At 70.2% G+C, this 54,496-nt stretch carries 60 protein-coding genes (2 of these 60 running past the window's edge); 29 read left to right on the plus strand and 31 right to left on the minus strand.

The features are described 5' to 3' along the window. A protein-coding gene (locus tag C6C15_RS16375; protein ID WP_105950649.1) for an AMP-binding protein crosses the window boundary here: on the plus strand, window positions 1-362 show its final stretch. It extends 1,348 nt beyond the left edge of the window; 362 of the gene's 1,710 nt are visible here — the last part of the coding sequence; its start codon lies beyond the left edge, outside the window; it ends in the stop codon at window positions 360-362. Window positions 363-365: 3 nt separating this feature from the next. On the opposite strand, the gene C6C15_RS16380 is transcribed toward C6C15_RS16375, so the two are convergent. Beyond that, the gene (locus tag C6C15_RS16380) at window positions 366-767 is read right to left on the minus strand and encodes a hypothetical protein (RefSeq protein ID WP_158698578.1); all 402 of its coding nucleotides are present in this window, start codon (window positions 765-767) and stop codon (window positions 366-368) included. 114 nt (window positions 768-881) lie between these two features. Next, window positions 882-2,354, minus strand: a complete 1,473-nt coding sequence (locus C6C15_RS16385) for an MATE family efflux transporter (protein ID WP_105950651.1) — start codon at window positions 2,352-2,354, stop codon at window positions 882-884. 171 nt (window positions 2,355-2,525) lie between these two features. Between C6C15_RS16385 and cycA the strand changes: the two genes are divergently transcribed. After that, a complete protein-coding gene (gene cycA / locus C6C15_RS16390; RefSeq protein WP_435873134.1) occupies window positions 2,526-3,995 on the plus strand; it encodes a D-serine/D-alanine/glycine transporter in 1,470 nt (489 codons plus the stop codon). 4 nt (window positions 3,996-3,999) lie between these two features. Here cycA and C6C15_RS16395 read toward each other — a convergent pair whose 3' ends face one another. The 3 genes from C6C15_RS16395 to C6C15_RS16405 form a co-directional block, all read right to left on the minus strand. Next, entirely contained in the window at window positions 4,000-4,452 is a 453-nt protein-coding gene (locus C6C15_RS16395; protein WP_105950652.1) for a DUF2871 domain-containing protein, read from the minus strand. 78 nt (window positions 4,453-4,530) lie between these two features. Further along, the gene (locus C6C15_RS16400) at window positions 4,531-5,154 is read right to left on the minus strand and encodes a response regulator (protein WP_105950653.1); all 624 of its coding nucleotides are present in this window, start codon (window positions 5,152-5,154) and stop codon (window positions 4,531-4,533) included. After that, window positions 5,151-6,395, minus strand: a complete 1,245-nt coding sequence (locus C6C15_RS16405) for a sensor histidine kinase (protein WP_105950864.1) — start codon at window positions 6,393-6,395, stop codon at window positions 5,151-5,153. Before C6C15_RS16405 ends, C6C15_RS16400 begins: the two co-directional genes overlap by 4 nt. A gap of 133 nt (window positions 6,396-6,528) precedes the next feature. On the opposite strand from C6C15_RS16405, the gene C6C15_RS16410 reads away from it, so the two are divergent. The 5 genes from C6C15_RS16410 to C6C15_RS16430 all read left to right on the plus strand — a co-directional run bounded on the left by C6C15_RS16410 (window position 6,529) and on the right by C6C15_RS16430 (window position 11,103). Continuing rightward, entirely contained in the window at window positions 6,529-7,182 is a 654-nt protein-coding gene (locus C6C15_RS16410; protein ID WP_105950654.1) for an IMPACT family protein, read from the plus strand. Between the two features lie 65 nt (window positions 7,183-7,247). Then, complete coding sequence (locus tag C6C15_RS16415; RefSeq protein ID WP_060923253.1) at window positions 7,248-8,165, plus strand: J domain-containing protein; 918 nt, start codon at window positions 7,248-7,250, stop codon at window positions 8,163-8,165. A 66-nt stretch (window positions 8,166-8,231) separates the two neighbouring features. Then, the gene (locus C6C15_RS16420; RefSeq protein ID WP_025102779.1) at window positions 8,232-8,651 is read left to right on the plus strand and encodes a Fur family transcriptional regulator; all 420 of its coding nucleotides are present in this window, start codon (window positions 8,232-8,234) and stop codon (window positions 8,649-8,651) included. Between the two features lie 64 nt (window positions 8,652-8,715). Further along, window positions 8,716-10,185, plus strand: coding sequence for a catalase (locus tag C6C15_RS16425; RefSeq protein ID WP_025102780.1), 1,470 nt, complete (start codon window positions 8,716-8,718; stop codon window positions 10,183-10,185). 117 nt (window positions 10,186-10,302) lie between these two features. Next, window positions 10,303-11,103, plus strand: a complete 801-nt coding sequence (locus C6C15_RS16430; RefSeq protein WP_105950655.1) for an alpha/beta fold hydrolase — start codon at window positions 10,303-10,305, stop codon at window positions 11,101-11,103. 88 nt (window positions 11,104-11,191) lie between these two features. Here C6C15_RS16430 and msrA read toward each other — a convergent pair whose 3' ends face one another. The 10 genes from msrA to C6C15_RS16480 form a co-directional block, all read right to left on the minus strand. Continuing rightward, a complete protein-coding gene (gene msrA, locus C6C15_RS16435; RefSeq protein WP_025102782.1) occupies window positions 11,192-11,734 on the minus strand; it encodes a peptide-methionine (S)-S-oxide reductase MsrA in 543 nt (180 codons plus the stop codon). After that, on the minus strand, window positions 11,731-12,198 hold the full coding sequence (gene msrB, locus C6C15_RS16440; RefSeq protein WP_060923254.1) for a peptide-methionine (R)-S-oxide reductase MsrB: 468 nt from the start codon (window positions 12,196-12,198) through the stop codon (window positions 11,731-11,733). The genes msrA and msrB overlap by 4 nt, the downstream gene beginning before the upstream one ends. Window positions 12,199-12,302: 104 nt before the next feature. After that, window positions 12,303-13,220, minus strand: coding sequence for a DUF4862 family protein (locus tag C6C15_RS16445; protein ID WP_060923255.1), 918 nt, complete (start codon window positions 13,218-13,220; stop codon window positions 12,303-12,305). After that, window positions 13,217-13,903 carry an N-acetylmannosamine-6-phosphate 2-epimerase gene (locus C6C15_RS16450; protein WP_105950656.1) on the minus strand — a complete coding sequence of 229 codons (687 nt, stop codon included), beginning with the start codon at window positions 13,901-13,903 and terminating at the stop codon, window positions 13,217-13,219. Before C6C15_RS16450 ends, C6C15_RS16445 begins: the two co-directional genes overlap by 4 nt. After that, the gene (locus C6C15_RS16455; RefSeq protein ID WP_105950657.1) at window positions 13,900-14,832 is read right to left on the minus strand and encodes an ROK family protein; all 933 of its coding nucleotides are present in this window, start codon (window positions 14,830-14,832) and stop codon (window positions 13,900-13,902) included. The genes C6C15_RS16450 and C6C15_RS16455 overlap by 4 nt, the downstream gene beginning before the upstream one ends. After that, entirely contained in the window at window positions 14,832-15,776 is a 945-nt protein-coding gene (locus tag C6C15_RS16460; protein WP_105950658.1) for a dihydrodipicolinate synthase family protein, read from the minus strand. Before C6C15_RS16460 ends, C6C15_RS16455 begins: the two co-directional genes overlap by 1 nt. Before the next feature lie 15 nt (window positions 15,777-15,791). Further along, window positions 15,792-16,592, minus strand: a complete 801-nt coding sequence (locus C6C15_RS16465; RefSeq protein ID WP_060923411.1) for an ABC transporter ATP-binding protein — start codon at window positions 16,590-16,592, stop codon at window positions 15,792-15,794. Continuing rightward, entirely contained in the window at window positions 16,589-18,640 is a 2,052-nt protein-coding gene (locus tag C6C15_RS16470) for a dipeptide/oligopeptide/nickel ABC transporter permease/ATP-binding protein (RefSeq protein WP_105950659.1), read from the minus strand. The genes C6C15_RS16465 and C6C15_RS16470 overlap by 4 nt, the downstream gene beginning before the upstream one ends. Window position 18,641: 1 nt before the next feature. After that, window positions 18,642-19,598 (minus strand): ABC transporter permease, encoded by a 957-nt coding sequence (locus C6C15_RS16475; protein WP_060923409.1) that lies wholly within the window; start codon window positions 19,596-19,598, stop codon window positions 18,642-18,644. A gap of 76 nt (window positions 19,599-19,674) precedes the next feature. Then, window positions 19,675-21,267, minus strand: coding sequence for an ABC transporter substrate-binding protein (locus C6C15_RS16480; RefSeq protein WP_105950660.1), 1,593 nt, complete (start codon window positions 21,265-21,267; stop codon window positions 19,675-19,677). A gap of 128 nt (window positions 21,268-21,395) precedes the next feature. On the opposite strand from C6C15_RS16480, the gene C6C15_RS16485 reads away from it, so the two are divergent. The 6 genes from C6C15_RS16485 to C6C15_RS16510 all read left to right on the plus strand — a co-directional run bounded on the left by C6C15_RS16485 (window position 21,396) and on the right by C6C15_RS16510 (window position 27,067). Then, window positions 21,396-22,118: a FadR/GntR family transcriptional regulator gene (locus C6C15_RS16485; protein WP_060923475.1), complete on the plus strand. Its 723-nt coding sequence runs from the start codon at window positions 21,396-21,398 to the stop codon at window positions 22,116-22,118. Between the two features lie 48 nt (window positions 22,119-22,166). Then, complete coding sequence (locus C6C15_RS16490) at window positions 22,167-23,084, plus strand: DUF808 domain-containing protein (protein WP_105950661.1); 918 nt, start codon at window positions 22,167-22,169, stop codon at window positions 23,082-23,084. Between the two features lie 35 nt (window positions 23,085-23,119). Then, a complete protein-coding gene (locus C6C15_RS16495) occupies window positions 23,120-24,316 on the plus strand; it encodes a hypothetical protein (protein ID WP_105950662.1) in 1,197 nt (398 codons plus the stop codon). 74 nt (window positions 24,317-24,390) lie between these two features. After that, the gene (locus tag C6C15_RS16500) at window positions 24,391-24,918 is read left to right on the plus strand and encodes a GNAT family N-acetyltransferase (protein WP_105950663.1); all 528 of its coding nucleotides are present in this window, start codon (window positions 24,391-24,393) and stop codon (window positions 24,916-24,918) included. Between the two features lie 2 nt (window positions 24,919-24,920). Then, entirely contained in the window at window positions 24,921-25,628 is a 708-nt protein-coding gene (gene pnuC, locus C6C15_RS16505; RefSeq protein WP_060923478.1) for a nicotinamide riboside transporter PnuC, read from the plus strand. Between the two features lie 74 nt (window positions 25,629-25,702). Next, a complete protein-coding gene (locus C6C15_RS16510) occupies window positions 25,703-27,067 on the plus strand; it encodes an LLM class flavin-dependent oxidoreductase (protein ID WP_105950664.1) in 1,365 nt (454 codons plus the stop codon). A 70-nt stretch (window positions 27,068-27,137) separates the two neighbouring features. Here the strand turns inward: C6C15_RS16510 and C6C15_RS17265 are convergent, their stop codons facing one another. Together C6C15_RS17265 and C6C15_RS16515 are read right to left on the minus strand one after the other, a co-directional pair. Further along, a complete protein-coding gene (locus C6C15_RS17265; protein WP_025102796.1) occupies window positions 27,138-27,314 on the minus strand; it encodes a hypothetical protein in 177 nt (58 codons plus the stop codon). A gap of 9 nt (window positions 27,315-27,323) precedes the next feature. Further along, the gene (locus C6C15_RS16515; protein WP_105950665.1) at window positions 27,324-27,689 is read right to left on the minus strand and encodes a DUF4406 domain-containing protein; all 366 of its coding nucleotides are present in this window, start codon (window positions 27,687-27,689) and stop codon (window positions 27,324-27,326) included. 54 nt (window positions 27,690-27,743) lie between these two features. On the opposite strand from C6C15_RS16515, the gene C6C15_RS16520 reads away from it, so the two are divergent. Continuing rightward, on the plus strand, window positions 27,744-28,493 hold the full coding sequence (locus C6C15_RS16520) for a DeoR/GlpR family DNA-binding transcription regulator (RefSeq protein ID WP_105950666.1): 750 nt from the start codon (window positions 27,744-27,746) through the stop codon (window positions 28,491-28,493). On the opposite strand, the gene C6C15_RS16525 is transcribed toward C6C15_RS16520, so the two are convergent. Then, complete coding sequence (locus C6C15_RS16525; RefSeq protein ID WP_234024174.1) at window positions 28,426-29,226, minus strand: MerR family transcriptional regulator; 801 nt, start codon at window positions 29,224-29,226, stop codon at window positions 28,426-28,428. The genes C6C15_RS16520 and C6C15_RS16525 overlap by 68 nt on opposite strands. 67 nt (window positions 29,227-29,293) lie before the next feature. On the opposite strand from C6C15_RS16525, the gene C6C15_RS16530 reads away from it, so the two are divergent. The 6 genes from C6C15_RS16530 (at window position 29,294) to C6C15_RS16560 (ending at window position 33,707) form a co-directional block, all read left to right on the plus strand. Then, on the plus strand, window positions 29,294-29,746 hold the full coding sequence (locus tag C6C15_RS16530) for a DUF6194 family protein (protein WP_234024175.1): 453 nt from the start codon (window positions 29,294-29,296) through the stop codon (window positions 29,744-29,746). Between the two features lie 23 nt (window positions 29,747-29,769). Then, on the plus strand, window positions 29,770-30,288 hold the full coding sequence (locus tag C6C15_RS16535) for a putative immunity protein (protein ID WP_105950669.1): 519 nt from the start codon (window positions 29,770-29,772) through the stop codon (window positions 30,286-30,288). Window positions 30,289-30,408: 120 nt separating this feature from the next. Further along, window positions 30,409-31,086 (plus strand): response regulator transcription factor, encoded by a 678-nt coding sequence (locus C6C15_RS16540; protein ID WP_025102802.1) that lies wholly within the window; start codon window positions 30,409-30,411, stop codon window positions 31,084-31,086. Beyond that, on the plus strand, window positions 31,079-32,404 hold the full coding sequence (locus tag C6C15_RS16545; RefSeq protein ID WP_060923442.1) for a sensor histidine kinase: 1,326 nt from the start codon (window positions 31,079-31,081) through the stop codon (window positions 32,402-32,404). The genes C6C15_RS16540 and C6C15_RS16545 overlap by 8 nt, the downstream gene beginning before the upstream one ends. 168 nt (window positions 32,405-32,572) lie before the next feature. Beyond that, complete coding sequence (locus tag C6C15_RS16555; protein WP_234024176.1) at window positions 32,573-33,451, plus strand: hypothetical protein; 879 nt, start codon at window positions 32,573-32,575, stop codon at window positions 33,449-33,451. A 28-nt stretch (window positions 33,452-33,479) separates the two neighbouring features. Next, entirely contained in the window at window positions 33,480-33,707 is a 228-nt protein-coding gene (locus tag C6C15_RS16560) for an RNA-binding S4 domain-containing protein (protein WP_025102805.1), read from the plus strand. On the opposite strand, the gene C6C15_RS16565 is transcribed toward C6C15_RS16560, so the two are convergent. Further along, the gene (locus tag C6C15_RS16565) at window positions 33,647-34,639 is read right to left on the minus strand and encodes a DMT family transporter (protein WP_234024177.1); all 993 of its coding nucleotides are present in this window, start codon (window positions 34,637-34,639) and stop codon (window positions 33,647-33,649) included. The genes C6C15_RS16560 and C6C15_RS16565 overlap by 61 nt on opposite strands. A gap of 32 nt (window positions 34,640-34,671) precedes the next feature. Between C6C15_RS16565 and C6C15_RS16570 the strand changes: the two genes are divergently transcribed. Further along, entirely contained in the window at window positions 34,672-35,277 is a 606-nt protein-coding gene (locus C6C15_RS16570) for a TetR/AcrR family transcriptional regulator (RefSeq protein WP_105950672.1), read from the plus strand. Here C6C15_RS16570 and C6C15_RS16575 read toward each other — a convergent pair. After that, complete coding sequence (locus C6C15_RS16575; RefSeq protein WP_105950673.1) at window positions 35,274-35,750, minus strand: hypothetical protein; 477 nt, start codon at window positions 35,748-35,750, stop codon at window positions 35,274-35,276. The genes C6C15_RS16570 and C6C15_RS16575 overlap by 4 nt on opposite strands. 90 nt (window positions 35,751-35,840) lie before the next feature. Between C6C15_RS16575 and C6C15_RS16580 the strand changes: the two genes are divergently transcribed. Continuing rightward, window positions 35,841-36,473 (plus strand): winged helix-turn-helix transcriptional regulator, encoded by a 633-nt coding sequence (locus C6C15_RS16580; protein ID WP_158698579.1) that lies wholly within the window; start codon window positions 35,841-35,843, stop codon window positions 36,471-36,473. Window positions 36,474-36,482: 9 nt separating this feature from the next. Here C6C15_RS16580 and dnaB read toward each other — a convergent pair whose 3' ends face one another. Beyond that, complete coding sequence (gene dnaB, locus C6C15_RS16585; RefSeq protein ID WP_025102810.1) at window positions 36,483-37,856, minus strand: replicative DNA helicase; 1,374 nt, start codon at window positions 37,854-37,856, stop codon at window positions 36,483-36,485. A gap of 516 nt (window positions 37,857-38,372) precedes the next feature. Between dnaB and C6C15_RS16590 the strand changes: the two genes are divergently transcribed. From C6C15_RS16590 to C6C15_RS17170, 4 genes are all read left to right on the plus strand, one after another. Beyond that, on the plus strand, window positions 38,373-39,437 hold the full coding sequence (locus tag C6C15_RS16590) for a hypothetical protein (RefSeq protein ID WP_105950675.1): 1,065 nt from the start codon (window positions 38,373-38,375) through the stop codon (window positions 39,435-39,437). A gap of 102 nt (window positions 39,438-39,539) precedes the next feature. Beyond that, a complete protein-coding gene (locus C6C15_RS16595; RefSeq protein ID WP_234024178.1) occupies window positions 39,540-41,255 on the plus strand; it encodes a beta strand repeat-containing protein in 1,716 nt (571 codons plus the stop codon). A 717-nt stretch (window positions 41,256-41,972) separates the two neighbouring features. Continuing rightward, window positions 41,973-44,633, plus strand: a complete 2,661-nt coding sequence (locus C6C15_RS16600; protein ID WP_158698580.1) for a hypothetical protein — start codon at window positions 41,973-41,975, stop codon at window positions 44,631-44,633. A gap of 26 nt (window positions 44,634-44,659) precedes the next feature. Further along, on the plus strand, window positions 44,660-44,959 hold the full coding sequence (locus C6C15_RS17170) for a hypothetical protein (protein WP_144881674.1): 300 nt from the start codon (window positions 44,660-44,662) through the stop codon (window positions 44,957-44,959). A 352-nt stretch (window positions 44,960-45,311) separates the two neighbouring features. Here the strand turns inward: C6C15_RS17170 and C6C15_RS16610 are convergent, their stop codons facing one another. The 6 genes from C6C15_RS16610 to rpsF all read right to left on the minus strand — a co-directional run bounded on the left by C6C15_RS16610 (window position 45,312) and on the right by rpsF (window position 49,638). Next, on the minus strand, window positions 45,312-45,677 hold the full coding sequence (locus C6C15_RS16610; RefSeq protein ID WP_105950677.1) for a cupin domain-containing protein: 366 nt from the start codon (window positions 45,675-45,677) through the stop codon (window positions 45,312-45,314). A gap of 16 nt (window positions 45,678-45,693) precedes the next feature. Next, the gene (locus tag C6C15_RS16615; RefSeq protein ID WP_158698581.1) at window positions 45,694-47,829 is read right to left on the minus strand and encodes a CapA family protein; all 2,136 of its coding nucleotides are present in this window, start codon (window positions 47,827-47,829) and stop codon (window positions 45,694-45,696) included. A 141-nt stretch (window positions 47,830-47,970) separates the two neighbouring features. After that, complete coding sequence (rplI, locus tag C6C15_RS16620) at window positions 47,971-48,423, minus strand: 50S ribosomal protein L9 (protein ID WP_105950679.1); 453 nt, start codon at window positions 48,421-48,423, stop codon at window positions 47,971-47,973. Window positions 48,424-48,434: 11 nt separating this feature from the next. Beyond that, window positions 48,435-48,689 carry a 30S ribosomal protein S18 gene (gene rpsR, locus C6C15_RS16625; protein WP_017203799.1) on the minus strand — a complete coding sequence of 85 codons (255 nt, stop codon included), beginning with the start codon at window positions 48,687-48,689 and terminating at the stop codon, window positions 48,435-48,437. A 71-nt stretch (window positions 48,690-48,760) separates the two neighbouring features. Continuing rightward, window positions 48,761-49,264, minus strand: coding sequence for a single-stranded DNA-binding protein (locus C6C15_RS16630; RefSeq protein ID WP_025102815.1), 504 nt, complete (start codon window positions 49,262-49,264; stop codon window positions 48,761-48,763). 5 nt (window positions 49,265-49,269) lie between these two features. Further along, window positions 49,270-49,638, minus strand: coding sequence for a 30S ribosomal protein S6 (gene rpsF, locus C6C15_RS16635; RefSeq protein ID WP_021201450.1), 369 nt, complete (start codon window positions 49,636-49,638; stop codon window positions 49,270-49,272). A 225-nt stretch (window positions 49,639-49,863) separates the two neighbouring features. Between rpsF and C6C15_RS16640 the strand changes: the two genes are divergently transcribed. The 3 genes from C6C15_RS16640 to C6C15_RS16650 all read left to right on the plus strand — a co-directional run bounded on the left by C6C15_RS16640 (window position 49,864) and on the right by C6C15_RS16650 (window position 51,268). Then, window positions 49,864-50,568, plus strand: coding sequence for a hypothetical protein (locus C6C15_RS16640; RefSeq protein WP_234024179.1), 705 nt, complete (start codon window positions 49,864-49,866; stop codon window positions 50,566-50,568). 88 nt (window positions 50,569-50,656) lie between these two features. Continuing rightward, the gene (locus C6C15_RS16645; RefSeq protein ID WP_105950681.1) at window positions 50,657-50,887 is read left to right on the plus strand and encodes a DUF2283 domain-containing protein; all 231 of its coding nucleotides are present in this window, start codon (window positions 50,657-50,659) and stop codon (window positions 50,885-50,887) included. A 174-nt stretch (window positions 50,888-51,061) separates the two neighbouring features. Then, window positions 51,062-51,268: a hypothetical protein gene (locus C6C15_RS16650; RefSeq protein ID WP_105950682.1), complete on the plus strand. Its 207-nt coding sequence runs from the start codon at window positions 51,062-51,064 to the stop codon at window positions 51,266-51,268. A gap of 31 nt (window positions 51,269-51,299) precedes the next feature. On the opposite strand, the gene C6C15_RS16655 is transcribed toward C6C15_RS16650, so the two are convergent. The 4 genes in view from C6C15_RS16655 to C6C15_RS16670 are tightly spaced (each overlapping or abutting the next) and all read right to left on the minus strand, a layout consistent with a single transcriptional unit that may run on beyond the window. Further along, complete coding sequence (locus C6C15_RS16655) at window positions 51,300-52,139, minus strand: ABC transporter ATP-binding protein (protein ID WP_105950683.1); 840 nt, start codon at window positions 52,137-52,139, stop codon at window positions 51,300-51,302. Beyond that, a complete protein-coding gene (locus C6C15_RS16660; protein ID WP_060922055.1) occupies window positions 52,132-52,947 on the minus strand; it encodes an ABC transporter ATP-binding protein in 816 nt (271 codons plus the stop codon). The genes C6C15_RS16655 and C6C15_RS16660 overlap by 8 nt, the downstream gene beginning before the upstream one ends. Further along, window positions 52,944-53,855: an ABC transporter permease gene (locus C6C15_RS16665; RefSeq protein WP_105950684.1), complete on the minus strand. Its 912-nt coding sequence runs from the start codon at window positions 53,853-53,855 to the stop codon at window positions 52,944-52,946. The genes C6C15_RS16660 and C6C15_RS16665 overlap by 4 nt, the downstream gene beginning before the upstream one ends. After that, window positions 53,852-54,496, minus strand: the 3' portion of a protein-coding gene (locus C6C15_RS16670; RefSeq protein WP_058631931.1) for an ABC transporter permease. It continues 417 nt past the right edge of the window; only the last 645 of its 1,062 coding nucleotides appear in the window; the start codon falls outside the window, past its right edge; its stop codon occupies window positions 53,852-53,854. Before C6C15_RS16670 ends, C6C15_RS16665 begins: the two co-directional genes overlap by 4 nt.

A 54,496-nucleotide genomic window follows, 5' to 3' on the forward strand; every position in this document is an offset into this window, starting at 1 on the left:
TCAAGGCCTCCGACTACAAGATCTCGCCGTTCGAGCTCGAGTCCGTGCTGCTGGAGCACGACCTCGTGGTCGAAGCGGCCGTCATCCCCAGCCCTGACCCCACGCGCCTCGCGGTGCCGAAGGCCTACGTGTGCCTGACGCCGGACGCGGGCGCGGACGAGGCGGCCGCCGCGCGCGCCGTGTTCGGCTACGCGCACGAACGGCTGTCCTCGCACCTGTGGGTGCGGATCATCGAGTTCGTGCCGGAGCTTCCGAAGACCATCTCCGGGAAGATCCGCCGCGTCGAGCTGCGGGCACGCGAGAGCGCCCGCGTGGCCGCGGGCGACGAGGCGCGGCAGCACCGCGACCGCGACTACCGCTGAACGCTAGGAGACGACGGCGACCGGCGCCGTGGGCGTCGCGGTCGAGCCGGTCATGAGCGTGGCCGTCGTCGTGGTCGCCGGCGCCGGCTTCACGCGTGCGGCCCGGCGTCGCGACTCGAAGCCGCCGGCCGTGAGCATCGCGCGCACGATCCCGCCGATCACGAGCATGCCCACGAGCGACGCGCCGGCCGCGATCAGCGGAAGCCACTGGTTCGCGAAGCTCGCGGTGAAGCTCATCAGCGCGCACACTATCCACAATCCGACCGCGCCGCCCGCGAGCCCCCCGGCTCCGCGGATGATCGCGATCGCGGCCACGATCGCGCAGACCGCGGCCAGCGCCGCACCCACGTATCCGATCGGTACCAGAATGGCGGCCAGGTCTCTGGCCACTCCCAATGTCGTCATGACGACCCCCCGTCCGGCGGAACCCCTCCGCACCTTCGACACTAGAAGTGTCTCTCCGGAAGGCCATCCGTCTCAAGTCCGATCCGGGTCATCCTTCCGGTGGATATCCGCGGATCAGCGCCGGACCGGCCACCGCAGCCGGCGGGGCCGCACGACGCGGACCGGGCGGGTGACGACCGCGTCCACCACCATCGAGCCGTCGGTGGGGCCGACGATCGCGATCGCGGAGGTCTCGGTGGCCTCGGCCGGCGCCACGGGCTGCGTCGCCAGCGCGCGATGCGCCTTGACGTAGGCCGGCACGAGGAGCACGATCGCGCCCACCCAGGCGAGCGGGTTGCTGAGGGCCACGCCGTCGAAACCGATCATCGCCCCGAGGACGACGGCGGCGACGACGCGCATCACGAGCTCGATCACGCCGGTGACCGTCGGGACCAGCGCGTGGCCGAGTCCCTGCAGCGCGCCGCGGAGCACGAAGAGCATGCCGAGCGCCCAGTAGCCGCAGCCGTTGATGATGAGCATGCGGTGCGCCATGTCGACGACATCGTCCGAGCCGTCCCCGACGAACAGCCGGACCATCGGCGCGCCGAACGCGATGAGCAGCCCGCCGAGGACGATCGCCGCCGCGACCGCCATCCAGGTGGCCTCGACCACACCGCGCCGGATACGGTCGGGGCGACGACCACCGTGGTTCTGCGCCGCGTACATCGACACGGCGAGCCCGAGCGAGGAGAGCAGGGCGACCGCCAGGCTGTCCACGCGGGACGCCGTCGTGTAGGCCGCGACCGCGTCGGCGCCGAGAGTGTTGAGGGCGACCTGCACCGTGAGGGTCCCGATCGCGATGATCGAGGCCTGGAAGCCCATGGGGAGACCGAGGCGCAGGTGGTCGGCGATGTCGGTCCGGGAGATGCGCCAGTCCGAGCGACGCAGGTGCAGCATGGGCAGCCGCCGGCGCACGAATTCCAGGCAGAGGATCACCGAGACGGCCTGTGCGACCACGGTGGCGAGCGCGGCACCCGCGACGCCCCACTCCAGCGGACCGACCATGAGCACCACGAGGCCGACGTTGAGCGCGCAGGAGACCGTGAGGAACACCAGCGGGGTCTTCGAGTCGCCGATGGCGCGGATGATGGCGGAGAGGTAGTTGAAGAACATCGTCGCGCCCGCGCCGAGGAAGCTGATCTGCGTGAACACCGTCGCCTCGGCCATGAGCTCGGGCGGCGTCTGCAGCAGCGCGAGGATCGGCCCGGCGATGAGCGGCGCGACCACCGTGAGGACCACGCTCGTGATGCCGCTGAGGAGCACACCCGTGGCGACCGAGCGGCGCACGGCGGCGTCGTCGCGCGCACCGAAGGCCTGGGCGATGGGGATGGCGAAGCCGCTCGTCAGACCCCAGGCGAAGCCGAGGAGCAGGAAGAGCAGGCTGCCCGTCGCGCCGACGGCGGCGAGGGACTGGACGCCGAGGTGGCGTCCGACGACGATCGCGTCGGCGAACTGGTAGAGCTGCTGCACGACGTTGCCGAGCAGGAGCGGGATCGAGAAGGCGAGGATGACGCGCCACGGACGGCCCGTGGTGAGGGTGGTGGCCATGAAAGGAAGGGGCTCGCAGGGAAAGAGGGGATGGATCGGGGGTGCGCCCAGTTTATCGAATCGTTTCGGGCGAACGGAACACCCCGGACCGGATCGCCGCCGCCGGGGCGTCGATTTCGGACGAGCGGGCCACGGTGGTTACTCTGCATCAGTCGAGGACGACCGGAGGAGATGAGCGTGACGAAGCAAGACACGGGGGCCATCCGCCAGGGGCAGAACGGAGCCGGAGGCGAGGAGCACCTGCGGCGCGCGCTCAGCAACCGGCACATCCAGCTGCTCGCGATCGGCGGGGCGATCGGCACCGGCCTGTTCATGGGCAGCGGCAAGACGATCTCCGTCGCCGGCCCCTCCGTGATCTTCGTCTACATGATCATCGGGTTCATGCTGTTCTTCGTCATGCGGGCGATGGGCGAGCTGCTGCTGTCGAACCTCAAGTACAAGTCGTTCAGCGACTTCGCGAGCGACCTGCTCGGCCCGTGGGCGGGCTTCTTCACCGGCTGGACGTACTGGTTCTGCTGGGTGGTCACGGGCGTGGCCGACGTGATCGCGATCGCCGGGTACACCGATGCGCTCATTCCCGGCATCCCGCTGTGGATCCCCGGCCTCCTCGTGGTCGTGATCCTCCTGGCGCTCAACCTGCCCACCGTCGCGGCGTTCGGCGAGATGGAGTTCTGGTTCGCGCTCATCAAGATCGTCGCGATCGTCGCCCTCATCGTGACCGGCCTGGTGATGATCTTCACCGGGTTCTCCCACGACGCCGGCACCGCGAGCTTCTCGAACCTGTGGGAGCACGGCGGCATGTTCCCGCACGGCTTCCTCGGATTCGTCGCCGGCTTCCAGATCGCGGTGTTCGCGTTCGTCGGCATCGAGCTCGTCGGCACGGCCGCCGCGGAGACCAAGGACCCGAAGCGCAACCTCCCGAAGGCCATCAACGCCATCCCGATCCGGGTCCTCCTGTTCTACGTGGGCGCGCTCATCATCCTCATGTCCGTCACGCCGTGGACCGAGTACGTCGCCGGCGAGAGCCCCTTCATCGCGATGTTCGCCCTCGCCGGGCTCGGCATCGCCGCCACCGTCGTCAACCTCGTGGTGCTGACCTCGGCGATGTCCAGCGCGAACTCCGGCATCTACTCCACCTCGCGCATGGTCTTCGGGCTGGCACAGGACGGCGACGCCCCCCGGTTCTTCGGCCGGCTCTCGAAGCGCCGCGTGCCGCAGAACGCGCTGTTCCTGTCCTGCATCCTGCTGCTGTCCGGCGTCGTGCTGCTCTACGCGGGCAAGGACATCGGCACGGCGTTCGAGATGGTCACCACGGTGTCGGCCGTGTGCTTCATGTTCGTGTGGACGATCTTCCTCTGCAGCTACCTCGTGTACCGGCGCCGTCGTCCGGAGAAGGCGGCGACCTCGGCGTTCAAGATGCCGGGCGGCGTGTTCATGGTGTTCGTGGTGCTCGCGTTCTTCCTGTTCATCCTCTGGGCGCTGACCACCCAGCCGGACACGCTGATCGCCCTGCTCGTGACGCCGATCTGGTTCGCGATCCTCATCGTCGCCTGGCTGTTCGTGCGGAAGTCGCCGCACCACCTGGAGCGCCACGCCGCCCACATCGCGTACCTGCGCGACGACACGATCCCGGCCGACTGAGGCGTCAGGCCACCGACTCGAGGGTCGCGGGCTGGGGGGCCGCGACCTTCGGGGCGAAGACGCGGGGGCGGAGCGCGAGGAACAGCAGCACCATGCCGGCGGCGAGCAGCATGTGCCCCACGCCCGCGATGCCGGCGATCATCTTCGTGGACTCCTGGCCGAGCACCGTGAGGCAGCCGTGCCAGACGAGCATCGCCGAGGTCAGCACGAGCCCGGCGGTGTAGGTCCAGAAGAACCAGCCGAACAGGCGGCTCTCGGAGAGCGCGAACGCCTTCTCCAGGAGCATCACCACGAGGAAGACGACGAAGCCCAGTACGAGCAGATGCGTGTGCACGAGTCCGAGCTGCGTCGGCGCCCCTTCGGGGAAACCGTTGATCTTGGTGAACTCGCGGTAGAAGAGTCCGGAGGCGACGCCCACCAGCATGGAGGCGAACGCGGCGGTGAAGAGCCTGCGCATGGGAGTCCTTTCTGTCTGCCTCCAGCCTCGCCGTGGGGCCGTCGCTGCGGATCCATCGAACGGTTGAGGCCGCGGGCGTCAGAGCAGTCCGGACTCCCTGGCGATCGCGACCGCCTTCGCGCGACTGTCGACCCCGAGCTTCTCGAAGACGTGCACGAGGTGGGTCTTCACCGTCGCCTCCGTGACGAACAGCGCCTTCGCGATCTCCCGGTTCGAGGCCCCGGTGTCGAGCAGCCGCAGCACGTCGAGCTCGCGCCCCGTGAGCTGCACCCGCGGGGCGCGGAGGGCGCGGCCGACGCGCGCCGTGAGCTCCGGCGTCAGCGCCTGCCCACCCGATGCGGCCTGTCGCACGGCCCGGACGATGTCCTCCGGGTCGATGTCCTTGAGCAGATACCCCGCCGCCCCGGCCTCGATCGCGCCGAGGATCTGGGCGTCGCGGTCGAACGTCGTGAGGATGAGCACCGCCGGCGCCGGGTCGAGCGCCCGGAGCGCCGCCGTCGTCTGCACACCGTCCATGCCCACCCCCAGCCGCAGATCGCAGAGGACGACGTCGGGACGCAGGTGCCGGGCGAGCACGACCGCCTCCTCCCCCGACGCGGCCTCGCCCACGACCTCGGCGTCGTCGCGGCGGTCGAACAGCGAGCGCACGCCCGCGCGCACGATGGGGTGGTCGTCGACAAGCAGGATCCGCACGGGGGTCACGACCGGCCTCCCAGGGGCAGGTGGGCGGACAGCGCGGTGCCGTCGCCGGGGGCGCTCTCCACGTCGAGACCGCCGCCGAGCTCGCGCAGTCGGGCGCGCATCGCCCGCAGGCCGTAGCCGCCGCCGGGCCCCGCCGCGTCCAGCCGCGACGGGTCGAACCCGCGACCGTCGTCGACCACGTCCAGCCGCACGGCGTCGCCGGCGTCCGCGAGGGTCACCACCACCCGGGTCGCGGCGGCATGGCTGCGCACGTTGGCGAGCGCGGACTGCGCCGTCCGCAGCAGGGCGACCTCCGCGTCGAGGCCGAGTGCGGGCAGATCCTCGTCGGCATGGAGGGTGGCCGCGATCCCGGTCTCGGCGGTCAGGCGCTCGAGCATCCGGGCGAGGGCGTCGCTCAGCGCGGAGCCGTCCAGCTCGGCGGGCATGAGGTCGTCGACGATGCGTCGGGCGTCGGCGAGCCCTTCCGCGGCGAGGGCCCCGATCTGCCCGAGTGCCCGCTCCCGGCCGTCCTCGTGCTCGGCGGCCGACCGCGCCAGCAGGACGATGGACGACAGGCTCTGGGCGACCGTGTCGTGGATGTCGCGCGACACCCTCGTGCGCTCGGCAGCGGCGCCGGACTCCCGCTGGGTCCGTGCGAGCTCGTCCTGGAGCGCCGCCATCTCCTGCTGCGTCGCGACGAGGGACGCGATGAGTCGCCGCCGCTCCCGCCCGTCGCGGACGAGCTCCAGATAGCCGCGGGAGATCCCGAGGGCGAAGATGCCGCCCACCAGCGGCCCGATCACGTTCGCGTAGGTGGTCGTCCCGGTGTGCAGCAGCGGCGCGACGATGACGACGGCGAGGATGAGGATGCTGAGCAGCACGGCCCATCGCAGTCGCAGCAGGAAGCCGGCGAGCAGCCACAGCGAGAACGCCAGCCAGACGAACTCCGGCGACAGCGCCACCGCCCCCAGCCAGATGGCCGTGAGCCCCAGCAGCCAGCCCGCGGCGAGCGCCCGGTCGTCCGTGCGGGAGGAGAGCAGGAGTCCGCCGCCGTACCAGCCGAGGAAGGCGAGGGCGGTCGCGAGCAGCCACGGCACCGGGACCCCGTCGGCGAGGGAGCGGACGACGCCGACGACGGTGAGCACGACGGTGATGACGGCCTGGTCGACACGGAGCGACGTGACCAGGCGCCCCCAGGAGCGCGTGCGTGCTCCCGTCCGCCCTGCCGCGTGGTCGGTCTCGGCGGTGTCTCCGGTCGGCATGCTGACATTCTCGTCCGCCGGGCCGATGTGCGCCTCCATCCTTCGGTCGACCCGGTTCGAATCGCCCGATTGGCGGCATCCGGCCCGGATTTGGAACCAATCAGGCGATTCGAACGGAGGTATCGTGGGGCCGATGTCGACACCGCACCCGTTCCCGGCGACGATCGCGGCGGCCGTCGACCACGAGCTCGTGATCCGGAAGTCGCGCTTCCTCACCCATGTCGCACCGGTGTCGTCGGTGGCCGAGGCCGAAGCCGTCATCGCGACGGTCCGGAAGCGCGCCTGGGACGCGAACCACAACTGCACCGCGATGGTGACCGGGCTGCACGGGGATCAGGCGCGCTCCTCGGACGACGGCGAGCCCTCCGGAACGGCCGGGGTCCCGATGCTCGAGGTCCTCCGGCGCCGCGGCCTCACGGACGTCGTCGCGGTGGTGACCCGCTACTTCGGCGGGGTGAAGCTCGGGGCGGGCGGCCTCATCCGCGCCTACTCCACCGCGGTGTCCGAGACGCTCGACCGCGCCGCCCTCGTCCGTCGCGCGGCGCTCACCCAGGCGACCGTGGAGGTCCCGCACGCCGAGGCCGGCCGCTACGACAACCTGCTCCGCGACTGGGCGTCCTCCCACGGGGCCACGCTCGGCACGCCGACCTACGGGGCCTCCGCACAGCTGGAGCTGTGGGTGCCCGCCGCCGCGCTTCCGCGCCTGACCGCCGACCTCGCCGCCGCGTCCGGGGGCGCCGTGGCCCCGGTCGCCGGGATCGAGCGGATCGTCGACGTCGCGGACTGAGACCTCCCGGCGGTCGCACACCGTCCGACGGATATCCTGGACGCCGCGGTCGCGGAAGGAGAGCGATGTTCGACAGTCCGCTCTCGGCCTCGCCGTACGAGATCCTCGGCGTGGATCCGGCCGTCGACGACGCCGAGCTCCGGCGGGCGTATCGGCTGCGACTGCGGCAGACCCACCCCGATACCGGCGGCGACGCGGCCGTGTTCATCCAGGTCCAGCGCGCGTGGGAGCTCATCGGCACCGCGGAGGACCGCGCCGCGTACGACCGCCGCGCGGGCCTGACCGACGACGGCGGCGAATGGAGCGGCTGGCGCCCCCAGACCGTGCGCACCGACACCCGGCCGCGCGCCCGCTCCTACGGACACCCCGGCGGCTGGCGCCGCGAACGCTACCTCTCCCTGATCCGCGAGTGGGCGGGTCACGGGGTCGAGGTCCCCGATCCGTACGCCCCGGCCCTCGTCCGCGCCGCCCCGCGGGAGCTCCGCCGGCTGCTCGCCGACGCGCTCGCGGAGGAGGCCACGGCCCGCACGGTCTCCGACCTCGGCATGGGCTTCACGGTCTGGCACGACGTCGCCGCAGGACAGACCCCCGAGGACAAGCTCGACCACGTGGTGCTCAGCCCGTCCGGCCTCTACGGCGTCATGTCCGAGGACTTCGGCGGGGTCGTGGGGTTCCGCCGCGGGGAGATCACCGGCCCGAGCCTCGGCACCCGGGCCCCGGTCACGGCGGCTCTCGCCCGGATGCGCGCGGTGGCGAAGGCCGCCAAGGTGAAGTTCGGCGGGGCGATCGTGGTGCTCCCCGACGACGACCTCGCCCAGGCGGTCACCCCGCTCGGCAGCAACCGCGGCGTCCCGGTCGTGGTGGTGCGGCGCAGCGCGCTGGCGATGGTGCTGCGGCAGGGCGTCCCCGGGGCGCGGGCCATCGGCGGCAACGAGCTGTTCGATATCCGCACCCGTCTGCAGCAGACGGTCCGCTTCGTCTGACGGCGACGCGCCCGGCATCCCGGCATGCTCTTTTGAATCACTCAAAACACGTGTAGAGTCGAGGGCATGGAGACGGAACTCGACTCGGCGTTGCGCGACGCCGGGCTGCGTGCGACTGCGGGCCGCGTCGCCGTTCTCGAGGCTCTCGGCTCCATGGCCCACACGGATGCGGAGCGGGTCTACCGCGCCGTGTCCGACGTGCTTCCGACCACGTCGATCCAGTCGGTGCACAACATCCTCGCGGACCTGACGACGGCGGGCCTCATCCGCCGGATCGAACCGGCAGGCTCCGCGGCGCTGTACGAACGGCGCATCGACGACAACCACCACCACGTCGTCTGCACCTCCTGCGGTGCGGTCGGCGATGTGGACTGCGTCGTCGGCGAGGCGCCGTGTCTCACCCCGTCCTCGACGGGGGGCTTCACCGTGCAGACAGCTGAAGTCACCTTCTGGGGCCTCTGCCCCAGCTGCCAGAACGCCGCGTAGGCGCATCCACCGATCCCCTCCCCGAGGGTCCGTTCGGCATGTCCGCGCGGAGAAGGAGAAGACCATGACCAACCCCACCGACGCGGGCCGTCCGGCCACGACGACGCAGGCCGGAGCGCCGATCGCGAGCGACACCCACTCGCTGACCGTGGGCCCCGACGGCCCCACCGCGCTGCACGACCACTACCTGGTCGAGAAGCTCGCCTCCTTCAACCGCGAGCGTGTGCCGGAGCGCAACCCGCACGCCAAGGGCGGCGGCGCGTTCGGTGAGTTCGTCGTCACCGAGGACGTCTCGAAGTACACCCGGGCGGCCGTGTTCCAGCCGGGCGCCACCTCGGAGACCCTCCTCCGCTTCTCCTCCGTCGCCGGTGAGCAGGGCTCGCCCGACACCTGGCGGGACGTGCGCGGGTTCTCGCTGCGCTTCTACACGACCGAGGGCAACCTCGACATCGTCGGCAACAACACCCCGACGTTCTTCCTCCGCGACGCCATCAAGTTCCCGGACTTCATCCACTCGCAGAAGCGCCTCGGCGACTCCGGCCTGCGCGACGCGGACATGCAGTGGGACTTCTGGACCCTCTCGCCCGAGAGCGCCCACCAGGTCACCTACCTCATGGGCGAGCGCGGCCTTCCCCGCAGCTGGCGTCACATGAACGGCTACGGCTCGCACACGTACTCGTGGATCAACGCCGAGGGCGAGGTGTTCTGGGTGAAGTACCACTTCATCTCCCACCAGGGCGTCGAGGCGATGAGCCCGGAGGAGGCCGAGCAGCTGGCCGGTTCCGACGCGGACCACTACCGTCGCGACCTGTTCCAGTCGATCGCCGAGGGCGACTTCCCGAAGTGGGACCTGTACGTGCAGATCATGCCGTACGACGAGGCCAAGGACTACCGCTTCAACCCCTTCGACCTCACCAAGACGATCTCGAAGAAGGACTACCCGCGCATCAAGGTCGGCACGCTGACCCTCAACCGCAACCCGGAGAACTTCTTCGCGCAGATCGAGCAGGCCGGCTTCGCGCCGGGGAACCAGGTGCCCGGTACCGGCATCTCCCCCGACAAGATGCTCATGGGCCGGATGTTCGCCTACCCGGACGCCCAGCGGCACCGCATCGGCGCGAACTACAACCAGCTGCCGGTGAACCAGCCGCACGCCGCCGAGACCCGCAACTACCAGCACGAGGGCTCGATGCGGTACCAGTACAACGACGCCGCGCACCGCACCTACCAGCCGAACTCCTTCGGGACCCCCGGTGGCCCCGCGGCCGACCCGGCGAAGGGCATCGAGGTGAACTGGTCGGCGGACGGCGAGCTCACCCGCTCCGCCGCGACGCTGCACGCCGAGGACGACGACTTCGGTCAGGCCGGCACGCTGTACCGCGAGGTCTTCGACGGCCCGCAGCGCGCCCGCTTCCTGGAGGTCCTGACCGGTCAGGGCCGTTCGATCACGGTCGACGCCATCCGCGAGCGCTTCTTCCAGTACTGGACGAACGTGGACGCCGAGCTCGGCGCCGCGCTGCGCGACCGCGTCTGACCCGAGACCCCGGGTTCTCCTCGAAACCCCCTCTCCGCGACACCGCGGGGAGGGGGTTTCGGCGTGTAACCGGGGTCTCGGCGCCCCGGAAGGGAGGAGTGGGGGGAGGATGGTGGGGTGGCTGTTCCCCTCTCCGACCTCACCGAGATGCCCGACCCGCAGCACGTCTACGCGGCGGACGGCACACGACTGGCGACCTACACGTGGGGCGAGCTCGACGCCCCGGTCGTGGTGACCGTGCACGGCTTCGCCTCGGGCGCGCGCGACAACTGGGTGCTCACCGGCTGGGTGCGCGAGCTGACCAGGGCCGGGTACCGCGTGCTCGCACTCGACCAGCGGGGCCACGGGCAGAGCGACAAGCCGCACGAGCCCGACGCCTACGCCATCCGCAACCTCGTGACCGACGTCGAGACCGTCATGGACACGTACCTCGTCGACGACGCGTTCTACCTGGGCTACTCGCTCGGCGCCCGCGTGGGGTGGGAGGTGGCCCGCGAGCTCCCGCATCGGATCGGCCGGGCGGTCCTGGGCGGTGTCCCCGACGGCATCCCTCTCGCACGTCTCGACCTCGACCAGGTGCGCGCGTACATCGCGGACGGCACCCCGGTGGAGGACCGCACGACGCAGAACTACATCGCGCTGACCGAGCGGGTGCCCGGGAACGATCTGCGCGCGCTCATCGCCCTGGCGGAGGGACTTCGAGGCTCCGGCACGATCGATCCCGATCCCGCGGACGCGCCGGTCGTGCCGCTGCTGTTCGCGACGGGATCGAAGGACGCGATCATCGAGGGCTCCCGGGCACTGGCCGCCGCGGCTCCCGATGCCCGTTTCGTCGAGCTCCCGAACCGCCACCACTTCAACGCCCCCGGCTCCCGCGACTTCAAGGAGGCCGCGCTCGGTTTCTTCGCCGAGTCCTGACCCCGCCGAGACCCCGTCTCCGCGCCGAGACCCCCTCCTGCATGCGTGTGCAGGAGGGGGTCTCGGCGCGAAAGCGGGGTCTCGGGGATCAGGCGGTGGCGTCCTCGCGCTTCGGGAGGACCCAACCGGCGCGGGGGAAGTGGCACGTGTAGCCGTTCGGGTACTTGATCAGGTAGTCCTGGTGCTCGGGCTCGGCCTCCCAGAACGGACCGGCGGGCTCGATCGTCGTGACGGCCTTCCCCGGCCACAGACCGGAGGCGTCGACGTCGGCGATCGTGTCCCGGGCGACCTGCTCCTGCTCGGGGGTGAGCGGGAAGATCGCCGACCGGTAGCTCGACCCGATGTCGTTGCCCTGACGGTTCAGGGTCGACGGGTCGTGGATCTGGAAGAAGAACGCCAGGATGTCGCGATAGGTCGTCGCGCTCGGGTCGAAGACGATCTCCACGGCCTCCGCGTGACCGGGGTGGTTGCGGTAGGTCGCGTGGTCGTTCTCCCCGCCGGTGTAGCCCACGCGGGTGTCGATCACCCCGGGCTGGCGGCGGATGAGGTCTTCCATGCCCCAGAAGCAGCCGCCCGCGAGGACGGCCGTCTCGGTCCCGGGGGTGCGGGTGATGGTTCCGGTGTCGGTCATGACTGCTCCTCAGAGGTGTGGGTGGTGAAGAGGGGGCTGTAGCGACCGTACCCCTCCTTCTCGAGATCCTCCGCCGGGATGAAGCGGAGGGCCGCCGAGTTCATGCAGTAGCGCAGGCCGCCCTCGGCGCGGGGTCCGTCGTCGAAGACGTGCCCCAGGTGGCTGTCGGCGCCGGACGACCGCGCCTCGGTGCGGGTCATCCACAGCGAGCGGTCGGTCTTCGTTGTCACGGCGTCGGCATCGATCGGACGCGTGAAGCTCGGCCAGCCGGTGCCGCTGTCGTACTTGTCCCGGGAGGAGAACAGCGGCTGCCCGGAGACGACGTCGACGTAGATGCCGTCGTCGTGATTGTTCCAGTAGGCGTTGCGGAAGGGCGGCTCGGTGGCGTCCTGCTGCGTGACCTCGTACTGCAGGTTCGTGAGACCGCTGACGGCCTCGGGGGTCCTGCCGTAGTCGTTCGACATGAGTGGCTCCTTGTCCGACGCCGCTGGCTGCGGCGTCACAGAGGAGAACCACGGGGGCCCGGCTTTTGGTCCCGCGGGGCTGGGAGCGGGCTGGGAGTTTCCGCTCAGCCCGCATCCCGGACGACGGCGAGGTTCCGTTCCGCGGTGCGGACGATCTCCGCGACCGTGCAATCCTCCGGCCGTCGCGCGACCTTGAGGCCGAGCCAGGGCACAGCGCCCGCGGCGCGGAGCCCCGCGCGGACGTGCGCCGCGCCGAGCAGCGACGCGGACGCGGGATGGGCCTCGGCGATGGGCAGGTGCGCGTCCACCCAGGCGGGGCCGTACGGACTCTCCACCGGCGCGGCCCCGGAGAACGCGAGCCCGGTCAGCAGGCCCGAAGCCGCTGCATCGGCGATCTGCGCGGTCACCGCATCCGCGTCCCGCAGCTCGATCGCCGACCGCCCCCAGTTGAGCCAGAGGCCGACCGGGGCGCCGGCGGACCGGATGGCCGCGATCTCGGCAGCGAGCGGGAGGAACCCCTTCTCCGGCGTCTGACCGGGAACGGCGGCGTCGCAGTGCTCGATGACGAGCCGGGCTCCGCTCCAGTCGCACGCCGCGACCTCCTCCAGCGACCGGACGAGCGCATCCCCGTCTCCGCTCCCGCGGGGCGCGGTGTGCAGCATCACCACCGCGACCGATGCGGCGCTCTCGGCGGTGAGCAGCGCGACGTCGTCCGCTACGCGCCGCAGATCCGCCACCGCCGCGGCCCTCCCCTCCTCCTGCGGCGAGGCGAGTCCGTACGACGGGTCCTCGCCGAGCCGCCGCATCACGTACGGCACCGGGGTGACCGCGAGCGGCACACCCGGCACGTGGCCGAGGAACCAGGTCGGGTCGTGCGGATGCACCGCCCCCATCCACGGCACCTCGAGGCCGGCCACCCCGGGGAGCGCGCAGAGCTCCGGCAGCAGCGCGGCCTCCAGCGCCGGATCCCATCGGGCGTGCGCGGGGGACAGCGGATAGGCGCTGAGGAGCACGGGGGTCACGGACGGGCCTCGACGAGACTCCGCGCGAACCAGGACGTGATGGTGGCCGGATGGGTTATGGCCGTGCCGACGCAGACCGCGTAGGCCCCCGCGGCGATCGCGGCGGCGGCGTGCGCCGGGGTGTGGATGCGGCCCTCTGCGACGATCGGGCGCGTGCTGCGTGCCGCGATGAGGCCGATGAGCTCGAGGTCGGGGCCGTCGCTCTTCGGACGCTCCCCGGTGTACCCGGACAGGGTCGTGCCCAGGATGTCGGCACCCGCGGCTTCGGCGGCGATCGCGTCGTCGAGGGAACCGCAGTCGGCCATGATGAGCGCGTCGGAATGCGCGCGCAGCCCGACGATGGTCTCCGCGAGCGTCCGGCCGTCGGGCCGGGGGCGTCGGGTGCCGTCGATCGCCACGATGTCGGCGCCCGCGTCGGCGACGGCCACGGCATGCTCCAGCGTCGGCGTGATGAAGACATCGGCGTCGCCGTCCTTCCACAGCCCGATGATCGGCACCGGTAGGTCCGCGACCGCGCGGATGTCGTCGATGCCCTGCACGCGGATCCCGGCGGCACCGCCGACGAGGGCGGCGTTGGCGACCTGCGCCATGGTGCGCGGGTCGCGCATCGCCTCCCCGGGGTACGCCTGACAGGAGACGATGAGTCCGCCGTGCAGGCGTTCGAGGATGGGGTTCGGTGTCATGGTCGCCTCCAGGCGGATGCCGCCGCTCCCCGCAGCGGCGCGTCGTCGCCGAGGGTTCCCGGCAGGATGGGGGTGTCGTGCAGGGCGTCGATGGCCTCCGCGTGGAAGGCCGCCCGCAGGGAGTCCCACCACAGCTCGCCGATGCGCGGCACGCCGCCGGTGACGACGATCCGCTCCGGGTCGAGGAGGGTCGCGGCTCCCGCGAGTGCGCGGCCGACGGCGGCGGCGGAGTCCTGGACGGCGCGCACGGCGAGGGAGTCGCCCGTGCCGGCCGCGGCGGCGACCTCGCGCGCATCGCGCAGCGCCGTATCGCCGCCGAGCGAGAGGTAATGCCGGTGCAGGCCGATGCCGGAGCCGAGGGCCTCGAGGTGTCCGCTGCGGCCACAGGGGCAGCGGAGGTGCGCGGCGCCCGGGATCGGGAGATGCGCGAGCTCGCCGGCGACGTGATGGGCGCCGCGCACCGGACGGCCGTCGAGGATGATCCCTGCGCCGACCCCGGTGCCGACGGCGACGACGAGGGCGCTCGAGGCTCCGGCGGCGGTCCCGTGGAGGTACTCCCCCGTGGCGTGCGCGTCGACGTCGTTCTGCACGGCCACCGGGGCGTCCGCGGGGAGGCGGTCCCCGAGGGCTCCCCGGATCAGGGCGGCCAGCGGGGTGCCCGGCCAGTCGGCGAAGGTGTCGGTGGCCGACACGATCGTTCCCGTCCTCGCGTCGACCACGCCCGCGGTGCCGATGCCGACCCCGGCGAGCGCGGACTCCTCGTCGAGCAGTTCCTGCGCGAGCGCGGCGACGGTCGCCACGACGGCGGCGGGTCCCGCGCTCGCGGGGGTCGGCGCCGCGGCGGTGCGCAGCAACGCGTCCGCCCGGTCGGCGAGCGCCGCGGCCGTCTTGGTGCCGCCGATGTCGACGGCGAGGACGACCTCGCGCATCAGACGGCGACCGGAAGCAGACCGAGCTCGTCGAGGATCGTGCGGATGCCGGCGACGGCCTCCGGTGTGAGCGGCTCCACCGTGTCGGCCATCGCCGCGTGGTCGATGATGCCGCGCGCGTGCATCGCCGCCTTGAACGCCCCGACGCCGGTCGCGTCGCCGGACAGCCCCTGCGGCTGGAACACGATGTCGAAGAGCCGGTTGATGCGCTCCTGCTCGGCCCGGGCGGTCGTCCAGTCACCGCGCTGCGCGGCCTCCCAGAGGCGCACGTAGCCCGCGGCCTCGACGTTCGCGAGTCCCGGGACGACACCGGCGGCACCGACGAGGGCCATCGCGTCGACGACGACCTCGTGCCCGGTGAGCAGCTGCAGCGGGCGACCGGCGGCCTCGTTCGCCGCGATCAGTCGGCGGAACCCGACGTCGTCGCCGGACGAGTCCTTGACCCCCTGGATCACACCTTCCCGGCCGAGCTGCACGAGCAGGTCGAGGCCGAGCTTGGAGTGCACGCGCACCGGCACGTCGTAGGCCCAGAGCGGCACGTCGATCGCGGCGGCGATCGTGCGGAAGTGCGCGGCGATCTCGGCCGGCGAGTTCAACGTGTACAGCGGCGCGGTGGTCACGATCGCCTGCGCGCCCGCGGCCGCGAGCCGACGGGCCGTCTCGATGATGCGCGGGGCCGTGAGCTCGATGGCGCCGGCGATGACGGGCACGCGTCCCGCGTTCGCGGCGACGATCGTCTGCAGCAGCTCGACGCGCTGGTCGTCGGTGAAGTAGGCGGTCTCGCCGGTGGAGCCGAGCGCGAACAGTCCGGAGACGCCCTCCCCGATCAGGCGCTCGACGAGGCGGGTGAGCGACGCGTGGTCGATCGTCCCGTCGGGGAGCAGCGGGGTGGCGACCGGCGGGACGACGCCGGAGAACGACAGGGCGGGAGCGGGGGAAGGCATAGGGGTTCCGTCTTTTCAGTGGTGGGGTTCGAGCAGCGAGGGCGCGGCGCCCAGCAGCGTGCGGGTGTAGGGGTCGGCGGGGTCGTCGAATACCCGGGCGGCGTCGCCGTGCTCGACGACGCGGCCCTTGTTCATCACGGCGATCTCGTCGGAGAGGTAGCGGACGGTCTGGATGTCGTGGGAGATGAAGACCATGCCGAGCCCGAGCTGCTGCTTCAGGTCGGTCAGCAGGTTCAGGATCTGCGCGCGCACCGAGACGTCGAGGGCCGAGGTCGGCTCATCGGCGACGATGACCTGCGGGTCGAGGACGAGGGCCCTGGCGATCGCGACGCGCTGCCGCTGGCCGCCGGAGAGCTGGCTGGGCAGCGCCTCCAGCGCCGACGACGGCAGCCCCACGAGCCCGACGAGGTCGCGCACCTTGCGCTCCCGGCTCGCCGGGGAGCCGAGGCGATGCACCTGCAGCGGATCCAGGAGCGCGTCCCGCACGGTCATGCGGGCGTTCAGAGCCGTCGCCGGGTCCTGGAAGACCACGGAGAGGATGCGTCCCAGGCGCTTGCGCACCGCGGGGGTGAAGGAGCGCACGGTCTCACCGTCGAAGACGACCTGACCGCTCGTGGGCTTCTCGAGGCCGATCAGCACCTTCGCGGAGGTGGACTTGCCCGAGCCGGACTCGCCCACGATGCCCAGCGTCTGTCCGCGGCGGACCGTGAGCGAGACCCCGGCGAGGGCGTCGACGTAGTGCGGGCGGAACAACGACGAGCTGCGGGCCCGGTAGCGGACGTGCACGTCCTGCAGCTGGATGACGGGTTCGCTCATCGTCCTGCTCCGATCGGTTCGACGGGCGCATCGGCAGGATGCGCGGAGTAGTAGTGCTCGGTGCCGTCGATGTGCCGCCGCACGGGTTCCACGCCGGCGTACCGGGCGGGGTCCGTCGAGCGCGGCGCGAAGCGGTCGCCCTGCGGGAAGTCCCGCGGGGAGGGGACGACACCGGACACCTGGTGCAGGCGGTCGGAACCGGCCTCGATCGAGAGCACCGCCCCGAGCAGGCCCTGGGTGTACTCGTGCACGGGCTGCGTGAGCACCTCGCGTGTGGTGCCCTGCTCCACGACCTGGCCCGCGTACATCACCGTGATCCGGTGCGAGAGCTCGGCGACGAGGGCGAGGTCGTGCGAGACGAACACCAGCGCGAAGCCGAGCTCCCGCTGCAGCCGCATGAGCAGCTCCACGACCTGCGCCTGCACCGTCACGTCGAGGGCCGTGGTGGGCTCGTCGGCGATCACCAGCCGCGGGTCGCGGGTCAGGGCCATCGCGATGAGCACGCGCTGCCGCTGGCCGCCCGAGAGCTCGTGCGGGTACGAGGCGAGCGTGCGCTTCGGATCGAGACCGACGAGCTCCAGCAGCTCCTCGGCCGTGCGGGTGCCGCCGCGGGAGGTGAGCTGCTTCATCTGCGCGCGGATCAGCATCGCGGGGTTCAGCGAGCTCAGGGCGTCCTGGTAGATCATCGCGATGTCGTGGCCGCGCAGCGCGTTGCGCTCCTTCGGCGTCATCCGCAGCAGATCCTTCCCGTCGAACAGGATGCGCCCGCGGACGTCGGCCTTCGGATCGAGCAGCCCCATGATCGCCAGCGAGGTGATGGACTTGCCGCACCCCGACTCCCCCACGAGCGACATGGTCTCGCCGGGGCGCACGGTGAAGCTGACGTGGTCGACCACGTCGACGTCGCCGTGGCGCGGGAAGGAGATGCAGAGATCCTGCACCTCGAGCAGCGGCGCGGCGTCTCCCGTGTAGACCAGGCGGTCAGTGCGGGAGAGTTCGCGGACACGCAGCTCGGCGAGGCGCTCCGCCAGCGGCACCGTCTCCGCGGTGGGCACGAGCACGTCGGGCACGCCGCTGGGCACCGAGAGGTTGACCGCGGTGTCGACCGTCGGGATGACGTGGGTGTCGTCCGGGGCGGCGGCCTCCTCCAGGTCGTGCGTCGACTCCTCCGTGTTCGCGGCGTCGGCGGTGATCTTCCTGGCGCGCGGCGAGACCATGGCGTCGGTCATCCCCTCGGACAGGATGTTGAGGCACAGCACGGTGATCATGATGAGGATGCCGGGGAAGAACGTCGCCCACCACGCCCCGCTCATGAGCAGGTTCCGGCCCGCGGCGATGACGTTGCCCCAGGACGGCTCAGGATCGGGCACACCGGCCTGAAGGAACGACAGCGAGGCCTCGAACACGATCGCGTTGGCGACGAGCACCGTGGCGAAGACGAGCACGGGTGCCATGGCGTTGCGGGCGACGTGCCGCACGATGATCCGCGGCGTCCCCGCGCCCATTACGCGGACGGCCGAGACGTAGTCCTCGCCGTACTGGTCGAGGATGTTCGCCCGGACGATGCGGGTCAGCTGCGGCACGTAGAGGAATGCGATCGTGAGCACGAGCACCGGCAGCGACTTGCCGAACACCGCCACGAACACCGCGGCGAGCGCGATGCCGGGGAACGACATGATCACGTCCATGACCCGCATGAGGGTCTCGGAGATCCACTTCGGCGCGGTCGCGGCGATCGTGCCCAGCACGCAGGCGACGGCGAGGGCGACGAGGGTGGCCCCGAGCCCGATCACGAGGGAGTAGCGGGCCCCGTAGACCAGTCGGGAGAAGATGTCGCGACCCTGCCGGTCGGTGCCGAACCAATGCTCCGCACTCGGCGGCTGCACCGGGGAGCCGGACGCGAGCGGGTCGTACGGCGAGATCAGCGGCGCGAGGATCGCGGCGAGCGCGATGATCGCGAGCACGGCGAGGCAGATGATCGAGCCGAGGGAGAGACGGCCCCAGCGGAGGCCGGGGACGGAGAGCCGTTCCGTGAGTCTGCGTCGCATGTCACACCGCCCGGATTCGAGGATTGATGAGCACGTACAGGAGGTCGACGATGATGTTGATCACGACGAACGCGAGCGCGACCGCGAGCGTCACGCCCTGCACGAGGTTGGGTTCGTTGTTGGTGACCCCGTTGAGGATGAGGGTGCCCATCCCCGGGATCGCGAAGATGATCTCGATCACCACGGCGCCGCCGAGCAGGTACCCGATGCGGAGACCGAGCACCGTCACGGGGGTGATGAGCGCGTTGCGCAGCACGTTGCGGCCGACGACGATCACCCGCGGGATTCCGGCGCCGAGGGCGGTGCGCACGTAGTCGCGATCGAGCTCCTCGACCATCGAGGTGCGCACGACCCGGGAGAGCTGCCCGATCACGGGCACGGCGAGTGCGACCGCGGGAAGGGTCATCCGGGCGAGCCACCCGGACGGGTCGTCGGCGAAGGCCGGCAGCGGGCCCGAGGCCGGCAGCACCCCGAGCGCCAGGGTGAACACCTGGATGAGGAGGATCGCGAGCCAGAAGGAGGGCGTGGACAACGCGGCGACGCCGAAGACGCGGATGACCTGGTCGGGCCAGCGGTCGCGGTAGACGGCGGCGAGGACGCCGATCACGAACGCGACGAGGACCGCGATCACCAGACCCAGGAAGGTCAGGGCCAGCGTCACCGGGAAGGCCCTGGCGACCTCGTCGACCACCGGCAGGCTGCGGGCGGAGTAGGTGCCCAGGTCGCCCTGGACGAGGCCGATCAGGAAGTTCACGTAGCGGACGAACAGCGGGAGGTTCAGCCCGTGGTCTTCGCGGTACGCCTCCAGCGCTTCGGGGGAGGCGGTCTCGCCGAGCGCGGTGCGTGCCGGGTCGACGGGCGAGAAGGACATCACGAAGAAGACCAGGAACGTGATGCCGAGGATCATCAGCGGCAACTGCAGCAGTCGCCGGCCGACGAGGCGGAGCGTGTGGGACACGTGCCGCTCCTTCCGGGGGTGGGGTGGCGGGGGCGCGCTCTTCGGGCGAGCGCGCCCCCGCCCTGTCGGGCAGGTGCTACTTCGCGGCCACGCCGACGTCGAGGAACGACAGTCCGGTCGTGGGGACCGGCTGGAAGCCGACCAGCTCCTGCGAGCTCCAGGCGGTGGGCAGCTTGCGGTGGAACAGCGGGTACAGCACGGCCTGGTCGGAGATCAGGTCGTACGCCTGGTTCCAGGACTCCTGCTGCTCCTCGCCCTCCTGGGTGACGGCGGTGTCGAGCAGCGTGCGCAGCTCGGCGTACTCCGGGGAGTCGGCCCAGGCGGTGCGCGTCTGGGTCCAGACGTTCTCGCCGTACCACCAGTTCATGAGCAGGTCGGGGTCCACGCCGAACACCGACGGGTCTCCGGGGGCGATGGCGACGGTGTAGTCGCCGGAGTCGACCTTCTCGTACATCGACGCCGACTGGCTGATGTCGAGGGTGGTGTCGACGCCGATCGCGTCGAGGGACTCCTTGATGAGCGGGGCCACCTCCTTCACCCATCCGGTGTCGGTCATGCGCAACGTGATCGCGAGGTCGGAGACCCCGGCCTCCGCCAGCAGCTCCTCCGCCTTCTCCGGGTCGTACGAGTAGACCGTGGAGGCCTCGTGGTAGTTCGGGTAGTCCTCGGGCAGGAACGACGTGGCCGGGGTGGCGTTGCCGAGCATGCCGGTCTCGATGATCTTGTCCATGTCGAGCGCGTAGTGCAGCGCCTGGCGGACGCGGACGTCGTCGAACGGCTCGGCCTTCGTGTTGAACATCATGAAGAGGAGGCCGAACGACTGCACGCTCTCGACCTCGGACGAGGCGGCCAGTCCGTCGGCGTCGATGTACGGCACGTCCTCGATCGCCTGCACCGTGCCGGTCGACATCGCGGTGACGCGGGCCGAGGCGTCGGCGAGGAGGTTCCAGTTCATGCCTGCGGCGAGCGCGGGACGCGGGCCGTTGTAGTCGTCGTACCGCTCGAAGACGATCTTGTCCTCGGGCACGGCGGAGACGAGGGCGTAGGGACCGGAGCCGACCGGGTTCGCGCCGAACTCCTCGGGATCGGCCTCGACCACGGCCTTCGGCACGATCTTGACGACGCCGAGTCGATCGTCGATGAGGGAGAACGGGTAATCGGTGGTGATCCGGACGGTGTCCTCGTCGACGGCCGTGACCGTGTCGATGAAGTCGACGAACGAGCGGAACAGGGAGTTGTTCGCCGGGTCGAGGACGCGCTCGTAGCTGAAGACCACGTCGTCGGCGGTGACCGGGTCTCCGTTCTGGAACGTCGCGCCTTCGCGGAGGTCGATGTCGTAGGTCGTCTCGTCGACCTGCGTCGGGAAGTCGGCGGCGAGGGCGGGGGCGGGCTCCTGCGTGACGGGGTCGAGGTCGATGAGTCCCTCGAAGATGTGCCAGTTCGCCGAGACCGTCACGGCGCCTGAGGCGACCATCGGGTCGAAGCTGCCGTTCAGGGTGTACGAGATCCCGGCTTCGATGATGCCGTCCGGGTCGATGTCGCTCGCGGCGGGGCTCTCGGCGGTGCCGGCGGCGCCGCCGCAGCCGGCGAGGGCGAGGGACGCGGCGACCGTGCCGGCGACCGCCATCGCGAGACGACCCGCGCGGCGGCGGGTGCTGTGTCGGTTCATGTGTGCTCCAGGTGGTGGGGGGCGACGCCTTGAGGACATCAGACGTCTGATGTACTCTAAACACACGTTCGACCGGATCACAAGAGTGAGAGGATCGGAGCGTTTCCGGCAGGCAGGAGAGGGACCCTATGAAGTCCACCACGGGGAGGGCGTCGCGGATGCGGCGAGCCACGACGGCGGATCAGATCAAGCAGCTCATCCTCACGCGCGGACTCACTCCCGGCGATCCCCTGCCGACCGAGGCCGAGCTCTGCGAGGAGCTCGACGTGTCGCGCTCCTCGGTCCGCGAGGCGATCCGTACGCTCTCCACCCTCGACATCGTCGACGTCCGGCACGGACACGGCACCTACGTGGGCCCGATGTCGCTGGACCCGATGGTCGAGGCGCTCGTCTTCCGGGGTGTGCTGTCCCCCGAGGGGTCGCTGCAGGCCCTACGCGAGGTCGTCGAGGTGCGCCTCGCGCTCGACCTCTCCATGGCCGAGCGCGTGGTCGAGGCCGCTCAGGCGCAGGCGGACCCGGAGCTCGACGAGCTCGTCGCCGAGATGGTCGACAAGGCCGGCCGCGGCGAGTACTTCCTCGACGAGGACAGGGCGTTCCACACCCGCCTCTTCGGCGCCATCGACAACCGTCTCGTCGGCCAGCTCGTCGGAGCCTTCTGGGACGTGCACACCGCCGTGCTCCCGCAGCTCGGCATCGCGCAGCCCGACGACATCCACAAGACCGCCAAGGCGCACGGTGACATGCTGGACGCCGCGCGCTCCGGCGACGTCGAGCGCTACCGCCAGGCCGTCATCGAGCACTACCAGCCGCTGCAGCGGGTGCTGGCGACCGCGGAGGACGTGCGGGCCTGAGCCGAGGAGTCGGTAGTCTGACTTTCCCACCACGGAAAGAGGACCCGCATGTCCGTTGGACTGCTCGCCGTCGTCGACGACATCCTGAGCGCCGCGATGAAGGCGTCGGCGAAGGCCGCCGGAGTCGTCATCGACGACGCCGCCGTGACCCCGCAGTACGTGCAGGGCCTCACCCCGGCCCGCGAGCTCCCCGTGGTCGGCAAGATCGCCCTCGGGTCGCTGGTGAACAAGTTCGTCATCATCATCCCGATCGCGCTGCTGCTCACGGCCTTCGCGCCGTGGGTGCTGCCCTACCTGCTCATCCTCGGCGGCTCGTACCTGTGCTTCGAGGGCGCGGAGAAGGTGCTCGAGTGGTTCGGCGTGCAGCACGGCCACGCCGACGAAGGCGCCCGCGACGAGAGGAAGCTCGTGCTCGGCGCCGTCCGCACCGACCTCATCCTCTCGACGGAGATCATGCTCATCTCCCTCGCCAGCCTCGACAAGGGACTCGGCATCTGGTCCACCCTCGCGATCCTCGCGGTGATCGCGCTGGTCATGACCGTCGCGGTGTACGGGGCCGTGGCGCTCCTGGTGAAGATCGACGACATCGGCCTGAAGATGGCGAAGAACCCGGCGCAGCGCGTCCGGCACACCGGCACCCGCATCGTCCGGTCCATGCCCGCGGTCTTCCGCTTCATCAGCGTGCTCGGCACCGTCGCCATGCTGTGGGTCGGCGGGCACCTCGTGCTCATCAACCTCGGCGAGGTCGGGCTGCACGCCCCGGCCGACGTTCTCCATGCGGTCGAGCACGCGCTGGAGCCCCTCGGCGGCTTCGTGGTGTGGGTGGTCGACACGATCATCTCCGCGATCGCCGGTCTCGCCTGGGGCCTCGTGATCGTCGGGGTCGTCCTGGGCGTCGCGAAGCTCTTCGGCAGGAAGCCGAGCTTCCACGAGGGCGAGGCCTCTCCCGCCGACATCCACGTCTGAGTCCGTCGCGGCGGGGGTGACGTAGTCTCGACGCCATGCCTGCGAGTCGCACCCTGCACCGTTCGACGCGTGACGCGGATCGATGGTTCCGCGAGCAGGGCCTTCCCACCTTCGTGCCGCTGCGCCGGTGGTTCACCGATCTGCCGCGCCGCGTGGCCCCGCTCATCGCCTGGGTCGCCGTCGCCGCCTACCTCTTCCAGGACGGCATCGAGGCGGTGTACGAGGTCGCGCTCGACGATGCGGCCGAGGACGCCGCCTTCGTGGCCGTCTTCGCCTTCGTCATCTTCGTGATCGCGGTGAGCCTGGCGTGGGGGGCGTACTACCTCGTGCGCACGGTGCTGCGCAGGCTGCGTCCGCCGGCCGGCACGACGCTCGCGCTTCTCGTCATCGCGGGGGCACTCGCCTTCCTGGTGGCCTCCGGGTACGTCGATCACCCGGGCGCCACCGTGGGGCCCGTCCTCCGCGCGCTCCTCGTGCTCGCCGTCTGCGTGCTCGTCACCGGCATGGGCGGCGGCGCCCTGCTCGGGTGGGCCTCCCGACTCGCGGTGCGCAACGCCTCCGCGATCGGACACATGGCCTCCATCGCTCTGCCGGTGATCCTGATGCTCGTCGTCTTCGCGTTCTTCTCGGCGGAGGTGTGGCAGATGGCGTCCGCCCTCTCCTGGGGGTCGATCGCACAGGTCGGGCTCGTCGTCGCCGTCCTCGCCGGCATCGTCGTGCTGCGGGTGAGTGCTTCGGAGATCGACGACGGATCCCCACCCCCGACCGCGGAGCAGCGCACCGCACTCCTCGTCGGCACGCCGGCGGAGGGCGCAACGGCAGCCGACGGCGGCCGCCTCCCGCTCCGCGCACCCCAGCGCATCAACATCCTGCTCGCCATGACCGTCGCCCAGCTCGTGCAGGCACTCTTCTTCACCGGCCTCATTGCGGCCCTGCTCATCGTGATCGGCGGGATCGCCGTGCCGTCGGGCATCATCGGAATGTGGCTCGGTTCCGGCAGCGCCGCGCAACCGCTCGCCGTGCAGCCGCTGGAGTTCTTCGGGCAGAAGCTCCCGCTCACAGTGAACCTCCTCAAGGCGGCCACGCTGCTGGCGGTGATCGCGGCGCTGCCCTTCGTCTTCTCGGCCGTGAGCGAGGCGCGGTACCGCGAGCGCTTCTTCGACCCGATCATGGCCGACATGCATCGCGCCATCCTCGTGCGCGACGAGCTCGGACGCCGCGGCGCACGCTGACGTCAGGTGCCGCCCCCGTCGATCCTGCTAACGTCGGCGTGCGCACCCGAAGCGCGAAGAAGGAAGAACCTGCGATGACCGCCGTGCACCTCAGGCCCGCCGAGAGCGCCGACCTCGACACGATCACCGAGATCCACAACCACGCCGTCCTGCACACGACCGCGATCTGGAACGAGGAGGCGGTGGATCGCGCCGACCGGGAGGCGTGGCTCGCCGACCGGACCGCGCGCGGCTGTCCCGTCATCGTCGCCGCTGACGAGAGCGGCGTCGTGGGCTATGCGTCCTATGCCCAGTGGCGCCCGCACAGCGGTTACCGCCTCACCGTGGAGCATTCCGTCTACGTGCGCGGCGATCAGCGCGGACGCGGCATCGGCACGCTCCTCATGACGGAGCTCATCGTCCGGGCCCGGGCAGCCGGGATGCACGTGATGATCGGCGGTGTGGAGAGCGGCAACACCGCCTCCCTCACCCTCCACGAGCGCCTCGGATTCCGGGAGGTGGGCCGCATGCCCCAGGTCGGCGCGAAGTTCGGCCGGTGGCTCGACCTCAGCATGCTGCAACTCGTGCTCGACGAGCGCCCCACCCCCGACGCGGCGCTCTAGCGATGGACTTCCTGCAGTGGCTCGTCGACGCCTTCTCCTCGTCCTGGGTGCTTCCCGGTGGGCAGACCCTCCTGGTGCGTGAGGTCGTCGGGAACGCGTTCGGACTCGCGAGCGCCCTCGGGGGCATGCGGCGCAAGGTCTGGGCGTGGCCGGTCGGCATCGTCGGCAACGTCCTGCTGCTCACGGTGTTCCTCGGATCCGCCCTGAGCCCCGACCCGTCGCTGCCGCATCTCCTCGGTCAGGCCGGGCGGCAGATCATGTTCATCGCCGTCGCGATCTACGGGTGGATCCGCTGGCGGAATGCCGACGGCGGTCGCATCGTGCCGCGGTGGGCGCCGACCGGGGCCCGCATCGGTCTGGTCGTGGTCCTCGTCGTCGGAACCGTGGCGCTCACCCCCCTGTTCCGCGCCCTGGGTTCGTGGGAGCCGGTCTGGGCCGACGCCTGGACCTTCGTCGGGTCACTGCTCGCGACCTACGGCATGGCCAAGGGCTGGACCGAGTTCTGGCTCATCTGGATCGCCGTGGACGTGGTGGGGGTGCCGCTGCTGTTCAGCTCCGGCTACTACGCGACCGGCCTCATGTACGTGTTCTACGGCGTCTTCACGGCGGTCGGGTTCGTGATCTGGTGGCGAGCGCAGCGACAGGCCGCGCGCCCGATCGAGATCCTCCCTCCCGACCCGAGCCCCCGCCGTCCGGACGAGGAGGCCTGAGCCGCACCGCGGATTGTTTCCGCGCGTGTCGCCGTCGCTCGCCCCGGCCCCGTCCGGTCCCGTTTCATGGGGGCATGACCCGGCAGATCCGCTTCAACGCCTTCGACATGAACTGCGTCGCCCACCAGTCGTCCGGCCTGTGGCGGCACCCCGACGACCGGTCGCGGCAGTACAACACCATCTCGTACTGGACCGACCTGGCGAAGCTGCTGGAGAGCGCGACCTTCGACGGGATCTTCATCGCCGATGTCCTGGGCACCTACGACGTCTACGGCGGCACGAACGAGGCCGCCATCCGCAACGGCGCCCAGGTGCCCGTGAACGACCCGATCCTCCTGGTCAGCGCGATGGCCGCGGTGACCGAGCATCTGGGGTTCGGCGTCACGGCCGGCACCGCGTTCGAGCACCCCTACCCGTTCGCTCGGCGACTCAGCACGCTCGACCACCTCACCCAGGGCCGCGTCGGCTGGAACGTCGTGACCGGGTATCTGCCCAGCGCCGCGCGCAACATGGGCCAGGAGGACCAGCTCGCCCACGACGACCGCTACGACCACGCGGACGAGTACGTCGAGGTGCTCTACAAGCTCTGGGAGGGGTCGTGGGAGGACGACGCGGTGGTGGAGGACCGCGAGCGCGGGATCTTCACCGACCCGTCGAAGGTGCATCCGATCCGGCACGAGGGGAAGCACTTCTCCGTGCCCGGTATCCATATCTCGGAGCCCTCGCCGCAGCGGACTCCCGTGATCTACCAGGCCGGCGCCAGCCCGCGCGGGGTGCGGTTCGCGGCGGAGAACGCCGAGGCCATCTTCGTCGCCGCGCCGTCGAAGGAGGTGCTCGCCGGCACCGTGCAGCGCATCCGCGACGCCCTCGAGGCGGCGGGGCGTGACCGCTACGACGCCCGCATCTACACGCTGCTGACGGTGATCACCGCGGCGACGAGCGAGGAGGCGGCCGCGAAGCACGCCGAGTACCTCTCCTACGCGAGTCCGGAGGGCGCACTCACCTTCATGTCAGGGTGGATGGGCGTCGATCTCTCGCAGTACGCCGAGGACGAGCCGGTCGGGAACGTCGAGTCGAACGCGATCCAGTCCGTGCTGCAGCACCTCAAGGAGGAGGCCGACCTCGGTCGTGAGTGGACCGTGGGCGACTTCGGCCGCCATAACGCGATCGGCGGGCTCGGCCCCACGATCGTCGGCTCCGGGGTCGAGATCGCCGACGAGCTGCAGTCCTGGGTCGAGGAGACCGACATCGACGGCTTCAACCTCGCGTATGCGGTCACCCCCGGCACGTGGCAGGACGTCATCGAGCACGTCATCCCGGTGCTGCGAGAGCGCGGCGCCTACCCCGAGGAGTACGTGCCCGGCACGCTCCGCCACAAGCTGCACGGCCGCGGCGACCGGGTCCAGCCCACGCACCGCGCCGCCCAGTACCGCCTCTGACCCCGTTCGAGTCGCCCACTTTGCTGCAAAACGGCCGGTTTTGCCGCAAAGTGAGCGATTCGAAGGCAGGTCAGTCGGCGTCGCGGGTGAAGAGACTCCGAAGCACGAGGAAGACCACCACGGCGACGACCGCGACGATGGCGAGCTTCGCGATGAACCAGAGCACCGAGAACAGCGCGCTGACGATCCACCACGCGATCACGACGGCGAGGATGACGCCGAGGACGGTCCAGATGTTCTTGGTCATGCCTCCAGCCTACGGAGTCGACGCTGCGGGGATCTCGCCGAGCGACCGGTAGACAGGCAACCCGCGCTCGTGGGCAATGGCGACGTCCTTGTCCGCGCCCGAAGATTCTCCCGGCAGCCGCAGCACCGCGTCGCAGTGCAGGAGCAGTCGCCGGGCGGTCTCGTACATGACGTCGCCCTCGCCGGAGTCGGCCGGTTCGAGGGTGCGCAGGACCGGCAATGCGACCCACTCCCCGATCATCGGCACGTGACCGAGCCGGAAGATCGGACTGGACGCCTCCTCCAGGCGCGCGAGATTGCGAGCGATCAGGGCGGGGTCGCCGTTGGTGCCGGAACGGTAGGGGCCGGCGATCAGGATCAGGAGTGGCTTCATCATGGAGATGACTGTAGTCTGAATCATGCATAAACCTGCAATTTCGTGAGGAAACGTATGCTCGCTGCTCAGCGCAAAGACCACCTGCTCGCCCTCCTCGACCGCGAGGGGCGCGTCGTGGCGAAAGACGTCGCCGCAGATCTCGGAGTCTCGGAAGACGCCATCCGCCGCGACCTCCGCGAGCTCGCCGAGGAGGGCAGGCTCCAGCGCGTGTACGGCGGCGCGCTGCCCATCGCCGCGGCCGATCGCCCGGTGCGGGAGCGCCACGATCTGGCGACCGAGAGCAAGGAGCGGGTCGCCCGCCAGGCGGTCACGACCATCCTCCCCGGATCGACGATCGTGCTGGATGCCGGAACCACCACGCTCGCGATGGCGCGGCTGCTGCCCTCCGGCACCGACATCACGGTCATCACCCCGAGCCCCGCCGTCGCCCTCGCCGTCGCCGAGCATTCGGATGCGCGCGTGATCATGATCGGCGGCGAGCTCACCCGGCACTCGCTCGTCGCCGGCGGAGGACTCGCGATGGAGGCGATCCAACACCTCGCCGCGGACGTGTTCTTCGTCGGCGTCACGGGCGTCGACCCGGGCCACGGCCTCACGACGGGCGAGCTCGACGATGCCGTCACCAAGCGAGCGATCGCCTCCCGATGCGCCGCGACCGTCGTGCTGGCCAGCGACGAGAAGATCGGCGCCGCTTCGCGCTACCCGGTGCTGCCGTTCGACGCGGTCGCCGCGGTCATCACGGACCCGCTCGACGAGAATCCGCTGATTTCGGAGGTGCTGGCGCAGATCCCGGGACGGGCGTGAGCGACGATCCGTCTTCTCCCGCGAGGCGTTCCGCGAGCAGGGCGTGCAGGTGACCTGCCGCCGCGAGAAGCGCGACGCTGCGGCGCGTGAGGTCGGCCAGCCGCTCCGCGAGCATGCGCTGCACCTGCTCGGTGTCACCGTGCGCGCGCACCTCGTCGATGATCCGCGAAACGGTGGGGATGCCGTAGCCGCCCGAGCGCAGGGCGGCGGCGATCCGCGCCTCGGTGATCGCGAGGGAGTCATAGGAGCGGACCGATCCCGCACGACGAAGGGGGCGCACGAGCCCTTCTCGCTCCCAGTGCCGCAGTGCGGAGGAACGGACGCCGAGCGCCTGGGCGAGTTCGCCGATGGCCATCGCATCGTCCTCGACGAACGGATCGTCGGCCTCCGCCACCGCATCCTCGAGTCCGCGCAGGGCCGCGCGCACCCGTGAGCGTTCGAGGGCGAGATTCGCGTGCAGGTCATCGATCCGCTCCGCCGCATGCTCGACCGATCCGCCGATGAGAGCGGGCATCAGTCGACGCGCGGGCACCGGACCGAGCGCCGTCGCCAACGCGCGATAGGCGCGCAGCGCCAGGGCATGCGACGTCCGATACCGCCGGTACCCGTTCGCACCGCGCTCGGCGGCGGGGAGGACACCGAGGCGCTCGAGGTCGCGCACCTGCTGCGTCGAGTAGTCGACCAGCCGTCCGAGCGCCGCCGTCGTCATCACCTGCTCTTGAGGGTTGTGCACGTGTTTCCTCGTCTTTCCGGTCCTTGAGGCCACATAAGCACGTCAGCCTCAGCATTGAAGGATGGAGATGCAGGAGATCATCGCAGAGGTCCGCTCGTTCGACGGCGCGCTCGTCGTCACCCCGGAGGCGGGCAGCGACTTCCCCGAACTGTCATGGGGAGACGCGTACTTCTACCACGCGCCCGACGGCCGGATGCCGGAGCGCACGCAGCCGTACGGGACGATCATCACCAAGGACTATCCCGACGACACGTCCTCCGCGCTGGATGCTCCAGGGCGCTTCCGGGTGAACATCCACGTCGGACGCGAGCGCGCGGAGTCGATCATCGCAGCGGGGTCGCGCGCAGGCGACGACACCGACCCGACGGCGGTCGACGTCTTCCGACCTCACCCCCTGTACGGCGCCGCCGGCTGGGTGTGCGTGATCGACCCGGCTGAGGCGACGTCGGGTACGGTGCTCGCCCTTCTCCGCGAGGCGCACGAGGCGGCACGTGCGCGCAGCGGACGACGGGCGAGATGAGTCCCGTGTCGACTCCTCAGGGCATGACCGAGTCCGACCGTCGGATCGTCGCGGTATGGGCGGCCGACTGCACCGAGCGCGTCCTGCCGCTGTTCGAGAGCGAGGCCCCGGACGACGACCGCGCGCGTGATGCCATCGCCAGGACGCGCGCCTTCGCCCGGGGCGAGCTCACGGCTGCGGGCGAGATCCGTCGTCGTTTCGTGGCCGGCAGGGCCGCCCGCAGTGCCGTGACCCCTGCCGGCACCGCGGCCTCTCGCTCCGCGGCACAGGCTGCCGGGGTCGCGCATATGGGAGCGCATGCTCTCGGGGCAGCCGCCTACGCCGCGCAAGCCATCGAGCTGGCACACCCGGACGCTCCCGACGTCCGCGCCGCCGAAGTGCGCTGGCAACTCGCGCAGCTCTCCCCCGAAGCCGCTGCAGCCCTGCGCACCCTCCCACTCCTCGGCACCGACCCCGCCGGCCCCCTCGGCCCCGGGCTCCTCTCCTCCGGCCCCCTCGGCGAGGTGATCCGCGAGATCCAGGCACACCTCTCGTCCGGCTAGGACCCCCCTTCGAATCGCGCAACTGGCTGTATCTGAGCCCGGAATGGAACCAGGTGCGCGATTCGAATGCGGCCCGACCGCTTCAGCCCCGATTCAGCGATGACCCGCCACACTGGGGGGATGCGGATCCTGGTGGTGGACGACGAGGTGCGTCTGGCCGAGGGCGTGCGCCGCGGACTCGAGGCGGAGGGCTTCGCGGTCGACGTCGCCCACAACGGCATCGACGGCCTCTGGCGGGCCCGCGAGACCCGGTACGACGCCATCGTGCTCGACCTGATGATGCCCGGCATGAGCGGGTGGAAGGTGTGCGAGGCCCTGCGCGCCGAGGAGAACTGGACTCCCGTGCTGATGCTCACCGCCAAGGACGGCGAATGGGATCAGGTGGAGGCGCTGGAGAGCGGCGCCGACGACTACGTCACCAAGCCCTTCTCCTTCGCGATCCTCGTGGCCCGGCTCCGGGCGCTCGTGCGCCGCGGTGCCGTGGCGCGACCGACGATCCTGGAGGCCGGCGACCTGCGACTGGATCCCGCCGGACACCACGTGTGGCGCGGCGAGACCCCGATCTCCCTCACGGCCCGCGAGTTCGCGGTGCTCGAGCATCTGATGCGCCACCGCGGGCAGGTGCTGTCGAAGCGCGACCTCCTGGCCGGCGTCTGGGACGACGACTTCGACGGCGACCCGAACATCGTCGAGGTGTACATCGGCCACCTCCGCCGCAAGGTCGACAAGCCGTTCGGACGTGAGGCGATCGAGACCATCCGCGGGGCGGGCTACCGGCTGGCGGCGAACGGTGGCTAGGCGGCTCTGGCGGTCGGTCCGCGGCCGGACGACCCTGGGTGCCACCCTCGTCGTCGCGGTCGCGCTGCTCCTCGGGGCCTTCTCCTTCTACGGCGTGCTGAGCGCGAGTATCCACGGCAGCACCGAACGCGCGGCGGAGCAGCGGCTGGAGGAGCTCGTCAGCCGATTCGACGGTCCGGGACGCCGCGGACCCGACCAGCTCGACGATGACCTCGTGCAGCTGCTCGGGCGGGACGGAGCGGTGCGCGCCGCCAGCGAGGAGGCCGCCGATGCGCTCGGCGCCACCCCGCTGCCCGTCGACGACGATCCGCAGGTGGTCCGGATCGACGGCGAGCCGATGGTCGTGGTGTCGGAAGACGTCGAGGGCGACCAGACCCTCGTCCTCGCGGTGCCGTTGGACGAGGATGCGGAGACCCTGTCGACGGTGGCGACGCTGCTCGTGATCGCCGTCCCCGCGCTGCTGCTGCTCGTGGCCGTCACGACCTGGCTCGTCACGGGGCGCGCGCTGCGCCCGGTCACCCGCATCCGCCAGGAGGTCGAGGGCATCACCGCCGAGCGCCTCGATCACCGGGTGCCCGTTCCCGACACCGCGGACGAGATCCACTCCCTCGCCGTGACCATGAACGGGATGCTCGACCGGCTCGACGCAGCGGCGACCGCGCAGCGCCGCTTCGTGTCCGATGCCTCGCACGAGCTCCGCTCCCCCCTGGCGACGATCCGTCAGCACGCGGAGCTCGCCCAGGCGCACCCGGAGGTGACCAGCATCGACGAGCTCGCGGAGGTGGTGTCCGAGGAGGGGCTGCGGTTGCAGGGCATCGTGGAGTCGCTGCTGCTCCTCGCCCGCCTCGACGAGGGTGTCACCGGGAGCACCGAACCGGTGGACCTGGACGACCTCGCCCTCGCGGAGGTGCGTCGGCTGCGGGCCACCGGGCTCGACGTCGACGGCTCCGGGATCCGTGCGGCCCGCACCGTCGGCGACCCCCGGCTGCTGGGCCAGCTGCTGCGGAACCTCGCGGACAACGCCGCGCGGCACAGCAACGGCCGGGTGGCGATCGGGGTGGAACCGCAGGCGGCGCACGTCGTGCTCACGGTCGAAGACGACGGCGCCGGCATCCCGCCGGAGGAGAGGGACCGCATCTTCGAGCGCTTCGTCCGGCTCGATGAGGCCCGCAGTCGCGACGCTGGCGGCAGCGGGCTCGGTCTCGCGATCGCTCACGGCATCGCCACCGCCGCCCACGGCGCGATCACGGTGGACACGTCCCGGTGGGGCGGCGCCCGCTTCACCGTGACCCTCCCTTTCGCCGGCCCTCTCTCCTGACCGACCGCCCGGGCAGAGTTTCGGAGATCCCCGACGACACCCCGGTCGTGGCCGCCGCACGGCGGCGTGTCGTCCCGAGCTCCGAAGTCGTGCCCGAGATATCGGTTCCTGAACGGGGCTTCAGGAGGCTTCAGGGTGGCTTCAGCGGCGTCCGGAGACCATCGAGACATGAACGACAAGACTCCTGCTCCCGACCAGAACCCCACGCCGGACGAGAACGACACCGCGGGTCAGAACTCGGCCCCCGCCGTCCCGAATGCAGGCCAGGACCAGCACGCCGGACAGGACTCCCCCGCCGGCCACGACGCGAACGCCGACGCCCCGACGGTGCCGGTCGCGCCGGCCCCCGGCCCTGCCGCCGCCCCGGAGGCACCGGTCGCCGCGACCCCCGCCAAGCCCGGACGTAAGCGCGCGCTCCTGATCGGCGGCGGGATCGCGGCCGCGGTGCTGCTCGCCGGCGGTGGCGTCGCGGTGGGTGCCGCGATCGGCGACGAGTTCGGTGACGACGACGACCGCCCCGCCATGGAGGGCCCCCGACACGAGGGCGACCGCGGCCCGCGCGGAGACCACCGCGGCGACGAGGATGCCCGCCCGAGCGGAGACCGGGGCGACCGCGGCCCTGTCACCGGCATCGGCACCGACGACATCGACGAGCTCCTCGCGATCGCCGCCGCCGCCCAGGATGCCGCCGAGGGCGAGGTCACCTCGATCGACGCGAAGCGCGACGGAACGTGGGAAGTGCAGCTGACCACGTCCGCCGGGGACGAGACCGAGGTACGCGTGGACGACGACCTCACCGCGACCGTGGTGTCGACGGACGCCGCGGACGACGACGACAAGGGACCGACGCTCACGCTCGACGAGGAGACCATCCGCACTCTCGTCGACGCCGCCCTCGCGGAGGCCGAGGGGATGATCACCGACCTCGATGTGGACTCCGACGACGTGAGCCCCTACGACGCCTCCGTCCTCACGACGGACAACCGCTCGATCGACATCTCCTTCGACGCCTCGTTCGCGGTCGTCGGCACCGACGTCGACGAGTGACCGCGTCCCTGACGGCTAGCATGCAAGGATGACGAACTCCGATCCGATCGACGAGGTCTCCATCGGCGGCGAGGTCATCCGCCTCGGGCAGTTCCTCAAGTTCGCGGGACTGCTCGATTCGGGCGGTGATGCGAAGGAAGTCATCATCGATGGTTACGTCACCGTGAACGGCGAGGTCGACCGACGCCGCGGGCGTCAGCTCCGCGACGGCGATGTGGTGACCTTCGAGGGCCGGGCGGTCCGCGTCCGGCCCTGACCCGGCGTCGCGGAGCCTTCCGCCGCCTCCGGGCCGCGGTTCCGTGCCTCGCTCACGAGCACCATGGTCACCCCGGCGCCGCACAGCGCGAACCCGCCGACCGTGATCGCCGTGAGGGGTTCACCGAGCAGCAGCGCCCCGCCGATCGCGGTCGCCGGGGCGACGAGGAAGAGCAGCGCCTGAAGTGCGGTGATGCCGACCCGGCGCAGCAGCCACCAGTACAGGCCATAGGCGCCGAGCGTGGGGAAGACGGCGGTCAGGACCACGGCGATCCAGAACGACGGTCGCGTCGGCGGCACGAGTGCCCCGGCGAGCGCGGCGATGACGAGGAGCAGCACGGCGGTCACGCTCACGTGGATGGTCAGGGTCAGCAGAACCCCCGTGCGCACGGCCGTCCGTCGCTGCACCAGCGTGCCGATCACGAGGCAGACCATCGCCGCCGCCGGAAGCAGATAGGCGACGAGCGGCGCGGAGCCCGCGCCGAACTGGGACTGCACCACGAGCAGCACCCCCACCGCCCCGATCACCAGTCCCGCCACCTGGGCACCGCGCACACGGAGGCCCAGCACCGGCCCGACCAGCACGGCGACGAGCAGCGGCTGGACCGCGTCGATCAGCGCGACGGTGCCGGTGGCGATCCCCGTCGCGACGGCGGCGTACACGGCAGCGCAGTATCCGAACTGGGCGAGCGCGCCGATGACCGCCTGGACGCCGAGTTCCCGCGCGGTCATCCCCTTCGTCGCTCCGGACATCGCGGCGAGGACCACGAGCACGACGGCGAGCGGCGTGAACCGCCAGACCAGGAGCGTCAGCGGGTCGACGTCCGCGGTGGCGACCGCGGGGATGAGGAATCCCGAGCTCCACGTGAGGACGAAGGCCACCGCCGCACCCACGGTCACGACCCGGGAGAGTATACCGATCTGTTTACTCATCCCGTCACTATACAGGTTGGTATACTCGCCGCATGTCGACAACCGTGCCGGAGCTCCCGCCGCTGACCCCCGGGGCGCGCCGCGTGCTCGACGCCGCCTCCGACCTCTTCTACGAACGCGGCATCCACGCCGTCGGGGTCGACACCATCGCCGCTGCGGCCGGAGTGACGAAGAAGACCCTGTACGACCGCTTCGGATCGAAGGAAGCGCTCGTCGTGTCCTACCTGCAGCACCGGGACGCCCGCTGGCGCGATCACGTCGCGGTTCACCTCACACGGGTCCCGGAGCCGGGACCCGCCCGCGTGCTCGCGATCTTCGATGCCGCCATCTCCTGGGTGCCGGACCACAGCACCAAGGGATGCAGCGCCATCAACGCGCGCGCCGAGATCGACGGCCCCGGGGACGCCCCACTGGTGCTCGCCGAGGCCCGTCGCGAGAAGGAGTGGCTGCTCGCGGTCTTCGCGGAGCTCTGCGGTGAGGCCGGGTTCCACGACCCGGACCGGCTCGCCGAGACGCTCATGCTCCTCTATGAAGGCGCGATCGTCACCGTCGGCATGGGGACGTTCGCGGAGCCGTTCGCGACCGCTCGGGACAGCGCGCGCCGACTGCTGGAGTCCACTGCGTCCTACGCGTCCTAGACGTCGGTCGTCGAAGAGGACGCGCGCGGCGGGAGCACCGCCCGCACCGTGACCACGAGGAACGCCACGAGCAGCACCACCATCGTCACGTCCGCGACGATGTAGGCGTAGTGCGCGCCATCGGTTCCCGGCGCCTCCCGCCCTGCGATGACCAGGTCGCTCCGCCGGTTGAGGATCGGGCGGATGACGACCACCTCGACGAGGAACACCAGCCACAGCCCGCCGAGCAGCAGAGCCGAGGAACGCCCGGCACGGGCACGGACGCTGACCGCCGTCAGCACGAGGAGCACCGCTCCCGCGAGGACGTTGAGGGCGGTGAACACGAGACGACCGATGCCGAGCCCTAGGGGGATCGTGATTCCGGGAGCCAGGAACTTCAGCGGCGCCTCCAGGAACGAGATCGCGACGATCGCCCCGAGCAGGAAAGCCGGCAGCAGCAGGCGCAGCGCCGTCACCGTGCGTCCACCCGTCATGGCCTCAGGCTAACCGGCCGGTCCGCACCCCCAGCGGCGGGTGACCGTGGAAATAGCGCCTCACTCCGCGTTCAGGGGATAATGGGTAACATGCCACGTCCTACCGACGCCTATCGCGGGCTCATGCAGAGCAGTCGGCTGCGGGTCCTCGCCGCCTTGATGGACACTCCGGGAATCGGCCTCGCCGAGCTCTCCCTCCGCATGGGCCTCCACGTGAACACGCTGCGCGACCACCTCCGCGTGCTCGAGGGTGAGGGCCTCGCCCGGTCCGAGGTCGAGCACACCGGTCGGCGCGGAAGACCACGGCTGCGCTTCTCCCCCGTGCTGCCCAGCGAACCGAACGAGATCGAGGAACGGCGGGTCCAGGAGGCGATCCGCCACGGCGACCTCATGCGCGCGGTGCTCCCGGCGACGCGATCGGGCCTGCCAGAGGCCGCGACGCATCAGCTCGACGCGCTGTTCCACCACCTCGACGACGTGGGCCTGCAGCCGGACATCGACGAGAAGGCGATGACCGTCGACCTCTCCCCCTGCCGCTTCCACACGCTGCTGACCGATGACCAGACCGTGGTCTGCCGGGTGCACGAGGAACTCATGAAGTCGGTGCTGGCGAGAGCGGGCGGCCCCGTGAAGATCGAACGCGTGATCCCGTTCACGACGTCCCATTCCTGCCACGTCCGGCTCAGCCTCCGCGAGGAGTCGGCGTCCGACACGGGACGGTGACGCCCAGGCTCAGTTGAAGTCGCCGCCCGGGGCCATGTCGGCGAACCGGGAGTAGTGCCCCTGGAAGGCGACGGTGATGGTCGCGGTCGGACCGTTACGGTGCTTGGCCACGATCAGGTCGGCCTCGCCGGGACGGACGTCCTTGTCGTAGACCGAGTCGCGGTGCAGCAGGATGACCATGTCGGCGTCCTGCTCGATCGATCCGGACTCTCGCAGGTCGCTGATGGCTGGCTTCTTGTCCTGTCGCTGCTCGGGACCACGGTTCAGCTGCGACAGTGCGATGACCGGGACCTGCAGCTCCTTGGCGATGAGCTTGAGGCTTCGGGAGAACTCCGAGACCTCCTGCTGACGGGACTCGACGCGCTTACCCGACGTCATGAGCTGGAGGTAGTCGATGATGACCATGCGCAGACCCGCCCGCTGCTTCAGCCGTCGGCACTTCGCCCGGATCTCGACGAGCGTCATGTTCGGGCTGTCGTCGATGTAGAGCGGGGCGTCGTTGATGCGGCCGCGGGTGGCGGCGACCGTCGTCCAGTCCCGCGGGTCGAGCGTTCCCTTGCGCATGTTCTGCAGCGGGATCGCCCCCTCGGCGCTGAGCAGACGCATCGCGATCTCGCTCTTGCCCATCTCGAGGGAGAAGAAGATCGAGGGGAAGTCGTGCCCGATCGAGGCCGCACGGGCGAAGTCGAGGGCGAGCGTGGACTTTCCCATCGCGGGTCGCGCGGCGACGACGATCATCTGCCCGCCGTGCAGGCCGTTGGTGAGCTCGTCGAGCTCGCGGAAGCCGGTGGGGATGCCGGTCATGGAGCCGTCGCGGCCGTTGGCCGCCTCGATCTCCTCGACCGCGGCGTCGACGGCGACCGTGAGCGGCACGTAGTCCTCGGCCGTCTCCGAGCCGGTCACCGAGTAGATCTCGGCCTGCGCGTTGTTGACGATGTCGGTCGCGTCGCCCTGGCCGTCGTAGCCGAGCTGGACGATGCGCGTCCCGGCATCGACGAGGCGGCGGAGGATCGCGCGCTCGGAGACGATGCCGGCGTAGTAGCCGGCGTTGGCCGCGGTCGGGACGATCGACGTGAGGGTGTGCAGGTAGTCGGCGCCGCCGGCCTTGTTCAGCTCACCGGTCTTGATCAGCTCGTCGGTGACCGCGACGACGTCGGTGGGCTCACCGTGGGAGTACAGCGAGAGGATCGCCTCGAAGATGAGCTCGTGCTTGGGGATGTAGAAGTCGGCGCCCTTGAGCGTCTCGATCACGTCGGCGACCGCGTCCTTCGACAGGAGCATGCCACCCAGGGCGCTCTGCTCGGCGAGGAGGTCGTGCGGAGGGGTGCGCTCGGGCGGACGCTGCCCTCCCAGGCGCTCCTCGGAGATGTCGGCGATCGACACTGTGTTCCCTTCGATGCGACGGTTCTGAGGCGGGCCCCGCGCGCGCATCTGCGGATGCCGGTACGGGGGACCGCGGCCGCGCGGCGGCCATCCCCAGACAAGCAGGTGCCCCCGACATTCGGTCGCTCGACCACGCTATGAGCGGTCTCCACACGGTGCAACACGGCCTGTGGATAACCATGTGGACAGCGTGCGGACAATCTCGGAGTGTCTGTGCAGAACGGGTGTGGATAACCCGGTGGACGGTGTGAACACCGAACTTTTTTATCCACCCTGAACGGGGATTTACCGTTTCCCCACCCTGTGGATGAAAACGAGTTTAAATTGCGCGTTGAAGGTTTCCCCTCCGGAGGGGGCATGTGTAGAACCTGGGGAAAGTCAAGCCGGAAATCCGCCGGGCGCGTCACGATCTGACACGAGACGAATCGGATGTAAACGCCCCTGGACAGAGAGGGGCTCCGCGAGTATTCTGCCTCCCATCGACACACCCGTGGACCTTCGGAGGGGGAGGACGACGTGGACGCTCGGACCACCCGACGCGGCGTACCCCACGCCGTCCTCTGGGGTGGAATCGGCGCGCTCGCCTGGGCAGCCCTGACCGTCCTCACCGGCGGCGGCTCCGCGCACGCGGACGAGCAGCCGAAGGGTCCGCTCGACAGCCTCACCTCGGTCGTATCCGAGACCGTCACCGCCGTGACGAAGCCGGTCGTGAACGACGTCGTGGCTCCGGTGGTGAACCAGGTGGCGACTCCGGTGGTCCAGGAGGTCGTCGCGCCCGTGGTGCACGAGGTCGTGGCTCCGGTCGTGACCCACACCGTCGCTCCCGTGCAGGAGGCCGCTCCCGCCGTCGTCGAGACGGTGACCGAGACGGTGACGCAGGTCCCGGTCGTCGGAGACACCGCGGCCCCGGTGCTCGAGGCGGTCGCCGAGACCACCGAGACGGTCGTCGAGCCCGTGACCGAGGTGCTCGGCTCTGCACCGGTCTCACAGATCACGGCGCCGGTGCTCGACCTCGTCGGCGGCCTTCCGCTGGTCGGCGGCATCGTCGTCGACTCCGGCGCCATCGACCTGGTCGAGAACGTCGTCGGCGTCGTCGATGGCACGACCGGCCTGATCGGCGGCGTCGTCGATAAGACCGTTCCGCCGGTCGTCGAGGTGCTCACGCCACAAGAGCCGGCCGCACCGCAGACCCCGGAGGGCTCCGTCCCCGCGGGTGTGACCACGGCGCGCGACGACATCGCCGCGCTTCCCGAGCGTGCTTCCGCACCGTCGGCCCCGCCGAGCACGGGCCAGGACTCTGCGCTCCGTACCGTGGCTTCCTTCGCCGGCCCGGTCTCCGCGCCTGACTCCTCGGACGCCGGTGCCGGTGACACCGCTCCGGTGCCGTTCGGTGCCCCCGCGGGCGCCCCGGCCGCCCCCGCCTCTTCCTCCGCCGCCTCGGCCGGAGGTTCCGCCAGCGCCCCCGCTCGCCTCAGCGAGATCGGCGCCACCCCGCTCCGTGCCTGGGAGCGGGCCGCCGGCGCACGGGACGACGCCCTTCCGGGCGCCCCCGTCGCCGACACCGACGTCTCTCCCGACTGACGGACTGTCGCGTCATCCCACCCGGATGACAGATGCCGTGCTGCGCGCGCACTTCCTCGCGTGCATCCCATCAGACAGACCAGTCACGTCAGGAGAACCATCATGCGTACCTACGCGAAGCGCGTCCTCTGGGGCACGCTCATCGCCGGCGGGATCACCCTGCTCGGCGCGACGGCCGCCAATGCGGCCGAGACATCCGGAGACGACGGCTTGCTCTCCGGCACCCAGGCCGTAGCGCCCATCACCGCCCCGATCACGGTCGTCGACAACGCGATCTCCGTGCTCGGCGACGCGGCATCCACCACACCGGCTCCCGCTCCGGCCCCCGCTCCGGCACCGGCACCGGCACCAGCCCCTGCCGCGGCTCCCGCCCCCGCTCCGCAGACGAGCGGCGAGGACGGCACGGCATCCGGCACCCAAGCCGTGGTGACCGTGAACCTTCCCGTCACGGTGACGGACAACGCCATCAGTCTCACCGAAGACTCCACGACCAGCACCCCGGCCGCCGCTCCTCCCCAGAGCGCGGCTCCCCAGGCCCCTGACGCGGCCGGGGTGCTTTCCCTCGACACGGACGGCCTGGATGGCGTGCTCTCGGGCACCCAGGCTCTGGTGGCGGTCAACGCCCCGGTGACCGTGTCCGGCAACGTCATCTCGCTGCTCGGTGACTCCGAGTCGGCCGCTGAGGGAGAGAGCGCCGCAGCACCGGCGCCTGCCCCGGCGACCGGGTCGAGCACCTCGGGCGAGGACGGCACCGCGAGCGGCACCCAGGTCGTCGCACCGGTGACGGCCCCCGTCACGGTGAGCGGCAACGCCATCTCGCTCCTCGGCGACAGCGAGGCCACCGGCACCTCCGGCGGCACCGCGGCCCCGACCGCACCCGCGGCCGGCGGGAGCACCACCGGCGGTGACGACAGCATCCTCGGGGGCACGCAGGCCGTGGCACCCGTGACGGCGCCTGTCACCGTCGGCGGCAACGCCATCTCGCTCCTCGGCGACAGCGAGGCCACCGGCACCACCGGCGGCACCAGCCCGGCACCGGCCGCGCCCGCGACCGGGTCGAGCACCTCGGGCGAGGACGGCACCGCGAGCGGCACCCAGGTCGTCGCCCCGGTGACGGCCCCCGTCACGGTCGGCGGCAACGCCATCTCGCTCCTCGGCGACAGCGAGGCCACCGGCACCACCGGCGGCACCGCGGCCCCGACCGCACCCGCGGCCGGAGGCAGCACCACCGGCGGCGACGACAGCACCCTCGGCGGCACCCAGGTGGTCGCACCCGTGACCGCCCCCATCGGCGTCACTGGCAACGCCATCTCCGTCACCGACGACGCCACCGTCACCGGCACCACCGGCGGCACGTCCCCGACCGCACCCGCGGCCGGCGGCAGCACCACCGGCGGCGACGACAGCATCCTCGGCGGGACTCAGCTGGAGCTCCCCGTGACGCTTCCCATCACGATCGGCGGGAACGCGATCTCCGTCGTCGGCGAGAGCACGGTGACCGATCCCGGCACGAACCCGGGCACCGATCCGGGCACGGACCCGGGCACTGATCCCGGAACGGACCCGGGCACCGACCCGGGCACCGACCCCGGCACCGACCCCGGCACCAACCCCGGAACCGACTCCGGAGCGAACCCGGGAACGACGCCGAGCACCGGAGCCGGCATGACCAGCATGCCGTGGGCTGCGGGTGCCGCCGCGACGGGTGAGGCCACCGGCCTCGCGATGACCGGTGGCGCCTCGGCCCCGTGGCTGTGGGCCCTCGCCGCTCTCCTGCTGCTGGGAGGTGCGGGCCTGCTGCGCCGTCGCACGGCGTAGGTGCTGAGCCCCGGCGGCGGCGATGTCCTCGGGGGAGGAGACTCGCCCCCGCCGGTGCGCGGCAGCGTCCGCACGTGCGGTGCAGCCCTCGCTGCGCTTCCTCTGCCGAGCGTGACCGCCGCGCAAACGGCGGATGCCCCGTGGTCCCCCCACCGCGGGGCATCCGTGCGCCCGTTCGACGAGGCGCAGCTTCGTCACGTCGTCCTTGTGGGAAACGAGATAGCAGCCGCTATCCGCCCGGCACCTACGTCCGTCTAGTCCGGCTTCTCCTCCACGAGTCGATACTCGATACCCAGGACGTCATCCGGGTCATGGAAACGGATGGCGCCAGAGCGGAACGGAACGACGATCCCGCTCGGCTCGACACTCCACTCCCCATCCGAGGCTTCTTCAAAATCGAGGTGGGGTTCTTCAAGCTCTTCCTAGGAGAGCCCCGATGACGCGCGGGTCCTCGGAGTCCCATCCATTACTGAGAACCTTGTATACCCCGCAGCGACTGTCGACGCCGTCAACAGGCTGACGGCCGTTGAACGTTCGACGCCGTCTATTGCGTTGCTCGTTGGCGCCTCGATAGCATTCGGCAGCCCGGCGGGTGTCGCCGGTCTCATCGTCTGATGAGTCCGCGAACCGTTTCGCAGACTCCTGTCTGTCGAAGGAGCTCTGGTGAGTTCTACGCGTGTAATCGTGTCCTCCCTAGTTCTCTCGAGCGTTCTCCTGGTGAGTGCGATCGTTCCGTTCGAGTCGGCGGCTGCTCAGGTGCCCGCGGACAGCACGAGCACTCCCGCACCCGAGGATCCGCCGGTACCTGCGGTCGAGAATGTTGACCGCAATGACCTTGATGTGGTGTCACGTTCGGAGTTCGAGACCCGCTATGTCGATAGCGCTGGGAGTGAGGTGGCTCAGTTCTCCGTCGACCCTCTCAACGTGCGCGTCGACGGAAAGTGGGTTGATGTCGACCCGAGCTTGTCTGGGGATAACGATGGGTGGACTGTCGAACAGCACCCGCTTGCCCCCGAGTTCGCTCCCACAGCCGACGGCCAGAACACGGTCACCGTGACACGTGACGGCCACGAGGTCGCCATGTCTCTCGTCGGAGCAGACGAGGGTTCCCCCGAGGCGCCGGTGTGGCCGTCGGACGACTTCAGCTCCCTCGCTTATCGTGATGTGCTTCCCTATGCTGACCTTGAGTACACAATCACTCCCGGGTCCGTGAAAGAAGCACTGGTGCTCCACGCCGCGCCCGCTGCAGGTAAGCACTCGTGGACCTGGCGCATCGACCCAGGAAACTTGACGCCCGCACTGACCGAAGAGGATGTTCTCGAGTTCGTGGACGCTGATGGGGCGGTCGTGATGTCCAGCCCGACGCCCATCGCCTGGGACTCCGCCTCCGACGGCACTGCAACCCCTCGCGAGGAAGTCGTCTTGGATGCCGCGCTGCTGCGCAGCTCGAACGAGAACTGGTTCTACCGCGTCTCCATCGAGGAGTCCTGGATACAGGATGCCGACCGGGTGTTCCCCGTCTACATCGATCCCGAAGTGGTGGGCACGATCGCGAACCAGAACTCGTACAAGTCCGACGGCGGTCAGTATCTCGGCCAGCAGCACATCGGAAACACAAAACAGCCTGAGGGCGACCGCTACTGGCGTGCCGTCGTCAACTTCGCAGGCGGCGCCTCCGTCGGAAAGTTCATCGAAGCATCAGACCTCGGCATCACCTACGCCGGAGTTGGGTCTACCGCCACCCACTCCGGCAATGTGCGCGTTGGCACAGCGTGGGAGTATGGCGGGTACAGCACCCTGCTCGATTCCTATTCCCTGGGCGCCGGGACGACACAGACCAACGGAACTACGTTTCCCACCTACATCGCCAGCCGCTTCGGCAAGGCGTCAGCCACCAACGTGGCCTTCATGATCAGCGGCGCCGAGGGCACCGTCTATAGTCACAAACGCGTCACCACCGACCTCTGGGTCAAGTATCACGCCCACGTCAACCCCACATTCGTGACCGGCACAGGCGGGTCGCCCACAAACGGCGCCACCGGTGTGACGTTGACCCCCACCTTCAGATCCACAGCAACTGCCGTCACCGGTTCCAGCTTGCGATACTCCTACCGGATTTTCACCGACCCTAACGGAACACCCTTCTACACATCACCGGAAACGACCTCGGCTGTTCATCGGGTTCCCGATGGGACGCTGAAGCCCGGTACGAAGTACTACTGGCGCGCCTACGTGCGCGACGCGGGTTGGGATGGCCACCTCGGACAATCCACTCTCCGCTCCACCGGTGCGCGGAGCTTCACCACCACACCCATGCCGGCCATGGACGAGGGGCGAGAACTTCATGAGCAGGCTGGCGACCTCTACCCAGTGCCCGCGACCGTGATCTCCGCCGGGGAAGCCGTCACGGTTCCGGTTGAAGGGCTGTACGGGATGCCGTCGTTTGCGGACGGGCTCGATGCCGTGGTCGCCAACGTGAGCATCCGTAGCACCACCACACAAGGCGCTTCGATCCGCGCGTGGCCGAGCGATCTGGACGAACCCGACGCGACCATGCTCGAGAGCGCGTCAACCCACTGGAACTCCATGTTCACACCCATAATGGTCGGCAGCGACGGCACCATACAGGTCCGGAACCTTTCCGCCTCTCCCATGGAACTCAAGCTCTACATGCTCGGATACGCCACGGTGCCCTCACGCATACTCCCCGCTGATGAGACTGAGGAATCCGAGCACATCGAGCCCATCGACGACAGCCAAGACGAACTCCTGGAAGGAGATCCGGACGGAACCGAGCCGGAAGCACCCCCGGAAACCCTCGTCATCGAGAACGAGACGGGAGAGTTCCTCGTCACCACGGAAGAACTCACCCCCGCCGATGCACAAGAGGTGACAGAAGGCGGCGGGGGCATTACAACGTTCGGTTTCATCCCCCCGAAATCGCCCGCACCCACTAACTGGCGCGGCTGCGGCCTCTTCGACAAGAACGAGCAATACGTCAAAAGCTACGATCGCAAGCGACTGAGGAACAGTTTCTCTGGTTCCGTCGCGACCCTCCGGTGCGGAACGGCCAGGGACTATGGCTTTCGGCATGTTCAGGCGCGCCATCAAGGGGAGTGGACCAACGTTGGCGGACGGGTGGGGGTGCAGTGGCGCGACATGGCCGACTGGTCCATCGCCTGGATGCTCTACGACCCCGACCGAGTCGTCGCCAGCGGTCCCAACTTCTGTTACTCCCGGACAGTTTTCGTCTACAACAAGAAGACTGGGCAGAGGGTCTATCAGACTAATGTCCGGCTGTTCCTCGGAAAAACAGGTCAGAGAATCATCACCGCGAACCCTGGTCGACAGTGCTCAGGAATCAACTTGGTCCGCTAGTAGCCCGCCAACGAAAGGACACCAAGATGTCTCGACGCCTTCTGCGCCTATCGCCGGACTACGGAAACATCCTCCCCGTTTGGGAGGAGACACCAGGTCTCGAGGCAGGTGACCTCGATCCCGAAGATTCAGGGCTCTCGGATGGTCTCGTACAGGAGCTCCTCGCATGGAACACCCGTTGGGAAGAGTTTCTGTACTCGAGCATGCCAGAAGACGAGTTGGAGAAACACCGCGACGCATGGGAGAGAGAAGGCCGCAGCCTCGCCAAACGCATCGAACTCGAACTCGGCCGCGAGATCGACGTACACGTCACCTATAAGCCTTGAGCTCGCGATACTGCTCACGGGCGCGCGGCGGGGGTCGGTCCGCCTGGCCGCGCAACCCTGGATGCCATCAATCGCAACGTCCAAGGCGATCTGTTGCTGCAAGTCAGAGCCGCCGGGGCACCAACCGGGACCCTACCGATACTCGGGATCGCCGCCTGGTGGTCGAGGACTGACTCAATGGACGATCCTCGCCCCCGCCGGTGCGCGGCAGCGTCCGCACGTGCGGTGCAGCCCTCGCTGCGCTTCCTCTGCCGAGCGTGACCGCCGCGCAAACGGCGGATGCCCCGTGGTCCCCCCACCGCGGGGCATCCGTGCGCCCGTTCTGCGGACGCACGGGACGCGATGCGGGGGCTTAGCCGAGCTCCTGGAGATCTGCCGTCATGTCGCCGCCTGCGTCTCCGGTGTTGACCGTGCCCTTCGGCTCGAAGAGGATCGCGTGCACTTCTTCCTCGGCTTTCGGGCAGTGCTCGACGCCCCGGGGCACCACGAACACGTCGTTCGGGTTCAGGACGACGTCGCGGTCGCGGAGCTGGATCGTCAGGCGTCCGCTCACCACGAAGAACAGTTCGTCGGTCTCGGGATGCGTGTGCCAGACGAACTCGCCCTGCAGCTTCACGACCTTGACGTCGTAGTCGTTGACGCTCGTCAGCCGGTGCGGCTGCCAGTGCTCGTGGATGGTGGACAGGGCCTCGTGCACATTGCGAACGTCGTCCGTCATGGCCAGCAGCCTATCCTCACGGCAGGACGATCGACCCGTCGGCGTCGACGACGACGGCACTGCCCGGGAAGTCCCGCCGCCCGCGCTCGTCCATCAGGGCGCCGGCGCGACCGGTCGGATCGGGCGCCGGGGCACCGACTTCTGCGTCAAGACGGACGGACCGGATCTGTCCGCCGAGGAAGGTGCCGTCCGCACCGAGACGGACCGACAGGTAGGCGCCGAAACGGGTCTCCTCCTCCGCCCCGAAGATGCCCCCTCCCGCGAAGTTGCCCAGGCTGTACGCGATGAGGCGGCCGCGGTAGAACTCCGCACCCCGGACGACGTGCGGGCCGTGCCCGACCACCAGATCGGCCCCGGCGTCTACGGCCGCGTGCGCGAACGCCCGCGGATCGCCCCGGTTCTCCCCGAAGCTGTGCTCGGCCCCGCCGGTGACCGCGTCGGCCTCCGGTCCCTCGGCCCCCATATGGGCGTGGACGACGACGAGATCGGCGTGCTCCGCCGCCGCACGCACGACCTGACCGACGTGACGGAGGTCGGTGACCCGGTTGAATCCCCCATACGGCGCGAAGCCGACCAGGGCCACGGTGGTCTCCCCCACCCTCGTCACGACGACCTCGTTCCGGTCCCCGACGGCGTCCATGCCCTCCGCGCGCAGAACGGCCCTCGTCTCGTCGACGCCCTCCCGGCCGAAGTCGTGACTGTGGTTGTTCGCCTGATTGAGCACGTCGAAGCCGCGCAGCGCCGCAGCGGCATCCGGCTCGCTGCGGAACGCGAGGCAGTGGTCGCTCCCGGCGCACTTGTCGACGCCGGTGTCCGCCGCGATCACCTGCTCCAGGTTGCCGGTGACGATGTCCTCGGTGAACCAGGGGCGCACCTCGTCGAAGGTCGATCGTCCGCGATCCGCCGGGATCCCGCGAGACGCGTCGTACAGCAGGATGTCGCCCACGGCGCCGATGCTGACCTCTCCCGCGAGGGTGCCGGCGCGGTCGGCGATCGCGGCGGGGCGGGCGGGGATCGCCGCCGCCGCGCTGACGGCGAGGCCGACCCCCACCAGGGTCAGCACCGCGACCGGTGTCCGCCAGGGGACTCTGCGAGGAGCACCGCCGGCCGCGGTCCGCCGACGAGGCAGATCCCACAGCCAGGTGAGTCCGTCGCGAGCGGTGAGGCGATCGAGGCCGATGCACGCGGCGACCAGACCCGCCGTGAGCACGATCGGGAGCAGGACGGCCGCGAGCAGCTGCGCGGCCTGCCCCGCGTCGGACAGCACCCCCACGAGCGCGGCGTCGGCGAGCGCGAGCAGCGGCATGTGCAGGAGGTAGATCGGCAGGGTCCGGACGCCGAGCGCCTGCAGGCCCCGCCCGACCAGAGGGAGGCCCGCGAGGATCGGAGCGACCGCGATTCCCATCGCCACCCCGAGGACGGACACCGCCGGCCACACCCCCGGAACGGTCTCCGTGCCCGTCACGCGCATGACGGCGTAGGCGGCGAGATACCCGAGGGTCAGCGCCCCGGCGAGTGCCGGTCGTGGTTTCGCGGTGAAGCGGCGGATGCGCGGCGCGAGATACGCACCTCCGAGGAAGAAGAAGAGGTTGTAGAGGAGCGATCCGCGGTTGCTCACCACGTCGACCAGTCCGGCGGCCACCGCCACCGAGAGCATGCCGGAGCCCACCAACAGAACGCCGCGCGGCAGTCGGTGCAGGCCCTTCGCGACGACGAAGTACAGCGCGAGCGCGTAGAGGTACCAGGTGTTCGGCGGGCTGATCGTCACCCCCTCCACGAACGCGGAGACGCTCCTCGGCACGAACGTCGGGAAGTCCGGGAATGCCCACATCGCGGCGGCGTGGATGAGGCTCCACAGCAGATACAGATACAGGAAGCGGACCACGCGGGGACGGAACACGGCCGCCCAGGGCCGGGCCAAGGCTGCCGAGGCGAAGTACCCCGACAGGAACAGGAACAGCGGCATGAGGAACGGCCAGATGAGGTCGCTCGCGAGGCCCCAGGCCCCGGGAAGGGGGATGCCGAGCCGCCAGTCGACCTGCAGGTAGGTCTTCAGCACGACGTGCCAGAACACCACGAGGACGATCAGCAGCCCCTTCGCGGCATCGCCCCAGGGCGCTCTGGATGTCGGGAAGGGGGGTGGTGTCGCCATGGAATCGAGCCAACAGCACTGCATGTTGCGTCGGCGTATGAGAAATGTCGCCTGATCCTCACCGCGTCCGGATGCACGAACGCCCCCTGTCCTCCGGGACAGGGGGCGTTCCGTTCGACAGGCGTACGCCCGTCGGGTGCCTTACTTGGCGGCGACGACCTGCAGCGTGATGACGGCAGTGACGTCCTCGTGCAGACGCACGGTCGCCTCGTGCTCACCGGTCGCCTTGATGGGCGAGGTGATGTGCACCTTGCGCTTGTCGATCGAGCCGAGGCCCGCAGCCGTGACGGCCTCTGCGACGTCGGCGGTCTTCACCGAGCCGAACAGACGGCCTTCCTTGCCGGCCTTCACCGCGAGACGCACCTTGGTGCCCTCGAGGGTGTTCTTCAGGGCCACAGCCTCGTCGCGGTCGTGGATCGCGCGTGCCTGACGCGCGGCCTGGATCGAAGCGACCTGCTTTTCGCCACCACGGGTCCACGCCGTAGCGAAGCCCTGGGGGATGAGGTAGTTGCGGGCGTACCCGTTCTTGACCTCGACCACGTCACCAGCGCTACCCAGCCCGGCGACCTCGTTCGTGAGAATCAGCTTTGCCATCTCAGTACCCCTTACCGGCCGGCGCCAGCGTAGGGCAGGAGCGCCATCTCGCGCGCGTTCTTGATCGCGGTGGCGATCAGACGCTGCTCCTGCACCGACACACCGGTGATGCGACGGGCGCGGATCTTGCCGCGCTCCGAGACGAACTTGCGGAGGGTGGCGACATCCTTGTAATCGATGACGCCGACCCGGATGGACTTCGCGGGAGCGGCGTTCTTCGCGCCCTTCCGCGGCTTGCGGCGGTCGCCGCTCGACTTTCCAGCCATTGCTTTTCCTTAGTGATGAGCGGGGTGCGGCCCTTCGACAAGCTCAGGGACCCACCCGTGAAGAAGTGTTTTCAGAAGGGGGTGTCGTCGCCGAAGCTGCCCGGAGTGCTCCAGGCGTCGGCGCTGGTCGACGAGCCGGGAGTGGACCACGGCTCCTCCGACACCTGCTGCTGCTGCGCGGGACGGGACTGTCCCCCGCCGCCACCGCCCGAGGCCGCACGGGTGACCTGCGCGGTCGCGTACCGGAGCGAGGGGCCGATCTCGTCGACCTCCAGCTCGATCGCGGTGCGCTGGTTGCCCTCGCGGTCCTGGTAGGAACGCTGGCGCAGACGACCCTGCGCGATCACGCGCATGCCCTTGGTGAGCGAGCCCGCCACGTGCTCGGCGAACTCACGCCACACCGAGGCGCGGAGGAACAGCGCTTCGCCGTCCTTCCACTCGTTCGCGGCACGGTCGAAGTTGCGAGGCGTCGATGCGATGGTGAAGTTCGCCACCGGCAGCCCGTTCTGCGTGTAGCGCAGCTCGGGGTCGGCGGTGAGGTTGCCCACCACGGTGATGACGGTTTCGCCGGCCATGAGACTTAGGCCTTCGCAGCCTTGGCGGCCTTGCGGGCAGCCTTCTCTTCGGAGCGCTTGGCCTCGGAAGCGATCATCGCCTGAGCCTCTTCGGCGCGGAGCACCTTGGTGCGCATGATCTGCTCGTTCAGCTTGAGCTGACGGTCGAGCTCCTGCGTGGCGGCGCTGGTCGCGGTGAAGTTGACGACGGCGTAGATGCCCTCGGTCTTCTTCTGGATCTCGTAGGCGAGACGGCGCTTGCCCCAGATGTCGACGTTCTCGATAGAGCCACCATCGTTGGTGATGACCTTCAGGAACTTGTCGAGCGTCGGGGCGACCTGGCGCTCGTCGATCTCGGGGGTCAGAATGACCATGAGTTCGTACTGGTGCGTCACTTACCCACCTCCTTCGGACTAGAACGGCTCTCGGGGATTTCCCGGGAGCAGGAGGGTGTGTGCACGTGCCCGCCCGTGGAATCCCGAATGGACGCCGCAAGGCAGACAACCTCGACAGTCTAGCGGAGTTTCCTCGGAACCGCCTCCCGCACATCCGCTCCGTCCTTGGCATGCTGGAGGGCGTGCCTGATGACGGTCATCGGCACTGACCTGGAGGGGGGCGCCATGCGCGTCAACAAGTGGGGGGTCGGCGTCGTGCTCGCCGCCGCCGTCATGCTCACCGGATGCTCGGCGGGAGCGTCGGACAAGCCGGCCGAGTCGAAGCCGCGCGGGGCCGCATCGCAAGAGGCCGAAGCGCCGTCCTCCGACTGCCCCGAACTGGCCGACGGCGCCACCGTCGACGGCTCGGCCCTCGGCGCCTGCATCGCCGAGGCCATGACCGACACCGCCGGCTATGCCGCCAAGACCGTCGTGATGGGCATGGAGTCCACCACGCGCTTCAACCCGTCCGAGAAGGCGCTGGAGTCGCTCTCGCCGATGGGTTCGATCGTCGCGATCGGCGACGACGTCTGGGTGAAGTCGCCGTCCAGCGACTGGCAGGCCGCCGATCCGTCGTCGAGCGACCCCATCATCGCCGGCCTCAGCACCACCGCGAAGGACGTCACCGCGATGGACCCCGCCGAGACGGCGAAGGCCATCACGGGCGAGTTCACCGTGACCGGCACCGGCGAGCGCCTCGGCCAGAAGGTCTACCTCGTCAGCGGCACCGTCGAGCAGGCGGGCACGCCGGTCGAGGTCGTGTTCGAGGTCACCGACGACTACGTCAACCTCGCCTCGACCAGCTCCGCGACCGTGCAGGGACAGTCGGTCGACGTCGCCCTCGAGATCACCGAGTGGGACGTGAAGCAGGACATCGTCGCGCCGCTCTGATCGCACGGGATACGCGAAGGGCCGGAGCGCACGCTCCGGCCCTTCGCCGTCACCACGACGGTGGCGGAGGAACGAACGGAGGCCGTCGATGCACCTCAGATATGACCCAGAAGCGGACGCCGCCTACCTCCCGGTCGGGCGCGAGCTCCACGCGGGTGAATCCGTCGCGCAGGTACCGGAGATACGCAACCCGCACGGAGCAGGGGAGATCATCCTCGATTTCGACGCCGACGGGCATCTTCTCGGCGTCGAGATCCTCCAGGCGTCGAAGCTCCCCCGGGCCGAAGACCTCGATCGGGCCCGACGCACCACGGTGTAGATCGCCGCGCCCTCGACCGCAATGTAACATTACAGCGCACGAATGCGGCGGGTACTCGTGGGAGGAGCCAGTCTCAGTTGATCGGCTGCTCGCGTAGCGGGAAGGGCGTCCGGCTCCGCCAGTGGGCCGGCATCATCACCGGATGCTACTCCCAATGAACGAGAGGACCGGATCATGACGCTCCACTCAGGACGATGGATCGCCTCCGCGACCCTGCTGATCGTGGCCATCGCTGTGCTCATCCTGCGTATGCAGGGTCTCATCAGCGACACCGCCAGTTCGATACTGATGGCGGCGCTGCTGGCGATCGCCATCGCCGTCGGGATCGCGATGTCGATCCGACGCCACCGGCGGTCGCGGTCACGCACGCACTCCGACTGACGGAGCACCGGATCGGCTTCGTCGTGCCCGTCTAGTAGGCGACGGGAGGCACCTCGGCCCAGACCGCGCGGTCGCCGGCGGAGGGGGCATCGGGGATGCGGCCCGTGCCGTCCGGCTCCGGGATCGCAGCGAGCAGCGCCTGCGTGTAGGGGTGCCGCGGCGCCGCCCAGAGCTCGTCGGTCGGCCCCGATTCGAGCACCCTCCCGCCGAACATGACGAACGTGCGGTCGGCGATGCGGCGCACGACGGCGAGGTCGTGGGAGATGAAGAGCATCCCCGCACCGGACTCGGCCACGAGATCGCGCATGAGTCCCGCGACACTCGTCTGGGTGGAGGCGTCGAGGGCGGAGATGGGCTCGTCGGCGACGAGCAGCGACGGCCGCGCCGCGAGCGCTCGGGCGATCGCGATGCGCTGCTTCTGGCCGCCGGAGAACTGATGCGGGAAGCGGGTGCGCACCTCGGCGGGCAGTCCGACCCGCTCCAGCCACTCCTCCACTGTGGAACCGGCGGCACCGCGCGCACGGGCGGTCGCGATGCCGTCGGAGATCTGGTCGCCGATCCGCCGGCGCGGGTTCAGCGAGGTCGCCGGGTCCTGGAAGACCATCTGGATGCCCGTGAGCGCCGTGTCACGACGACGGATCCCCAGCGGCGCGACGGGGGCGCCGCGGAACGACACCGTCCCGGCGGCGGTCTTCTCGATGCCGACGACGGCGCGGGCCAGGCTCGACTTGCCACTGCCGGACTCGCCCACGAGGGCGACCGTCTCTCCCGCCGCGACACTCAGCGAGACGCCGTTCACCGCGATCACGGGCGGGGTGCCCGGGTACCGCACCACCACGTCGCGGGCGTCGAGGACGCTGACCTCACTCATCCGCGGCCTCCTCGGGGCTCTCGTCGATGCGCGACCCTGGGAGGGCCGCGAGCAGCATGCGGGTGTACTCGTGCTGCGGGGCGCGGAAGAGCGTCTCCCGATCGGCGAGCTCGACGATGCGACCGTCCTTCATGACGGCGACCGTGTCCGCGATCGCACTCATCACGCCCAGGTCGTGGGTCACGAGCAGGACGGCGAGATTCCGCTCGATCGCGAGGTCGCGCAGGAGCTTCAGGATGCCGGCCTGCACCGTCACGTCGAGGGCGGTCGTCGGCTCGTCCGCGAGCAGCACCTCCGGATCGCACGCGAGGGCGCACGCGATCGCGATGCGCTGCCGCTGTCCGCCGGAGAACTGGTGCGGATACCGCTTCAGCGCCTCGACCGGGTTCGGCACCTGCACGGTCTGGAGCAGCTCCACCGCCCGCTCGCGCGCAGCGGCGCCCTTGAGGCCGAGGTGCACGCGCATGTGATCGGTGAGCTGCCGACCGACCGGCAGTTGCGGGTGCAGCGAGGCCGACGGGTCCTGGAAGACCATCGCGATGCGCTTCCCGCGGACGCGGTTGAGACCGCGTCGGTTACGACCGACGAGCTCCTCCCCCGCGAGCAGGATCGAGCCGCCGGTCTTCGCCTGTCGCGGCAGGAGGCCGAGCACCGCCAGGGAGGTGAGCGTCTTGCCGGAGCCGGACTCCCCCGCGAGGCCGTGGATGCGCCCTGGTTCGAGCTCCAGGGACACGCCCTTCACGAGCGGACGGCCGATGTCGATCGTGAGGTCGCGGATGCTCAGCGTCGCCGTGCTCTGCGCGGTCATGCGGGCACCCCCGTCGCGGAGGCGGTGTGCTCCGCCTTCTTCTCGTGTGTGATCTCGGCGGTCGGGTCGAGCACGTCGCGCATCGCGTCGCCGAGGAAGTTGAAGGCGAGCACCACGGTGAGGATCGCGAGGCCGGGGAATACTCCGAGCCACCAGGCGTCGAAGTTCTGCATCGCCCCGGAGATCATGGACCCCCACTCCGCCGTCGGCGGCTGCGCGCCGAGACCGAGGAAGGAGAGTCCCGAGAGGAGCAGGATCGCCGCGCCGATGTCGAGCGTCGCGAGCACGAGGACCGGGCCGGCGATGTTCGGCAGGATGTCGACGAAGAGCGTGCGCAGCGGCGAGTGGCCGAGCAGGCGGCCCGCGATCACATAGTTCTGCCCGCGGAGACCGAGCACGATGCTGCGGGTGACGCGGGCGTACTGCGGCCACGAGACCACGATCGCGGCGATGACGGCGTTGAACAGCGAGGGGCCGAGCGAGGCCGCGACCACCATGGCAAGGATCACGGTCGGGAACGCCATGAAGAGGTCGGTGATGCGCATGAGCGTCTCGTCGACGGCGCGCCCGAAGTACCCGGCGACCGCGCCGACGAGGGTGCCGATGATGAGGGCGGCGATCACGAGCATGAGCGCGAGCGGCAGACTCACCGTCGCGCCGGTCATCAACCGGGAGAAGATGTCGCGGCCGTTGCCGTCGGTGCCGAGGATCGTGTCGATTCCCGGCGGCTGCAGACGGGGCAGCACCTGCGCGTTCGGCGGGTAGGGCACCCACCACTGCGCGGTGAAGGCGACGATGATCCACGCACCGGCGATGACGGTGCCGATGATGCCGAGCGGGGTGCGCCAGGCGCGCGGCCAGCGGAAGCGGAAGCGTCCGGCGGGGGTCGCTGCGGCGATGCGGCTCATGCGATCCTCACTCTCGGGTCGAGCACGCCGTAGAGCAGGTCCACGATGAAGTTGATGAGGAGGTAGATGACACCGACCACGAGACCGACCCCCATGATGCCGGGCAGGTCGAGGTTCGCGGCGGAGTTGTAGGCGTAGGTGCCCAGCCCCGGCCAGGCGAACACCGACTCGACGAGCACCGTTCCGGAGAGCAGGGCCCCGAACGCGACACCCACCACCGTGAGGATCGGCAGCGAGGCACCGCGGAGCACGTAGTCGAGGATGACGCGCATCGCCGGCAGGCCCTTGGCCCGGGCCGCGCGCACGTAGTCGCTGCCGAGGACCTCGAGCACCGAGGTCCGGATGAAGCGGGTGAGCAGTCCGATGGTCACGAGCGAGAGCACCATGACCGGCAGCGCGAGGTGCGCGAGGGCGTCGAAGAAGCCCACCGCGTCGCCGTTCAGGAGGTAGTCGACCGTGTAGAGCCCGGTCACGCGGGGAGGCGGGGTGATCGACGGCGAGATGCGTCCGGAGCCCGGGGCGATGCGCAGCTCCAGGAAGAACACGTAGAAGCTGACCAGCGCGAGCCAGAAGGTCGGGACGCTGAGCCCGACGAGCGTGACGACGCGGATGACCTGGTCGGTGACGAGTCCGCGGCGGTA

The sequence above is a fragment of the Microbacterium sp. str. 'China' genome, assembly GCF_002993305.1.
GTDB classification, from domain to species: Bacteria; Actinomycetota; Actinomycetes; order Actinomycetales; family Microbacteriaceae; genus Microbacterium; species Microbacterium paraoxydans.

Coding starts and splice junctions, on each gene's coding strand:
- C6C15_RS16380 (WP_158698578.1), bottom strand. CDS start 767: ATGACGACATTGGGAGTGGCCAGAGACCTGGCCGCCATTCTGGTACCG.
- C6C15_RS16385 (WP_105950651.1), bottom strand. CDS start 2,354: ATGGCCACCACCCTCACCACGGGCCGTCCGTGGCGCGTCATCCTCGCC.
- cycA (WP_435873134.1), top strand. CDS start 2,526: ATGAGCGTGACGAAGCAAGACACGGGGGCCATCCGCCAGGGGCAGAAC.
- C6C15_RS16395 (WP_105950652.1), bottom strand. CDS start 4,452: ATGCGCAGGCTCTTCACCGCCGCGTTCGCCTCCATGCTGGTGGGCGTC.
- C6C15_RS16405 (WP_105950864.1), bottom strand. CDS start 6,395: ATGCCGACCGGAGACACCGCCGAGACCGACCACGCGGCAGGGCGGACG.
- C6C15_RS16410 (WP_105950654.1), top strand. CDS start 6,529: ATGTCGACACCGCACCCGTTCCCGGCGACGATCGCGGCGGCCGTCGAC.
- C6C15_RS16415 (WP_060923253.1), top strand. CDS start 7,248: ATGTTCGACAGTCCGCTCTCGGCCTCGCCGTACGAGATCCTCGGCGTG.
- C6C15_RS16420 (WP_025102779.1), top strand. CDS start 8,232: ATGGAGACGGAACTCGACTCGGCGTTGCGCGACGCCGGGCTGCGTGCG.
- C6C15_RS16425 (WP_025102780.1), top strand. CDS start 8,716: ATGACCAACCCCACCGACGCGGGCCGTCCGGCCACGACGACGCAGGCC.
- msrA (WP_025102782.1), bottom strand. CDS start 11,734: ATGACCGACACCGGAACCATCACCCGCACCCCCGGGACCGAGACGGCC.
- msrB (WP_060923254.1), bottom strand. CDS start 12,198: ATGTCGAACGACTACGGCAGGACCCCCGAGGCCGTCAGCGGTCTCACG.
- C6C15_RS16450 (WP_105950656.1), bottom strand. CDS start 13,903: ATGACACCGAACCCCATCCTCGAACGCCTGCACGGCGGACTCATCGTC.
- C6C15_RS16455 (WP_105950657.1), bottom strand. CDS start 14,832: ATGCGCGAGGTCGTCCTCGCCGTCGACATCGGCGGCACCAAGACGGCC.
- C6C15_RS16460 (WP_105950658.1), bottom strand. CDS start 15,776: ATGCCTTCCCCCGCTCCCGCCCTGTCGTTCTCCGGCGTCGTCCCGCCG.
- C6C15_RS16465 (WP_060923411.1), bottom strand. CDS start 16,592: ATGAGCGAACCCGTCATCCAGCTGCAGGACGTGCACGTCCGCTACCGG.
- C6C15_RS16470 (WP_105950659.1), bottom strand. CDS start 18,640: ATGCGACGCAGACTCACGGAACGGCTCTCCGTCCCCGGCCTCCGCTGG.
- C6C15_RS16480 (WP_105950660.1), bottom strand. CDS start 21,267: ATGAACCGACACAGCACCCGCCGCCGCGCGGGTCGTCTCGCGATGGCG.
- C6C15_RS16485 (WP_060923475.1), top strand. CDS start 21,396: ATGAAGTCCACCACGGGGAGGGCGTCGCGGATGCGGCGAGCCACGACG.
- C6C15_RS16490 (WP_105950661.1), top strand. CDS start 22,167: ATGTCCGTTGGACTGCTCGCCGTCGTCGACGACATCCTGAGCGCCGCG.
- C6C15_RS16495 (WP_105950662.1), top strand. CDS start 23,120: ATGCCTGCGAGTCGCACCCTGCACCGTTCGACGCGTGACGCGGATCGA.
- C6C15_RS16500 (WP_105950663.1), top strand. CDS start 24,391: ATGACCGCCGTGCACCTCAGGCCCGCCGAGAGCGCCGACCTCGACACG.
- pnuC (WP_060923478.1), top strand. CDS start 24,921: ATGGACTTCCTGCAGTGGCTCGTCGACGCCTTCTCCTCGTCCTGGGTG.
- C6C15_RS16510 (WP_105950664.1), top strand. CDS start 25,703: ATGACCCGGCAGATCCGCTTCAACGCCTTCGACATGAACTGCGTCGCC.
- C6C15_RS17265 (WP_025102796.1), bottom strand. CDS start 27,314: ATGACCAAGAACATCTGGACCGTCCTCGGCGTCATCCTCGCCGTCGTG.
- C6C15_RS16515 (WP_105950665.1), bottom strand. CDS start 27,689: ATGATGAAGCCACTCCTGATCCTGATCGCCGGCCCCTACCGTTCCGGC.
- C6C15_RS16520 (WP_105950666.1), top strand. CDS start 27,744: ATGCTCGCTGCTCAGCGCAAAGACCACCTGCTCGCCCTCCTCGACCGC.
- C6C15_RS16530 (WP_234024175.1), top strand. CDS start 29,294: ATGCAGGAGATCATCGCAGAGGTCCGCTCGTTCGACGGCGCGCTCGTC.
- C6C15_RS16535 (WP_105950669.1), top strand. CDS start 29,770: ATGACCGAGTCCGACCGTCGGATCGTCGCGGTATGGGCGGCCGACTGC.
- C6C15_RS16540 (WP_025102802.1), top strand. CDS start 30,409: ATGCGGATCCTGGTGGTGGACGACGAGGTGCGTCTGGCCGAGGGCGTG.
- C6C15_RS16555 (WP_234024176.1), top strand. CDS start 32,573: ATGAACGACAAGACTCCTGCTCCCGACCAGAACCCCACGCCGGACGAG.
- C6C15_RS16560 (WP_025102805.1), top strand. CDS start 33,480: ATGACGAACTCCGATCCGATCGACGAGGTCTCCATCGGCGGCGAGGTC.
- C6C15_RS16565 (WP_234024177.1), bottom strand. CDS start 34,639: ATGAGTAAACAGATCGGTATACTCTCCCGGGTCGTGACCGTGGGTGCG.
- C6C15_RS16570 (WP_105950672.1), top strand. CDS start 34,672: ATGTCGACAACCGTGCCGGAGCTCCCGCCGCTGACCCCCGGGGCGCGC.
- C6C15_RS16575 (WP_105950673.1), bottom strand. CDS start 35,750: ATGACGGGTGGACGCACGGTGACGGCGCTGCGCCTGCTGCTGCCGGCT.
- C6C15_RS16580 (WP_158698579.1), top strand. CDS start 35,841: ATGCCACGTCCTACCGACGCCTATCGCGGGCTCATGCAGAGCAGTCGG.
- C6C15_RS16595 (WP_234024178.1), top strand. CDS start 39,540: ATGCGTACCTACGCGAAGCGCGTCCTCTGGGGCACGCTCATCGCCGGC.
- C6C15_RS17170 (WP_144881674.1), top strand. CDS start 44,660: ATGTCTCGACGCCTTCTGCGCCTATCGCCGGACTACGGAAACATCCTC.
- C6C15_RS16610 (WP_105950677.1), bottom strand. CDS start 45,677: ATGACGGACGACGTTCGCAATGTGCACGAGGCCCTGTCCACCATCCAC.
- C6C15_RS16615 (WP_158698581.1), bottom strand. CDS start 47,829: ATGGCGACACCACCCCCCTTCCCGACATCCAGAGCGCCCTGGGGCGAT.
- rplI (WP_105950679.1), bottom strand. CDS start 48,423: ATGGCAAAGCTGATTCTCACGAACGAGGTCGCCGGGCTGGGTAGCGCT.
- rpsR (WP_017203799.1), bottom strand. CDS start 48,689: ATGGCTGGAAAGTCGAGCGGCGACCGCCGCAAGCCGCGGAAGGGCGCG.
- C6C15_RS16630 (WP_025102815.1), bottom strand. CDS start 49,264: ATGGCCGGCGAAACCGTCATCACCGTGGTGGGCAACCTCACCGCCGAC.
- C6C15_RS16640 (WP_234024179.1), top strand. CDS start 49,864: ATGCGCGTCAACAAGTGGGGGGTCGGCGTCGTGCTCGCCGCCGCCGTC.
- C6C15_RS16645 (WP_105950681.1), top strand. CDS start 50,657: ATGCACCTCAGATATGACCCAGAAGCGGACGCCGCCTACCTCCCGGTC.
- C6C15_RS16650 (WP_105950682.1), top strand. CDS start 51,062: ATGACGCTCCACTCAGGACGATGGATCGCCTCCGCGACCCTGCTGATC.
- C6C15_RS16655 (WP_105950683.1), bottom strand. CDS start 52,139: ATGAGTGAGGTCAGCGTCCTCGACGCCCGCGACGTGGTGGTGCGGTAC.
- C6C15_RS16660 (WP_060922055.1), bottom strand. CDS start 52,947: ATGACCGCGCAGAGCACGGCGACGCTGAGCATCCGCGACCTCACGATC.
- C6C15_RS16665 (WP_105950684.1), bottom strand. CDS start 53,855: ATGAGCCGCATCGCCGCAGCGACCCCCGCCGGACGCTTCCGCTTCCGC.